Annotated in this window: 35 protein-coding genes and 3 tRNA genes; 19 read left to right on the plus strand and 19 right to left on the minus strand. The window is 53.0% G+C overall.

Features of this window, described 5'->3' with window-relative positions; translation table 11 throughout:
* Positions 1-242 precede the first annotated feature (242 nt).
* Both ACJROR_RS12860 and gltX read right to left on the minus strand, forming a co-directional pair.
* Positions 243-318: transfer RNA gene (locus ACJROR_RS12860), tRNA-Ala, on the minus strand.
* A gap of 396 nt (positions 319-714) precedes the next feature.
* Positions 715-2,130, minus strand: a complete 1,416-nt coding sequence (gene gltX / locus ACJROR_RS12865) for a glutamate--tRNA ligase (RefSeq protein ID WP_406547412.1) — start codon at positions 2,128-2,130, stop codon at positions 715-717.
* Between the two features lie 200 nt (positions 2,131-2,330).
* Here gltX and ACJROR_RS12870 point away from each other — a divergent pair.
* The 3 genes from ACJROR_RS12870 to tsaA all read left to right on the plus strand — a co-directional run bounded on the left by ACJROR_RS12870 (position 2,331) and on the right by tsaA (position 4,433).
* Positions 2,331-2,404: transfer RNA gene (locus ACJROR_RS12870), tRNA-Gly, on the plus strand.
* 970 nt (positions 2,405-3,374) lie between these two features.
* Complete coding sequence (rcsF, locus tag ACJROR_RS12875) at positions 3,375-3,725, plus strand: Rcs stress response system protein RcsF (protein ID WP_406547413.1); 351 nt, start codon at positions 3,375-3,377, stop codon at positions 3,723-3,725.
* A 6-nt stretch (positions 3,726-3,731) separates the two neighbouring features.
* On the plus strand, positions 3,732-4,433 hold the full coding sequence (tsaA, locus tag ACJROR_RS12880; RefSeq protein ID WP_406547414.1) for a tRNA (N6-threonylcarbamoyladenosine(37)-N6)-methyltransferase TrmO: 702 nt from the start codon (positions 3,732-3,734) through the stop codon (positions 4,431-4,433).
* A gap of 10 nt (positions 4,434-4,443) precedes the next feature.
* On the opposite strand, the gene ACJROR_RS12885 is transcribed toward tsaA, so the two are convergent.
* Together ACJROR_RS12885 and pta are read right to left on the minus strand one after the other, a co-directional pair.
* On the minus strand, positions 4,444-5,373 hold the full coding sequence (locus tag ACJROR_RS12885) for an NAD-dependent epimerase/dehydratase family protein (RefSeq protein ID WP_406547415.1): 930 nt from the start codon (positions 5,371-5,373) through the stop codon (positions 4,444-4,446).
* A 91-nt stretch (positions 5,374-5,464) separates the two neighbouring features.
* Complete coding sequence (gene pta / locus ACJROR_RS12890; RefSeq protein ID WP_406547452.1) at positions 5,465-7,540, minus strand: phosphate acetyltransferase; 2,076 nt, start codon at positions 7,538-7,540, stop codon at positions 5,465-5,467.
* A gap of 449 nt (positions 7,541-7,989) precedes the next feature.
* On the opposite strand from pta, the gene ACJROR_RS12895 reads away from it, so the two are divergent.
* On the plus strand, positions 7,990-8,436 hold the full coding sequence (locus tag ACJROR_RS12895) for a DUF412 family protein (RefSeq protein ID WP_406547416.1): 447 nt from the start codon (positions 7,990-7,992) through the stop codon (positions 8,434-8,436).
* 7 nt (positions 8,437-8,443) lie between these two features.
* Here the strand turns inward: ACJROR_RS12895 and pflA are convergent, their stop codons facing one another.
* On the minus strand, positions 8,444-9,238 hold the full coding sequence (pflA, locus tag ACJROR_RS12900) for a pyruvate formate-lyase-activating protein (RefSeq protein WP_406547418.1): 795 nt from the start codon (positions 9,236-9,238) through the stop codon (positions 8,444-8,446).
* A 291-nt stretch (positions 9,239-9,529) separates the two neighbouring features.
* Between pflA and ACJROR_RS12905 the strand changes: the two genes are divergently transcribed.
* Positions 9,530-11,947, plus strand: a complete 2,418-nt coding sequence (locus ACJROR_RS12905; protein ID WP_406547420.1) for a hypothetical protein — start codon at positions 9,530-9,532, stop codon at positions 11,945-11,947.
* 105 nt (positions 11,948-12,052) lie between these two features.
* On the opposite strand, the gene serB is transcribed toward ACJROR_RS12905, so the two are convergent.
* The 8 genes from serB to ACJROR_RS12945 all read right to left on the minus strand — a co-directional run bounded on the left by serB (position 12,053) and on the right by ACJROR_RS12945 (position 25,401).
* Positions 12,053-13,054, minus strand: a complete 1,002-nt coding sequence (serB, locus tag ACJROR_RS12910; RefSeq protein ID WP_406547422.1) for a phosphoserine phosphatase SerB — start codon at positions 13,052-13,054, stop codon at positions 12,053-12,055.
* A gap of 122 nt (positions 13,055-13,176) precedes the next feature.
* Positions 13,177-14,043 (minus strand): TatD family hydrolase, encoded by an 867-nt coding sequence (locus tag ACJROR_RS12915; protein WP_406547424.1) that lies wholly within the window; start codon positions 14,041-14,043, stop codon positions 13,177-13,179.
* Positions 14,044-14,095: 52 nt separating this feature from the next.
* Positions 14,096-15,688: a peptide chain release factor 3 gene (gene prfC / locus ACJROR_RS12920; RefSeq protein ID WP_406547425.1), complete on the minus strand. Its 1,593-nt coding sequence runs from the start codon at positions 15,686-15,688 to the stop codon at positions 14,096-14,098.
* A gap of 83 nt (positions 15,689-15,771) precedes the next feature.
* Positions 15,772-16,629, minus strand: coding sequence for a 3-deoxy-8-phosphooctulonate synthase (gene kdsA / locus ACJROR_RS12925; RefSeq protein ID WP_406039537.1), 858 nt, complete (start codon positions 16,627-16,629; stop codon positions 15,772-15,774).
* Positions 16,626-17,504, minus strand: a complete 879-nt coding sequence (gene prmC, locus ACJROR_RS12930; protein ID WP_406547427.1) for a peptide chain release factor N(5)-glutamine methyltransferase — start codon at positions 17,502-17,504, stop codon at positions 16,626-16,628. Before prmC ends, kdsA begins: the two co-directional genes overlap by 4 nt.
* A gap of 70 nt (positions 17,505-17,574) precedes the next feature.
* Positions 17,575-18,666, minus strand: coding sequence for a peptide chain release factor 1 (gene prfA, locus ACJROR_RS12935; RefSeq protein ID WP_406547428.1), 1,092 nt, complete (start codon positions 18,664-18,666; stop codon positions 17,575-17,577).
* A 284-nt stretch (positions 18,667-18,950) separates the two neighbouring features.
* Positions 18,951-22,007 (minus strand): clostripain-related cysteine peptidase, encoded by a 3,057-nt coding sequence (locus tag ACJROR_RS12940; protein ID WP_406547430.1) that lies wholly within the window; start codon positions 22,005-22,007, stop codon positions 18,951-18,953.
* Positions 22,008-22,050: 43 nt separating this feature from the next.
* A complete protein-coding gene (locus tag ACJROR_RS12945) occupies positions 22,051-25,401 on the minus strand; it encodes a clostripain-related cysteine peptidase (protein ID WP_406547431.1) in 3,351 nt (1,116 codons plus the stop codon).
* A gap of 415 nt (positions 25,402-25,816) precedes the next feature.
* Here ACJROR_RS12945 and ACJROR_RS12950 point away from each other — a divergent pair, with 415 nt between their 5' ends.
* The 5 genes from ACJROR_RS12950 (at position 25,817) to radA (ending at position 30,949) form a co-directional block, all read left to right on the plus strand.
* Positions 25,817-26,602, plus strand: coding sequence for a hypothetical protein (locus ACJROR_RS12950; RefSeq protein WP_406547433.1), 786 nt, complete (start codon positions 25,817-25,819; stop codon positions 26,600-26,602).
* 100 nt (positions 26,603-26,702) lie between these two features.
* Positions 26,703-27,248: a hypothetical protein gene (locus tag ACJROR_RS12955; RefSeq protein WP_406043718.1), complete on the plus strand. Its 546-nt coding sequence runs from the start codon at positions 26,703-26,705 to the stop codon at positions 27,246-27,248.
* A gap of 54 nt (positions 27,249-27,302) precedes the next feature.
* Entirely contained in the window at positions 27,303-28,157 is an 855-nt protein-coding gene (locus tag ACJROR_RS12960; protein ID WP_406547434.1) for a DUF5640 domain-containing protein, read from the plus strand.
* A gap of 132 nt (positions 28,158-28,289) precedes the next feature.
* On the plus strand, positions 28,290-29,456 hold the full coding sequence (locus tag ACJROR_RS12965) for a metallophosphoesterase (protein WP_406042118.1): 1,167 nt from the start codon (positions 28,290-28,292) through the stop codon (positions 29,454-29,456).
* 95 nt (positions 29,457-29,551) lie between these two features.
* Positions 29,552-30,949 (plus strand): DNA repair protein RadA, encoded by a 1,398-nt coding sequence (gene radA, locus ACJROR_RS12970; protein WP_406547436.1) that lies wholly within the window; start codon positions 29,552-29,554, stop codon positions 30,947-30,949.
* A 92-nt stretch (positions 30,950-31,041) separates the two neighbouring features.
* Here radA and ACJROR_RS12975 read toward each other — a convergent pair whose 3' ends face one another.
* Positions 31,042-31,905, minus strand: coding sequence for an Rsd/AlgQ family anti-sigma factor (locus ACJROR_RS12975; RefSeq protein ID WP_406547438.1), 864 nt, complete (start codon positions 31,903-31,905; stop codon positions 31,042-31,044).
* Positions 31,906-32,230: 325 nt separating this feature from the next.
* On the opposite strand from ACJROR_RS12975, the gene ACJROR_RS12980 reads away from it, so the two are divergent.
* The 6 genes from ACJROR_RS12980 (at position 32,231) to ACJROR_RS13005 (ending at position 40,341) form a co-directional block, all read left to right on the plus strand.
* Positions 32,231-32,752, plus strand: coding sequence for an RNA polymerase sigma factor (locus ACJROR_RS12980; protein ID WP_406040399.1), 522 nt, complete (start codon positions 32,231-32,233; stop codon positions 32,750-32,752).
* 62 nt (positions 32,753-32,814) lie between these two features.
* Positions 32,815-33,669, plus strand: a complete 855-nt coding sequence (locus ACJROR_RS12985) for a hypothetical protein (protein ID WP_406547439.1) — start codon at positions 32,815-32,817, stop codon at positions 33,667-33,669.
* A gap of 10 nt (positions 33,670-33,679) precedes the next feature.
* Positions 33,680-35,956, plus strand: a complete 2,277-nt coding sequence (locus tag ACJROR_RS12990) for a peptidase domain-containing ABC transporter (RefSeq protein WP_406547440.1) — start codon at positions 33,680-33,682, stop codon at positions 35,954-35,956.
* Positions 35,949-38,510: an ATP-binding cassette domain-containing protein gene (locus tag ACJROR_RS12995; RefSeq protein WP_406547442.1), complete on the plus strand. Its 2,562-nt coding sequence runs from the start codon at positions 35,949-35,951 to the stop codon at positions 38,508-38,510. Before ACJROR_RS12990 ends, ACJROR_RS12995 begins: the two co-directional genes overlap by 8 nt.
* Positions 38,507-39,616 (plus strand): hypothetical protein, encoded by a 1,110-nt coding sequence (locus ACJROR_RS13000; RefSeq protein WP_406547444.1) that lies wholly within the window; start codon positions 38,507-38,509, stop codon positions 39,614-39,616. The genes ACJROR_RS12995 and ACJROR_RS13000 overlap by 4 nt, the downstream gene beginning before the upstream one ends.
* A gap of 410 nt (positions 39,617-40,026) precedes the next feature.
* Positions 40,027-40,341: a hypothetical protein gene (locus ACJROR_RS13005; protein ID WP_406040409.1), complete on the plus strand. Its 315-nt coding sequence runs from the start codon at positions 40,027-40,029 to the stop codon at positions 40,339-40,341.
* A gap of 110 nt (positions 40,342-40,451) precedes the next feature.
* Here ACJROR_RS13005 and ACJROR_RS13010 read toward each other — a convergent pair whose 3' ends face one another.
* From ACJROR_RS13010 to pyrB, 4 genes are all read right to left on the minus strand, one after another.
* Entirely contained in the window at positions 40,452-43,001 is a 2,550-nt protein-coding gene (locus tag ACJROR_RS13010) for a heavy metal translocating P-type ATPase (RefSeq protein ID WP_406547446.1), read from the minus strand.
* 188 nt (positions 43,002-43,189) lie between these two features.
* Entirely contained in the window at positions 43,190-43,636 is a 447-nt protein-coding gene (locus ACJROR_RS13015; protein ID WP_406040413.1) for a hypothetical protein, read from the minus strand.
* A 469-nt stretch (positions 43,637-44,105) separates the two neighbouring features.
* Complete coding sequence (gene pyrI / locus ACJROR_RS13020) at positions 44,106-44,573, minus strand: aspartate carbamoyltransferase regulatory subunit (protein WP_406040415.1); 468 nt, start codon at positions 44,571-44,573, stop codon at positions 44,106-44,108.
* A 2-nt stretch (positions 44,574-44,575) separates the two neighbouring features.
* On the minus strand, positions 44,576-45,499 hold the full coding sequence (gene pyrB, locus ACJROR_RS13025) for an aspartate carbamoyltransferase (protein ID WP_406040417.1): 924 nt from the start codon (positions 45,497-45,499) through the stop codon (positions 44,576-44,578).
* 336 nt (positions 45,500-45,835) lie between these two features.
* Between pyrB and ACJROR_RS13030 the strand changes: the two genes are divergently transcribed.
* Positions 45,836-45,910 (plus strand) — tRNA-Trp (locus tag ACJROR_RS13030).
* Between the two features lie 201 nt (positions 45,911-46,111).
* Here the strand turns inward: ACJROR_RS13030 and ACJROR_RS13035 are convergent.
* The gene (locus ACJROR_RS13035; RefSeq protein ID WP_406547448.1) at positions 46,112-48,736 is read right to left on the minus strand and encodes a UvrD-helicase domain-containing protein; all 2,625 of its coding nucleotides are present in this window, start codon (positions 48,734-48,736) and stop codon (positions 46,112-46,114) included.
* A gap of 270 nt (positions 48,737-49,006) precedes the next feature.
* On the opposite strand from ACJROR_RS13035, the gene ACJROR_RS13040 reads away from it, so the two are divergent.
* Both ACJROR_RS13040 and rimI read left to right on the plus strand, forming a co-directional pair.
* A complete protein-coding gene (locus ACJROR_RS13040) occupies positions 49,007-49,696 on the plus strand; it encodes a hypothetical protein (RefSeq protein ID WP_406547449.1) in 690 nt (229 codons plus the stop codon).
* An 18-nt stretch (positions 49,697-49,714) separates the two neighbouring features.
* Entirely contained in the window at positions 49,715-50,194 is a 480-nt protein-coding gene (gene rimI, locus ACJROR_RS13045) for a ribosomal protein S18-alanine N-acetyltransferase (RefSeq protein ID WP_406547450.1), read from the plus strand.
* Positions 50,195-50,230 lie beyond the last annotated feature (36 nt).

Consider the following 50,230-nt stretch of genomic DNA (forward strand, 5'->3'; position numbering starts at 1 on the left):
CCCAGCTGAGCTATAACCCCAAACGCTGCAAATGATACCCGATACGGGGAAAGGTGTCAAATTTTTTTGAGTTTGCGAGATTGGGCAAGACTCATTTTGCGGAACCAGAGTCGGGGAAACCGAAAAACACAAAGACAATAAGCACATAGAAAACAGCATTAGCTAAAAAGTGAATCTGGGAGAATTTAAAGAAGCGGATAAGAAAAGAAGTTTTGAAATCACAAACCAAAGAACAAGGTTCGTGGTGGAGCTACGCGGGATCGAACCGCGGACCTCTTGCATGCCATGCAAGCGCTCTCCCAACTGAGCTATAACCCCTCAACGCCGCAAATGGTATCTGATCTCCTCAATGGTGTCAAATATTTTTTGCACAAATTTGTTAAAAATTCCTGAAAGCGGCGGAAGGGGCGGAAGGGGCGGTTTTTAGGTCATAAATTAACCATCTGAAAACCAAAAGGCTGGATTTTGCAAGAGTTTGGGAATATCCGCCGGTTTTTTACCTTTTCAGCGCTGTAAAACATCATGGGAGTTCAGAACCTGAAGGCATGAGAGCATCTTTGGGAGTAAAGGCCGGGGAAGATCCGGAAGAACAGCGGGAGCGGAATCCTTATGATAAACGCTGTCTGATGAAAAAGCCCGGATGAAAAAGGGAAACCGCAATTATGCAGTTTCCCTCATCTGAAGCTTTCTATTTAATCCGGCAGTTCTCGGGAATTATTCCTTTCCGAAGCTGTTACGGAGATAGTCGATGGTCTTTCTGATGCGTTCAAAGGTCTTTTCGCGGCCCACCAGCTCCATGGTAATGCCCATTTCCGGAGATACGCCGCGGCCGGTTACCGCCAGTCTGAGCGGCATTCCTACCTTCCCCAGCCCCACATTCATGTCGGTGGCTACGGTTTTGAAGGCCTCCTCGATCTTTTCAGCCTGCCAGTCGCTGACGGCTTCAAGCTTGGCCAGAGAACGTTCCAGAGCTTCGGCGCTGTTTTCCTTGAACCACTTTTTCGCAGCCTTGGGTTCGTATTCGGTGTAGTCCTGATAGAAATAGACGGAATTTTCAGCCATTTCCTTAAGGGTTTTGCATCTTTCTGCCTGAGCCTTTACGATGGCAGTGAGTTCAGGTCCCTTGCTGTAATCGATGCCCAGATTGTTCATCTGCCACACCAGCTCCTCGGCCACTCTTTCCGGAGGCAGAGTCTTGATGTAGTGCTGGTTCATCCATTTAAGCTTGTCGGAGCTGAAAGCCGAAGCGCTTTTGGAGACGTTTTCCAAAGCGAAAAGATTAATCATCTCCTCCAAAGAGAAGATTTCCTGATCGCCATGTCCCCAGCCCAGCCGTACCAGATAGTTGATAAGAGCCTCGGGCAAAAAGCCGTCATCCCGGTACTGCATGACGCTGACGGCTCCGTGTCTTTTTGACAGCTTGGCTCCGTCATCGCCCAGAATCATGGAAACATGGGCAAATTCAGGCACCGGCGCCCCCAGAGCCTTGTAAATGTTTATCTGGCGGGGAGTGTTGTTAATATGATCTTCGCCGCGGATAACATGGGTGATTTTCATGTCCCAGTCATCGATTACCACGCAGAAATTATAGGTGGGGGTGCCGTCAGTGCGGCGGATAACCAGGTCATCCAGTTCCGCATTGTCAAATTCGATGTCCCCGCGGATAAGATCGTGGAATTTCACCTTGCCTTCCCGGGGATTCTTAAAGCGAATGCAGTATGGTTCATCGGGAGAATGTTCGGCATGATCCTCGCGGCAGTGACCGTCGTACCGGGGCTTCTCGTTTCTGGAAAGCTGTTCCTCCCGGACTTTATCCAGACGTTCCTTGGCGCAGTAGCACTTGTAGGCCAGGCCCTGCTCAAGGAGCTGGTCAATTACCTCATTGTAGCGATCAAAGCGCTTGGTTTGATAGAAAGGGCCTTCATCCCAAGTCAGTCCCGTCCATTTCATGGATTCTATAATGGCATCAATAGCCGGCTGGGTGGAACGTTCACGATCGGTATCTTCAATGCGCAGCACAAATTTACCGTGGTGATGATGAGCGTACAGCCAGGAGTAAAGGGCGGTTCTGGCTCCGCCGACGTGGAGATATCCAGTGGGACTCGGAGCAAAACGGGTTCTAACTTCCATTTCTAAAATTTCCGTAATGAATAAAGTATGGGGATGTGAATGAATCACGACGATTGACAAAGCGCATTTTAGCACCTGACAGGGGGTTCTTTAAAGACGGAATCTCAGGGCCTCTCCCTGACTCTCTCGGAAAGCTGCGCAAAAATATTAAAAAGTTCTTGCGCTCTTCCGGCCGATAAAGTAAGATACACCCGTCTTTTGCGAGAGTAATTCAATGGCAGAATGAAAGCTTCCCAAGCTTTATACGCGGGTTCGATTCCCGTCTCTCGCTCCACTGTCTTTATTCAATATCTCCAAATTCTTGCCTCTTAAGCTTTCAGATCTCGATATTGCTCCTGTTTTTGTGATTCCAGCCCCCATTTTTGTCAAATTTGTTTTTTTTTTGGAACTGAACTACAGGGCTGCGGTCTTTCAGAAAAACGATCCAGCCAGCGTAGTTTAGAATGAGCACCTCCTCGCGGACGCTATAAAAACGGCTTGAGAGAAAACGAATGTAAACACGGGATGAAAATATTTAAACGGCTGATGCACCCGGCAAAAACAGAAAAGAAATAGTTATTTTTCTGTTCAACTGTTTTAAAATTAATAGAGCAGGAAAGGGAATACGCTATGAGAAGATATCGTAATTGCTATGAACCAGACGGGGATTATCCTGAATGGATGTATACGGCGGCCAAGTGTGTTATTTACGGGCCTTTTGTACTGGCTCTTATCGCTTTAATGATCTTTGTTGGCATAATGGCTTTTGCGGCAATTCTTGCGAGTTGAATTTGCAAAATTAGATATTAAAAAAGGAGTGTAATAAACTCCTTTTTTTATTTTAATGAGGTAAAAAATGACAGGTGCGGTAAATGTAGTCATTCAAGGAATGTGGTGTAATCAGGAATCAGGCTTCTTTGCAAACCGTTATTGCTTCTCTCTGTGATTTTCAAACTCCAGCGGACAATGTCGGTCAGGCTCTTATTCGAAATACGTAAGATTGTGGATATTTGAGCAGTTCAATTCAGATGCTGACCATTGCCGGCCATGCTGAAACGGCATCTGTCATTCTGCATGAAGTCTTGGGCATTGTTGCCCTGACCAGGTCGTCATGATTTCGTAATCACCTCATGCAGCATGACAAACTTTCTTCTGAACCATTTAAAACCTGCCCTTCCGAAAAATGCTGTAAAATATCGCGGTTTTGAACAATCAGGGGATTGAGACGGGGGATTGAAATGAGGACGCTGTGCGGTTTTTTGATTTTGGTTTTGTTTGCAGTATCGGGCTGCAGCTATTTTTCCTTTGAAACCAATCTTAATCCGGACAATATCGAGGATTATTTTGCCAAGGCCAATATGAAGGTCTACAAAAACAGCGAGCTCCGGGATCTTAATTATGAGAGTCTGGGCACTGTGGAGGGCATATCCTGCCAGACATCCTCGGATGAACCGGAAGCCAATGAAAGAGATGCCCGCATAGACGCCCGGGAAAAGGCTCATATGAGAAGGGCCAACGGCATTGTTTACACCTCATGCGTTGCTCTCGAAGACACTCCTGTATGCCTTACCAGCGTTTCCTGTTACGCCCGGGCCCTTTACGTCAAGGAAGACTGATCAGGCATGATGTTCAGCGTTGCTCCTGTGGGGTGGGTGGAATCCCCCTTTGCCGAGAAGTTTGCGGTGCCCAGACAAAGCGCTCTGGTGCGGCACGGCATTTTTCGGATCCGTTTCCATCCTCCCTACAATGTGGCCGATGCCTTTACCGGCATTGAGGGCTTCAGCCATCTCTGGGTACTTTTCAATTTTGACCGAATTCCCGAATCTCAGGGCTTTCAGCCCCGGGTGCGGCCGCCCCGGCTGGGGGGCAACAGAACAGTGGGAGTTTTTGCTTCCAGATCTCCCTTTCGCCCCAACAGAATCGGCCTTTCTCTGGTTCAGCTCCGAGAAACCGGCGAGGACAGTCAGGGGTTCTATCTCTCTATTTCCGGTGCAGATTTGGTGACCGGCACTCCGGTGCTGGATATTAAGCCCTATATCAGATTTACGGACAGCGTGCCGGATGCGGTTTCCGGATTTGCCGAGGAGCCGCCGCTGAATATGGAGGTGGTGTTTACCCCGGCGGCGGAGCGGGCTGTTGGGGCATCAGGAATTCCGGAGTTTCGGGAACTGATTGCGGAGGTGCTGGCTCAGGATCCCCGTCCCGCCTACCGCCACGGCATCTCTGATGATGACCGCATTTACGGAGTGCAGCTTTACGACCGCAATGTCAGATGGCGGGTTTCCGGAAACAGAGCCGAGGTTATTGCGGCGGACAGGATCTGAACCGGCTTAATCACAGGCTGTTAAGAAATGCGCCGAAGTCCTCCCATAAAAAACGATAGCCCAGTTTATCAGTGAGAACCTTCGGCCGGGCGGTATTGGAGAGCAGGATAAAATCTGCCGTGTTTGGCTTCATCAGCCTGATGAGTCCGGCGGGAATATGCAGAGTGAAGATTCCCCGGTTTATTCTGGCGATCTCCCGGCAGATTTCGTTAACGCTGAGAGGCTTTGGCACAGCCAGATTGACTGCGCCCGCAAAGTCCGGCCACTCATGTATTATTTTCCAGATTATTTCCGCAGTGTCCTGAATGCTGATCCAGGATATGCAGTAATCTCCGGCCCCCGGAATCAGCGCCGGCGCGCGTCTTATCAGCATAAACGGCTTTAAAAAGCCGCCGTCCCGGCCCATAACCGTACTGAACCTGAGGGTTATAAGCCGGGGCAGCCTTGGGATAATGCCATCCCTTACAAGCTCCGCCAGAGTTTCCGAGGCGGCGTTTTCCCATTCCTGCGCCAGCAGGGCGGGAAAGGTCGTCCCCGGAGGGGCGTTTTCCGGAGCGGGGATCCGGGACGGGGGATAAAAACCGGTGCTTCCGGCCATGATAATGGTATCGGGAAGCATGCCATTGGCCGCAAGTCCCCGGAACAGTCTTTCGGTGTATGGCCCCCGGGATTCCCGGATCTCCCCAATATTTTCAAAAAAGGGCCGTATCCGAAATACCGGAGATCCGGCAAGATGGATGAGGATATCAGGACGGGTTTTAATTTCCCGGAGATCTCTCAGGTATGTAACTCTTTCCGGAGGAAAGGCGCTGCCGGTCCCGGGAATGCTGCCGCCGGGATGAACCAGTGCGGCAAAGCTGGTTTCAGAGTCCCTTTTCAGGAAGTCTGTCATAACGTTTCTGCCGATAAATCCGGTGCCGCCGGTAATAAGGACATGCATTATTTCTTTCTCTTTGACTGCAAAAAAGGGCGGCACTTTCGGATGCCGCCCTCATTTCATCTGAAACTCCTGTCAGGTCTCAGTCTCGCAATCAGGCTTTCTGCTGCTGTGCCTGAATAGCCGTGATGGCAATGGTGTAAACAATGTCATCCACCAGTGCGCCGCGGGAGAGATCGTTAACCGGACGTCTCAGTCCCTGCAGCATGGGGCCGATGGAAATCAGCTTGGCCGTGCGCTGCACCGCCTTGTAGAGCGGATTTCCGCAGCTCAGATCCGGGAAAATAAAGACATTGGCCCGGCCGGCTACCTTGGAATCCGGAGCCTTGGAGCGGGCTACGCTCATCTCGCAGGCGGCATCATACTGCAGAGGGCCATCCACCAGAATATCAGGACGCTGGGCCTTTACGGCTTCAGTGGCGGTCTTCACCAGATCCACATCAGGCCCCTTGCCGGAAGCTCCGGTGGAGTAGGATATCATGGCCACCCGGGGTTCGATGCCAAAGGCTTTGGCGGTGTCGGCAGACTGAATGGCAATGCCGGCCAGCTCTTCGGCGGTAGGATTGGGGTTAACGGCGCAGTCGCCGTAAACCAGCACCTGATCCGGAAGCAGCATGAAGAAAACAGAGGAAACCTGCTGAGCTCCCGGGGCGGTTTTGATGATCTGGAAGGCCGGACGAATGGTGTTGGCGGTGGTATGAACAGCTCCGGATACCAGACCGTCGGCTTCGTTGTTGTCGATCATCATGGTGCCCAGCATGACGTTGTCCTTAAGCTCTTCCTGAGCCTTTTCCGGGGTCATGCCCTTGGCCTTTCTGAGCTCCACCAGGCGATCGACATATTTGCCGCGCACAGCTTCGGCATCAATGATTTCAACGCTGCCCAGATCAACGCCGTTTTCGGCGGCAACCTTCTTGATCTCTTCGGGATTGCCCAGCAGCACCGGAGTGGCAATGCCTCTTTCGGCGCAGATAGCGGCAGCCTTCACGGTGCGGGGTTCCGCGCCCTCAGGAAGCACGATTCTCTTTTTATCGGACTTGGCGGTTTCGGTAAGCTTGTAGCGGAAGGCTGCCGGGCTCAGGAGCCTTTCATGGGCGCTTTCCTTGATGAGATCGCTGATAAGATCCTTGCTGAAGCAGCTGCCGATAAAGTCGGAAATGGCGTGCACCCTGTCTTCGTCATCAGCGGGGATGCCGATTTCGTTATTGAGATCCTTAAGGTCGATGGCGGTCTGCCAGGCCTGGTTTTCCGTGCGGATAACAGTAAGACCGGTGCTGTAGATATTGGCCAGGGAAGCCTCGGCCTCGGCGGACAGGGGGGCCATGCCGGTAATAATAAGAGCTCCCAGCTTGGTTCCCTGAGAGGCCTCTTTTTCCACTTCTTTGATAATGTCGCAGCGGTCGCTGGATACCACCACCAGAGCATCCTCGGTGAGCAGCTTCGCGGCGTTTTCGGCGGTGCAGTCGCAGAATACGGCATCGGAAAGTCTTCTGTTTCTGATGTCGCCGGAGTTCAGGATTTTGACATTAAGGAAGTGCGCGCTCAGGTATTTTGCCAGATCGCTGGGACGGGTTACGTTGAGCTTGCGGTTAAGAGGGATGGCGGCCAGAGCCTTGGTAATTCCGGTAAGCTCCAGTCCCTTAATGTCGGAGTCTGACGTGATCTTGTTGAAAATAACCCCCAGAACCCGAGATCTCTGAATATCTGAAAGGCTGTTTAAAACTGTTTTTATGGTGTTTTTCAGGTGCTCCGCATCCCCCTGCGGTCTGACCAGAAGAATGATGTCGGCATCAATGCCGCTGGCGATTTTGGCATTCAGGGAAACTGCGTAGGGATGTCTCTCCTGGGGGGCCAGGCCTTCCACGAGAATGACGTCTGCCTGGGAAGCTGCCTTGTGGGCTTCGAAGTTTCCGATAATCTCCTCAAGAAGAACATCTTCCTTGTTATCGGAGATCATGCTTTCCATGCAGGAAGCCCGAATCGGTTCCGGAAGGTTCTGTCCGGTGCTGGTTCTCACTGCTGCCGTGCTGGCTTCGGAACCCACGTCTGAAGTTTTCGGCTGGGCAACCGGCTTCATGAACGTTGCTTTTGCGCCGGCATCCTGCATTGCCTTGATAAGACCCAGACTTATGGAAGTTGCACCGGCCTCGCTGTTGACCGGATAGAGCATTATTGTACGTGCCACAGACATTTCCTCTTGTGAATAAGCGATATGGAACAGATACGTTGCGGTATTGACTTCAGGCTGCTTTCAGCAAAGTCAGAAGAATTTTCCTGTACGGTGAAAACAGGATGTCCTTCCTGCATATCAAATGGGTGCAGAGCTTTATAGAATAAGGCTTTTAAACTGCTCACCGTGAATTTAGAGCTTAGTTAGAGAGTATAGCCCATAACAGTGAGGGCGGCAATTTTCTGATTATGAAAAATAAGAGCCGGTTGCACTTTTCCGGGCCGGCGGGCTGCGGGGGTTCCCCCGAAAATCCGGCCGGAAGCCTCTTTTTAGGGTAAGATATGAAGGCAGGGCGCGTTAAGCTGCTCATATGAAGGCAATGCCTTTATTTCCCTATTCCGGCATCCGAATGCGAACCGGACGCCGCTTTCATAATACGGAGATCGTTTTTGGCGGAAATTATGAGCCGCGGTCAGGAAATGGCAAAGATCTGGCCCCGGAATATCAAAACACTGAATGCTGTGTACCGGGAGGGCTTTATTGCCTCCATGGTGGTGTATGCCGGTAGGTGGATGCCCCCCATGCTGTGCTTTTTTGCGGTGTGGTACTTCTGCTTCTGGCGGTATGCCGGCGTGGAGTTTCCGGCATACATCTGGCCGTCGGTGGTATTCATGCTGACTCTGGCGTTTCTGGCTCCGGTCTGGGGGATCTGGAAGCTGGGACAGAGATCTCTGAGAAGGCTGACCCCGCAGGAAATATCCTGGTACGGCAGGATCTGCGAGGCGACCGGAGATACCCCGGCACTGAATCCGGACATGCTGACTCTGGCCCGGGCGCTACGCAAGGCTCTGGATCGGGAGGGAGCGGATCCCCGGGCTCTCACGGACGGGATCTGAGCCGGAATCAGTACGTTTCTTTGAAGTATTCCCGGAGAATTCCCCGCAGATGATCCATGACCTCCTTTTTCGGGGGGCTGATGTTTTCCAGCTTGTAGGTCTCGTTAAAGAATTTCCACTTGTGCTTGCCAAGCTCGTGGTAGGCCAGAAGCTCCACCCGTTCCACGGCATCGCCCAGGGATACGATGAATTTTCCCAGCGCATGGGCGTTTTCGTCATCATCGGTATATGTAGGAATAATTACCTGCCGGATCCACATTTTTTTGCCATGATCCCGGAGATACCGGGCAAAGGTCAGAACTCTTTCGTTGTCAAAGCCGGTGAGCTCCTTATGCTTCAGAGGATCCATGGCCTTGATGTCCAAAAGGAAGGTGTCCGTTTCATTGATAAGGTTCACCTGATCTCTGGTGTAATGAAAATATCCGTTGGTGTCCAGACAGGTGTTAAAACCGGCGGCATGCACCTCCCGGAACAGCTCGGCGATGAATTTTGCCTGCAGGGAGGCTTCCCCGCCGGTGCAGGTGACTCCGCCGCCGCTGGCATTGAAGAAGGGGGCATAGGTGATGATTTCCTTCATCAGCGCTTCCACGGTATAGACCGTGCCGCCTTCCATGTCCCAGGTATCTCTGTTGTGGCAGTAGATGCATTTGAAATTGCAGCCCTGGAAGAATATCAGATACCGGATGCCGGGGCCGTCAACGGCGCCGCCGGTTTCAATGGAATGAACCCGCGCGGTCAGCTTATCGGTTTCGGAATTCTGAGCTTCTTCCCGGGGCGGGGTCTTTATGTTGTTTTCAGTCATGAGGGATTTCTCCAGGCAGGCGGGATATGTTCTGCAGATCCTGCATTAATTTTATCCAAAAACCGGAATCTCCGGGGGATCTGAAAGCAAAAAAAAACAGTTTCCGCTGCCGCATCTGATCTCTTCCGCCTGCGGCCCGCGGAGCGCGCGGGGGAGATCTCGTGAGAGGGGTAATCGTGTTTGCCGGAGTAGCCTCATATTTTCAGGAGCGCAGGATTAATAAAACCCGGTTCTTGGGGTAGAATCAGAGGAATTTTGCAGCGATATGACAGGTTTGGATTATTTGGTTGTATGGACAATGTCAGAAACAGGGCCCGGGAGCTTATCCCCTACTTGAATACGCCCGCTTTCAAGGAAGTTTTTGCGGAAATTGTCAGCGAAGCCGGGGGAAATGCGGATTTTCTCCTGAAGATGGAATTAAGACGGCTTTGCGCCCCGTGCCTCAGAGTTATGGACTTCAGAAATGACGGTGATTGCGAGATCTTTACCTTCAGCGGCACCTCGCACTTTTTGCAGAAGGAAGACATCGAAGAGTTCCTCAGTCTGACAGCCTGTTACGGCGGCGTTTATACCAAGGGCGTTTACGAGGAGGTAATGCGCAGCCATAATGAAAGGAAGAAGCTTCGCCGTCAGGAAAACAGTCTTACTCATGATCCCAACAGCCCCGCCAGATTTAACTTGGATGAGATTCGCTTTGCCAGCTATGCCCATCGCCGCGATGAAAGAATGTATTATTCCTCGGCCATTGTGGTAGCTTTTCCCGACGGGCGTCTGGTCAATGCCAAAACCTCTGATCTTTCCTGCAGCGGCATTAAAGTGCTCCTCCCCAGTGACTATGAGTTTACCCAGCGGGAAAAAATCAGAATCACCTTCACCAAGCTCATAGAGCTTTATCCTGGAGCGGCCAGAATTCTCACCGGAGTGCCTTACGAAACCCTGGGGGTGGAAAAAAGGGATGTCCGCTGCTGGCTTAAAACCAGATGTCTCTCCGACAATAAGGATCTGGAACGCTTTATTCTGGGCTTTCAAAATGCCAACAAGTATCGCTACCGCATAGACATTGACTACATGGCTTACATTCTCAATATCAAAGCCATAGAATATCAGTACCTGCCCAAGATCATCGGTATTCCCATGTTCTTTGCCGGACGTGAGGAGCTCCGGCTGGCTTATGCTCTTAAAAGCGACCATAACCATGAGCAGCTGGATTACTGGCGGGATGAAAAAGCGGATGACAAAATGGGCACCCTGTTCACCCGGGAGCGCATGGCGAAGCTGCTGGCAAAGCCCGAGGGCCGGCAATACACCTATATTTATGCCTTTAAGCATACCATGGACGGTCATGTTTTTTTTCTCAGCGCCACCATGGACGAGCTTCAGGAGTCGGGGCTTACCGACACGTTTTTTGCGGTCTCAAAAAACCGCGCTACCTTCAGAGTGTTTCGTTTTGAAATCGGCGCGGTTAAGCTTGATGACAAGACGCTGCACGGGCTGGCCGGAGCCTGCGGCGATGAGAAGGAAGCGCAGACCCTTTATAACAATCTTGCCGAGCTTACCTATATCGGCCTTCTTACCAGAATAAACACCCCCGGAGATGCCGCTGTTTACAGCAGCTTCACCAGCAGCCAGTCCGTAAACCGCCTGCAGATCTTTACCCATGATACCGACAGCATTCAGCCGGTGAAGCTGGAGTATCTCCAGTACATCACCCCCCGCAAGGAGCAGCGGTATCTCTACCGGACGGAGATCCTGGCCGCCGGGGACAGCTTTCCGGAAATCGCCGGCTGGACCCGGGACATTTCCAACCACGGCCTTCAGGTGGAGTTCTCAAGTCCGGTGAAGTGCTTCAACGGCGATGTGGTCTATATTTCCATGCCCCAGTTCCAGAAGCTGAAAAAGACCGTATCTCTGATGCATGTGCCCTATGAGGTGGTGTTTATCAACTCGGCGCATACCATTATGCATCTGCAGCTCCATGGATTGCATTCCGCCGTGGTGCTTTTCTTCGATGAACTCATAAATGCCAATCAGCATGTGCTGGAGCCGGCCAAGAATCTTTCCCAGATGAGCGAAACCTCCAAGGCTCTCCGCTCGATTACCGTTTCCCATCTGTTTTCCACTCCGATCATATTCATGCGTTCCAAGGCCTCGCGCCTGGGATATGTCTGCGACAGCGCCAACAGCTCCCGGGCGCGCCGTCTTTTCCACATCCAGGAGACGGAGCCGAAGCAGGCCAATGTTTATCCCCTGTTTTCAAATCAGGTGCTCCGGGGACATATTCTCAGCGATATTGAAAAGATCAAGGCCCATGAGATCCAGAAGCAGTATACGATATACGTGCGCCGGGAGGTCTGGGAAGACAAGATCACCTACGTGCCGCAGGTGGAGGATTCCTTTATGTCGCCTGATGATCAGCGTTCCTTTATTGAAAGAGGCCTGGCGCAGGGGTATTTCGGAGCGTATGCGGTATACGTGACGGCCAACGGGAGGCCTGAGGTATCTGAAATCAAGCAGGAGCTGGATTATATCCGGCGTTATGCTCCTCATAAGTTCAAGACTCTGGACAGCAATATCTGGAACATTATGGGAATAGGCGACGTTATCGATATTACCGAATCGGTGATGGTCAAGCTGGGGATTCCGGTGGTTCTGGGGGAGATTCCCGAAATCCCGGATGCGGGCATCAGTCTGGCCCGGCAGAATACGTAAGGGCCAGAATCAGGGGAACCCGGGGCCGGGCCGGTCTCAGGAAAAAAGGCCGGAGACTCAGGAGAGCTCCGGCCTTATTGATCCTGCCCCTTCGGGGCAGGCGCTTTACTTTATCCGGTCAATGAGCTCGGCTCCCTTCAGCAGGCAGGCAGCCGCATCCAGTCCGAAGTTATTGATGGTGGCCGGAGCCTTTTCCCGCACGATGGGTTTGGCATGAATGGCAAAGCCAATGCCGGCGGCGTTGATCATGGGGAGGTCATTGGCGCCGTCTCCGATGGCAATGGACTGCGCCGGGGGGATGCCATAGCGATCCAGAAGCTCGTTCAGGGTAGTTACTTTAACGCTGGAATCCACAATATCTCCCTCCAGTTCTCCGGTAAGATGACCGTCCACGATCCTGAAGGTATTAGCCCGCACCAGGGTTAAGCCGAATTCTTCCTTAAGTCTGTTTACAAACGTCATGAAGCCCCCGGAGGCGATGGCGGTTTTCCAGCCGTGAAACTGCAAAAGATGAATCAGTTCCGGAAAGCCCGGCATAATGGGGAGCCGATCCCGGAGATCCCAGAGGATCTGAGCCGGAGCTCCCTTAAGGAGACCCACTCTTTTTCTGAGGCTCTGCTTGAAGTCCAGAAGGCCGTGCATCGCCTGGCTGGTAATTTCTGAAATTTGCGCGCCTACCCCCCAGGCTTTGGCTATTTCATCAATGCATTCGCACTGGATGCAGGTGGAGTCCATATCCAGCAGGATCACTCCCGGAGCCGTAAGCTTAGGAAAGTCCCTGACATGAACAGCATCCCTTTTTCCGGAAAGCTTTTTGAGCTCCTGATTCAGCTCCGGGCTGAATTTGTCAGTGCGGGCCATGCAGACCTGATGCCCGAAAAGCTCGCAGGGCGCCTGAAATGCCGCGGTAACTCCGAACCCGGCGGCGATACCGGCCACATCAAGAAGATCCTGCGTAAGAATGCTGTCGCTGACTATTCCGATATAGCCTCCGGAAAAGTCTGCCGGGGAGACCTTAAGGAGATCCGGATCCTTAATGACAAAAAGTTCATTTTCCGGGAGACCGGCATTGATAAGCGGGGCACTTGGATTGTTAATAAAGGACATGGCTTTACCTGACAACGTGAGAAAAAACTCCGCTGATTATACTCCATCAGGACAGGAAAAGGAAAAACCCGGGGTTTAACCTGATATGAACTCCGGCGCCATGCTCTGAAAGCCGGAGGACGCTATGCTTCGGGAATCTGCGGGAGCAGGGAAAGAGCATTCCGGAAGACAACAGCCGCGGTATCTTCAAAGCTCCGGCCCTGAAGCTCGCTGATTTTTCTGATAATCAGGGGGAGGGTTTCCGGAGTTGCAGCTTTTCTGATGCCGTTATCGTAATAGCTCATGAAAGGGGCATCCGTTTCGGTTACGAGATTTTCCGGAGCCAGGGCGGCTGCGGCAGATTTCAGCTTCCGGGCCTCCGGATTCAGGATTAAGGGGCCGATACCCAGAAGAAAGCCGGATCTGAGATACTCCAGAGCCAGATCCTTGCTTCCGGTAAAGCCGTGCAAAATGCCCCGAAGGCCGGGGAATTCCCGGAGAATGCGGAGAGCGGCGCCATGCCGGCCCACCACGTGGAGAGACACCGGAATCCCGTAATCCCGGGCAGCGGCCAGCTGAATCCGTAAGCACCTTTCCTGAAAATCTGCCGCAAATCGGTCTTCATACTTCCTGTCAAGACCGATTTCCCCGATCATAAAGGGATGGAGAACGGCAGTCCTGCTTCGGAAATCCTGCTCGTTAAAGTCCGTGAGATAACCGGGATGAACTCCCGTCATCTGAAAAATCCGCCATAGTCCTGATAAATCATTATTCGGAAGCCCGGCCGATATACGGGCCGACTGATTAGCATGCCGGAAAACAGCCGGGCCGGTCACTCCGGGAACGAATATGAGGCGCGTCGGAGTCTCCGGGGTTTTTAAGGGGGAAAGCGCGGAAGAAGGTGCGGGATAACCTGAGAGAGCGCCGGAGGATAAAAAGGAAAGAGTCTCCTCCGGCATGAGATCCAGATGGCAGTGGGTATCTGCCAGCGGGCAATCCATATCGTTCATGAGGAGACTCCCGTGTTAATTCCCGGACCTCTGCGGGAGAGGCCGCGGGAAATCAATGCTCCCGGGTTTTGCTGAACCGTATGTCAGGGTAGCGCTCCATGGTGAGATTGAGATTCACCATATTAGGGGCAATGTAGGTCAGGTTGTCCGCCCCGTCCAGAGCGATGTTCTGGGGCACGTGGTTTTTGATCTCGGCAATGGCCTTGGGGTTATCGCTTTCGATCCAGCGGGCCGTGCTTACGGTAACAGGCTCATAGATGGCTTCCACGTTGTATTCGTTTTTAAGACGGGAAACCACAACGTCAAACTGCAGGGTGCCCACGGCTCCCACAATGAGATCGTTGTTGATAATGGGGCGGAATACCTGCACTGCTCCTTCCTCCGAGAGCTGAATGAGTCCCTTGAGCAAAGCCTTCTGTTTCAGGGGATCCCGGAGCCGGATCCTTTTGAAAAGCTCCGGAGCGAAGTTCGGAATGCCTGTAAAGCGGAGCTCCTCCCCCTGGGTGAAGGTGTCGCCGATCTGAATGGTGCCGTGGTTATGGAGTCCGATAATGTCTCCGGCATAGGCGGTTTCCGCCTGTTCCCGATCTCCGGCCATAAAGGTTACCGCATCGGAAATGTTCACATCCTTGGCAATGCGGACATGATGAAGCTTCATGCCCTTTTGATACTGCCCGGAAACCAGTCTCAGGAAGGCTATGCGATCCCGGTGCTTGGGATCCATATTGGCCTGAATCTTGAAGACAAAGCCGGTGAGCTTATCCTCGGCGGGGGCCACGTCCCGGCTTTCGGCATGACGGGATCCGGGAGCGGGAGCCCATTCGGTAAGGCCGTCCAGCATATGGTCTACCCCGAAATTGCCCAGAGCGGTGCCGAAGAATACCGGAGTGAGATCCGCCTTCAGGAAATCCTCCAGACTGAATTCATTGGAAGCAGCCTTGACGATTTCGATCTCCTCCCGGAGCTCCTCTGTCAGGTCTCCGCCGATGGCGTTTTCGAGATCCGGATTATCAAGCCCCTTGATGACCCGCTTTTCCTGAATTTCAGAGCCGTGTCCGGATTCGTAGAGGTAGATTTCGTCCCGGTAAAGATGGTAGATGCCCTTGAAGCTCTTGCCGCAGCCAATGGGCCAGGTAATGGGAGCGCACATAATGGCCAGCTCCTTTTCCACCTCGTCCATAAGCTCCAGAGGATCGCGGGTTTCCCGATCCAGCTTGTTCATGAAGGTGAGAATAGGGGTGTCCCGAAGCCGGGTTACCTCCATGAGCTTGCGGGTTCTGTCCTCCACGCCCTTGGCCGCGTCAATAACCATGAGACAGGAATCCACCGCCGTCAGTACTCTGTAGGTGTCTTCAGAAAAGTCTTCATGGCCCGGAGTGTCCAGGAGGTTAACCAGACAGCCGTTGTAGGGAAACTGCATTACGGAGGTGGTGACGGAAATGCCGCGCTCCTTTTCCATTTCCATCCAGTCTGACTTGGCAAAGCTGCCATTGCCGCCGCGGCCTTTGACGGTGCCGGCCTTCTGAATGGCGCGGCCGTAAAGCAGCAGCTTTTCGGTAATGGTGGTTTTACCGGCGTCCGGGTGCGAAATAATCGCAAATGTGCGCCGCCGGTTGATTTCGTCCAGAAATTCCTGAGAAGCCATGGAGTTAAGATCCTTGATTGTCCTTTCTAATTACAAAAAAAGGTCTGAGGCCGAAGCCGCAGACCGCAGTAACATAAAAAATATCAGCAGATTTCCAGCGCCGGCATGCTCTTTACCAGATCGTCAATGGCTTTGATCTGGGTCAGGAACGGCTTTAAGAGCGCCAGCGGGAGAGCGCTGGGCCCGTCGCACTTGGCGGCATCGGGGTTGGGATGAGCCTCCAGGAAGAGTCCCGCAATGCCCACGGCCATGCCGGCGCGGGCCAGCTCGGCTTCCTGCTTTCTTCTGCCGCCGGAGGCTGCCGCATTGGGATCCCGGCACTGCAGGGAGTGGGTGACATCAAAAATCACGGGAGCGCCGCCGGAGGCCTCCTTCATCACGCCAAAGCCCAGCATGTCCACTACCAGATTGTCATAGCCGAAGGAGGAACCGCGTTCGCAGAGCATGATCTGATCATTGCCGCATTCGGCGAACTTTTCCACAATGTTGCCCACCTGGGCCGGGCTCAGGAACTGCGGCTTTTTAACATTCACGGGCTTTCCTGCGGAGGCAATGGCCTTGACCAGATTGGTCTGCCGGGCCAGAAAAGCCGGAAGCTGCAGCACGTCGGTCACCTCTGCCAGGGGAGCTACCTGATCCTCTTCATGGACATCGGTGATTATTTTTACGCCGAACTCCTTTTTCAGCTTTTCAAAAATTCTGATGCCCTGTTCCAGTCCGGGGCCCCGGAAGGAGTGAATGGAGGATCGGTTGGCCTTGTCCCAGCTGGCCTTGAAGACATAAGGGATATGAAGCTCCTCGGTAACCCGGACATAGTGCTCGGCGGCTTTAAGAGCCAGTTCCTCGGATTCCAGCACGTTGATGCCCCCGAAAAGCACAAAGGGCTTATTGTTGGCAACCTCAATGTCCCCGATTTTTACGATTTTGGCGGCGGTGCTCATGCTTGTTCCTCCTTTATCAAAGCGCCCACGGTCACTCTTTCGTTATTTCCCAGATCCCGGATGGTATCCACGGAGCTGAAGCAGGCATCCCGGAACAAATTGCGCACATCCGGCCCCTGCTGAAAACCGTGCTCAATAATGATCCAGCTGTCAGGACGCATATAGCTGGCGGCCTGATGCAGAATGGTGATAATGTCGTAAAGTCCTACCATGGGCGCCACGAGAGCGGTTTTCGGTTCAAAGCGCAGGTCTCCCTTGGTGAGATGGGGGTCGTCCTGAGCTATGTAGGGGGGATTGGACACTATAATATCATACTGGTGTCCGGCTTTGATGTTCTTGAACCAGTTGCTGTTCCAGAAGTGCACCGGGAGGCCCAGAGCATCCGAATTCTCCTGCGCTACCCGGAGAGCCGCATCTGAATAGTCAATGGCATCCACTTCGGCGTCCGGGAGCTCCTTTTTGAGCGCCAGGGCAATGGCTCCGCTGCCGGTGCCCATGTCCAGAATCCGGAGGGTGCGGCCGGGATTTTTAGCCTTAAGGAGACTGGCTCTGATAAGAGCCTGATCCACCACGGTTTCCGTATCCGGACGGGGAATCAGGGTGTCCGGGGTAACCTTGAGCCTGAGAGACCAGAATTCTCTCCAGCCGACGATATAGGCTATGGGCACTCCGGTGAGCCGCTTTCTGGTCATTTCCCGGATCAGTTCCACATTGTCCGGAGAGATTTCCTCCTCGGGGTGGGTCAGCAGGTACGACTTTTCCCGGTTGAGCACATGGGATACCAGACAGTAGGCCTCAATGGAGGATACTTCCCGGGAATTGGTAAAGGATCTCAGAATCTTTTCTGATTCGCGATAAATTTCGCCTGCTTGCATAACGCCTGCCTCATTTCTGCTTGTTCAGCCTTTATGGTCTGTTTTCGGATCCGTCCTGTTTCGGCTCGTCTTAGCCGGCCCGGGCCAGTTCAGCCAGCTGCGCTGCCTGATGCTCCTCAATAACCGGCAGTACCAGAGCGTCCAAATCCCCGTTCATGATTTCGTCAAGACGGTAAAGGGTCAGATTGATGCGGTGGTCGCTGACCCGGCCCTGGGGGTAGTTGTAGGTGCGGATGCGATCCGAACGATCTCCCGAGCTCAGAATGCTCTGCCGTTCCTCGGACTTTTCCTGAGCTCTCTTTTCTTCCTCCAGTCTGGCCAGCCGGGCTGCCAGCACGGCAAAGGCCTTTTCCTTGTTCCGATGCTGGGAGCGTTCATCCTGACATTCCACGACAATGCCGGAGGGGAAGTGGGTAATTCTGATGGCGGAGTCGGTTTTGTTGATGTGCTGCCCGCCGGCGCCGGAGGAACGGAAGGTATCAATGCGAATATCCTTGGGATCGATTTTGGGAGCCTCGGATTCCGGCACCTCCGGGAATACCATGACGGTGCAAGCGGAAGTGTGCACCCGGCCCTGGGTTTCCGTTACCGGTACCCGTTGCACCCGATGGCCGCCGGATTCGAATTTCATAATGCCGTAAACCCCTTCGCCGCTGACCTTGCAGATCATTTCCTTGTAGCCCCCCATTTCTCCCGGGGATTCGCTCATAATCTCAACAGACCAGCCCTTTTTCTCGGCATATTTGGAATAGAGCCGGAAGAGATCTCCGGCAAAGAGAGCGGCTTCATCGCCGCCGGTGCCAGCCCGGATTTCCAGGAAGGCATTGCTGTCATCCTTGGGATCCCGGGGAAGCAGCATGATCTGAATGTTCTTTTCAGTCTGAGCGATCTTTTCGGCATTCAGGGGCGCTTCCTCCTCTGCCATGAGCCGCATTTCTTCATCAGGGCTTTCTAGCATTTCCTGAATGGCCCGGGCATCCTGAACGGCGGTCTGATATTCCCGGAATACCTTGACCATGCTTTCCAGATCGGCGTATTCCTTGCTGAGAGTACGGAATTTTTCCTGATCCCCCACCACCTCCGGCTGGGAAAGGAGGCCCTGCACCTCCTCGTAGCGTTCGGCAATAGTATCCAGTTTGGCAATAATGGTATCTTTTAGCATCTTGGGTTTCTCAAAAGGGCAGCGCGGAAACAGGGCCGGAACTTTTTCTGACAAACGGCGATTTTCCTGAGCTTAATATCCATGCCGGACGTTCTGCAAATGGCCCTTGAATTCCTTTCTAAGTCAGATAAAAAAACAATTTTAAAATTGTGCCGATTTTATCACAGTTTTTATTATTTTGCTGATCTTCCGGGGATCTTTTAACAGGGGGCGCAGCCGGCGGCGGCTTTCCCGGAGCCGCAAAACTCCCGGATTTTCCCGGGGATCCCCGGGAAAACAGCCGGCTACTTTCCGGCAGAACGGGTAAAGCGGTATTCCTGATCGGCTGAAAGCTTCAGGAGAAGCTCGGCTCCGTCAAGGGAGTATTCCGGATCCATTTTCCGGCCGTCGGAGAAGGTCAGAAGAAGTTTTGATCCCGTAATGGCGCCCACCGCCTCGGACACGGCACCGTTTCCGGAAAACCGGAGTCTCAGGTATTTCCGGCCCGGAATCCCTGAGATCTCGAGACCGGTATTGAAGCCGCTTCCGGTCATCTCCCAGGTGCCGGAGAGCCTTTTACCCAGCTCGGAGGCGGTTTCCTTCGTGCCCGGGATAATTTTTTCGCCCCCGAAAAGCAGTTTTTCATGGGGCTTCAGAAGGATGCGGTCCTGATTTTTGTCAATAATGAAGGCAAAATCCTTAAACGGATGATTCCAGTCCAGGCGGATAAAGTTGTCACGAATGGCATAGGTTCCGGTATAGGTGCCTTTTTTCCCATGTTCTCCGTTATAGATCATGGTTACCTTATTGTCCTTGAAGATCCAGGTCTGGGTATCTCCCCGCCACGTGCCCTCAAAGTCTTTTGCGGTGATGCCGTCCAGAGGATAGAGGGCGATGCGGGTGCCGGCCCCCAGTTCAATAAGGTAGATAACCCGATCCTGCCCCTGGGAATCGATAAATACCTCATAGGAGGCCAGAGTTTCCAGTTTGCGTCTCGTATCCGGCTCCCGGTAAAGGATGAGCTCCGGCGGCGTCAGTCCCTGAGGCTTCAGGAGATAATTGAGAAGACCGATGCCCTTTTTGTCCCGGGTGGCCCAGGAGATCTGCCGGGGTCTTTGAGAGGCATCGAAATCAAATGAAATGGTGTCAAAGGTGGGCAAAAGATTGAGGCCGTCCCGCGCCGTCCTGGCGTAATAGCCGATGGTGTAACGCCCCCGAAGCGCGGCAAGATTCCTGCCGGTGGCGGCAATGAGCTCCTGCTGTCCGGGGCTGTTAGTTACCGGCAGGAAGTCAGTGTCCCTGGCGGCGGACTTTCCGCCCATGGTTTCGGTATTGAGGCCATAGGCAATTCTGGCGCCGTCGGGAATGTTGGAAAGGGCGAGAAAGAGCTCGTCATTGCTGTTAAAGCTGATGCGGGGCTTCGTCTCCATGCCGGTAACCATCTGTCCGTTGCTTTCTGTCAGATACCGGACCTCCGGACGGAAATATCCTCCCGGCCGCACGATGATTTCCTTTCCGAGGTCATAGTGATAGAGACCGCTTAACAGCAGGGTTTTGGTGTCGAATAACGCATAAACCCGCACCTCCTGTCCCAGAGGCGGATTAAAGTACCAGCCGGAGGCTGTAATGGTATCGAATTCGGTGTTGGTGTGATCCACCGTGATGTCGTAAATGTCCGTGCCGTTGGTTACCTGATATATCTGGCCGGTGAATTCCCGGAGGAACACGGTTTTGCCATCGGCATAATCCGGGAGAATATCGCTGAGATTGTTCTGGATCAGACTGGCGTCCAGACGATCCTGCTTGGCAAGATCCACCAGAAGCTGCTGATGATTGATGTAGGTGCGATCCGGCCGATCCTGATACTGCACCGCTTCTGCCAAAGTAGTCCAGAGAATGTTTTCTCCGTTCACTGCAAACCGGAGAGCGGTCTGAGTCAGGGGAGTTATGCTGTTAATGGGACGGAGGTCAAAACTGGCCGGATCAGCGGGATCCGCGCCCGGCCGGATTTCGGGAATGCCGATTTCAATGTCCGAGAAAAAGGGATCTTTGCGGCCGTGAAGCTCCTGATTTTTATAGAGCTCCGTAAAATATTCCCGGAAGCCGGATTTTTCCGAAAAGGGGTTTTTGTCATAGTTTGGAAAAACAGAGCCGCGGGATATGGGGGCGTACAGCGCGAGGCCCTTGGTAAACTTATAGGTGTCGCTGTTTTTAGTGTAAACCATAAAATCCCGTATTTTGGCCTTGATGGCCGCGATGCGGTCCCGGTAGGCGGGGTTTGCAATGAGAAGATGATTCAGCCAGTCATCAAGATCGATGGATGACATGGCGTTTTTCTGATCCTCAAAGTCGTTGTAGATTTTCTTCTGGCCGTAATGAAAGCTGTCAGTGATGCTGCGGGTCTGCCGGTAGGTATCCCGGGAGCTGTCCCTTTTAAGCTCTGCGGTCAGGTTTTTCATCTCCGCGGCGAGGGGCTCTGTTTTGGACATGTCGTAGAGGGAAAACGTGGCTTCCTTAGGATAGCGGTTATAGAACTCGATGCTGGCGTTCACAATGCCCTCGCCGGTTTTTCTGGTGGAGACGCCGGGCCGGAAGTGTTTCAGAAAGCCGGCATAATCCATTCCCAGTCCCGGCACGATCTGGGCGCTGGCCACGGTGTATGCCGCAATATCCCGGAAATTGTACAGAGCGTCCAGCTGTCCCATAAGACACATGTCCATTATGAGGAGATCCAGCTTCCCGGAGGGGAGTGTCCTAATTCCCCGGCGGAGGGCTTCCGCAAAGGATCCTGAAGACATGAAGCTGCCGGAACCCTCGTCCTGCAGCAGGAACGGCCAGCCGCCCCCGTGATCCCAGGCAATAAAGGCATATCTTTTTGCCGGGAAGTTGACGGCGGCATATTTGAGGAACTCCTCCGCCACCTTGGGATTTCCGGAATCCAGTTCTCCCAGATCCTGCAGCATTTCCGAAGAAACTGCGGGCAGGGGGACTTTGTTTTCATAATAAGCCGTCATGTCCAGAGCGGGATTATTCCTGACCCGGTAGAGCCGGGCCCCGTGCCAGTTCTGCCAGTCCTGGTAATAACCCTTGCTGCGGTCGATAAAAACCAGAATCTCGGTATCGTCATTCTTGCCCTGCTCCATTTCCAGAAGATCCAAAACCACCGCATCTTCCAGATTGTTGTCTCCGGCAATGTAGACCATCAGCGTCCATTCCCTTTCCGGAGTTTGTTTTCCGGAGGGGGAGTCCGCCAGAGCCTCCGCCGGACTCCAGAATGCTGTAAAAATAAAGCCGGACAAGAGGAGAATGCCGGAAAGACGCTTCGGGAAAGAAATCATTCCGGAGAAAATGTTAATATGCATGGATACCTCTTTTTCTGTGCTGTTTGCCGTATTTCCCGAGCCTTCAGAGCTGCTCGCCGGGCTGATTACGGGTAAATACGTAGGAGCCGCCGTTTTCAAAGCTGAGAGTCAGGCTTTCGCCGGAGGCTCCCTTTTCGTATTTGAAGCCGGCCTTAATCCGGGCTCCGTTGTCATAGCTTAGCAGGATTCTTGCGGATTCCGGAGATCCCACAGCCTCTGCGGTTCTGCCGTCCTCCGTAAAGCGGAAGCGGAGGAGTCCCTGCCGGCCGGCGGGGGTGATTTCAAGCGCTGTTACCTTGCCGGCGGCATTCCGGTACTGCCAGCGGCCCGGAACCTGCTCCCGGAATTCCCGGAGCGTCATGCTGCCGTCTGATACGGCCCGATCCAGAATAGAGTGCACCTTGCCCGCTGACATGATATAAAGCTTTTCATGGAGCCGATCCACGATAATGTAGTACTTGTCTTCCGGAAGTCCCGAAACCGTTAGCTCGTTATTTTTGAGAGCATAGGTTCCCTTATGGACGCCGACGTTGGCAGGAATCCGGGTACCGCTGTATTTGAAGGTAATCCGGCCGCTGTCAAAGGACCAGAACTGGTTTTCGGCGATCCAGGCTCCTTGGAGACTGTCCTCATTAATGTCCCGGAGCGGGAAGAGAGCAAAGCGGTCTCCGGTGCCCTGGGCGATAAGGTAGAAAATTTTCCGGCCGCTGTCATCGCGATCCATAAAGAGCTGAAAGGACGAGGCATTCCGGAAGACATTGTCCGTGCGGCCGCTGGCATCATAGGTTTCCAGCAGGGCCGGAGCCAGCGGGGCGTTCAGATTGCCTGTTACGAACATAACGCCCTGATCGCCGGCGGATGTGTTCCATGAGGGCCAGGAAAATCCCTTGGCTTTGATGCCGTCCTTCCGGAAGCTCAGAATCCCTCTGGTGGGCAGGAGATCCAGATCGCTTTCCATATTTGAAGCAAAATATCCCACCGCATAGCTGTCAAAGATCTCCTGAAGTCCGGCCTTGGCGTTATTCATAAGCCGGATCTGTTCAGGATTGTTTCTGATAACATGATCGCCGGAGGTCTGGGCCTGGCCCAGGGCTCCCGAGATGTTTGCCGAGGTCAGCACGTAGCTCACCCGGACATTATCGGGAAGATTGGCGAGAATCAGCTTGGTCATGCCCAGCTTCACGGAACCGGATACCTCAGGCTGCATTTTACCGGCAGCGTCAAGGTAGCTTAAATACGGTTTAAATACGGCATCCGGGGAGCATGGGGTGAGCCTGCTCCCCTTGCTGTCTGCGATTTGGGCGTAGACCTTCCGGTTGCTGTCAAATATTACCATAACCGGGATTTCTCCCCCGGTGCACTGATCCCGGTAGAGTCCGTATATTCTGATTTCATCCTGATTAAGACTGGTGTGATCCACGGTGACCTTTACCGAGTTCACGCCGTCGTTAAGCTCATAGGCCTGTCCCGGAATCTCTCTTATGAAGGAGGTGGCGCCGTCCCGGAATTTCGGCAGGTATTTCCGGGGATCGTTGATGCTTTCCGGAGTATGGTTCTTAAGATCCAGAATGTTCTGCTCGAAGCTTATATATTTCCGGTCAGGCTGAGCCGGATCGGAAACCAGCTGCAAAAACCTGAGCCAGAGAATCTGCTCCCCGGTGACATCGAAGCCCATGGAGTACTGGCTCAGCGGGGTGATGACCTTTTCGGGAACGAGCTCCTTTTTGCCGGGAGAGGACTTGATTCTGCCGATTTCCGGAGGGGATATTTGAGGCGCTGCTATTTTCATGTCCTGCTGCCGGGCATAGAGATCCGCGAGGTAGTCCTTAAGGCCGGACTTTATGGCAAATTCGGTGGCGGGGTAGTTTCTTTCGCGTTTTGGCCCCCAGACTGCGGGAATTACATTGTCCCGGGCGGCCATGTTTCTTTTGGTCAGAGGGAGATAGACGGAAAGTCCATGGGCATAATCATAGCCCCGGGTGTTTTCCGTATGAATGACGAGGCTGTTAAGAGCTTCCCGGAGTTCGGTGATTTCTTCCCGAAGCGAGCTATGGCTTTTTTCCAGAATGTCCAGCCAGTCAAAAATATCCACCGCCGACGGGCTTTCCAGTCCCTGTTCGGCTTCATCGAAGCCGGAGCTTTCATAATGGAGGGCGTCAACGGTGTTCCGCATGAGAGAGACGGCGTTAGCGGGGAGCTCCCGGCGGAGAGCGGAGACGAGATCCCCGAGACTTTCGGTAACGTCGTCCATGTGTCTGAGATCATAGAAGCTGAAGGAAGCGAGATCGCTTACGGCATTGTGCCTGTTAAAGAAGGCAATGTTTCTTCTGACGATTTCTTTTCCCAGAGCTTCCACCGGCATCTCCCGGGTGAAGAGCGGCAGAATGGCAATATAGTCAGAGGCGTAGGACGGAATGGACGGAGCGCTGGCCACCATGAAATCAGTGATTTTACGGGTTTCATAAAGAACATCCAGCTGGCCCATAAGGCACATGTCGTACATCACGAGGTCAAATTTCTTTTTCGGGAGAACCTGAGCGGCCCGGGCGGCGGCTTCCGTATATTCATGAACCGTCATGTAGTCCCCGTTTTCATCGTCACTCAAAAGGCCGTACCAGCCGTTGCCGTGATCCCAGCCGATAAGGGCATATTTTTCGGCGGGGTAGTTCTCGGCGGCAAATCTGATAAAGCTTTCGAGGTTCCGGGGATCCGACATGTTGATGCTGCCCAGATCCTTTATTACTTCCGAGCTTAGCCGGGGCGGGAGCAGGCTCATATTAAAGGAATCATAAAACTTTCCCATGTCATAAGAGGCGGCAGAGCGGCGTATTCTGTAGATCCGGGCGCCTTTTTCATTGCCGAAGCCGTCAAAAAACTCCGGACTGCGATCCATAAGCACAATGATCTCCGCATCTTCCGGCAGGGCCTTTTCCATTTCCAGCATATCCATGTGGGCAATGGCTTCCAGATTGTTGTCGCCGGACATATACACCATGATTGTCCAGGCCTTTTTATCATGCTGCTGATCCTGACCCGGGGCGGCTTCAGGGCCTCGGGAATATTCCGGCGCGCGGGAGAGAACAGGGGATACTGCCGCAGCCGGATTTGCGGGAGGCAGGTCTGACAGGGCGCTTTTTCCGGGAAGCGGATTTTCCGGAGATCCGGAGTAAGGGGAGGCATGAGAGTCAGAGCGAGAATGACGGCGAGGGGCAAAGGGATCCAGACGGTACCCCTCCGGGAGCGCCTGTTCCCGGAGGGCGGCAGGACTCCGAGAGGCTGTCGCATCATCTCCTGCGGGGGAGCCGCTGTCGCAGGCGGTTATGGTAAAGCCGAGACAGAGCAGGGAAAGGCACAGCGCGGGGGAGCCTTTGATAAAACTGCGAATTTTAGACATGATGCCTCACATATTCAGGAAGAAAAGGGGGACAGCGCCGGCAGCAGAGCTTAAAATTACCGGGATTCCCTGAGCGGGAATCGGGTAAGCGGCCTTTTCCGGTGAACCCTTGAAATTATAACGAAATTTTAAATATTAAAGCGGGGAAATGTTAATTATTAATTATTGCAAAATATATCAAATTATTAACGTGCAAAAAACGGAGCAGATCACAAAAAACAACGGCATAATCTCCTAAAATTGCTGAAAATGCTGCTGCCTTTCCGGGGACTCGCAATTTGCCGCAAATGATTTGAAGCAATGTGATTTAAACCGTAGGCATTTGCGGATATGTTTAAGATGATGTTTTAATATTAAATAACTTTTTATTTATTGAAAAATAATTCCCGGATCGCCGGGACTTGGGAAATTCCTGATGAAAAACAACAGACTTACAGGCTATCTAGCCGGAACTGCGCTGTTCGTCCTGTGCCAGGGCGTCAGCGCCGATACCCTTCCCCCGTTTAATCCGTTCGGGACACCGGCTCCCGGAAATCAGCAGGCTCCGGCCCCGGTAAATCCCGCTGCTCAGGCAGCCTTGCAGGGCTACTGGCAGGGAACAGCCACGAACGGTGCCGCGCTGATTTTTTATTTTGCTCCCGATGGCACGGGGTTCATGCAGATAAACGGTTCCCAGGGCAATTTTAGCTATGTCCTTTCCGGGAATGTCATCACCATTAATGACGGCACCTCTTCCGTCAGCTTTGAGTTTGCCGCGGGACAGGATATTCTCCAGCTAAAGGCAGAAGGGAATGTGGCAACCTTCTACCGGATGAAGCAGCAGCCTGGCCAGCAGCCGAACGCGCAGCAGATTCCGCAGCCGGTTCCTCAGCCTGCTCCGCAGCCCCAGACACCGGCATTGCAGCTTTCCGGAAAATATCAGTGCTCCTCTCCTTCTATGCCCCGCACTTCATTTGTTTATGATTTCACTCCGGCCAATTACGCGGTTTACGTTACCGTGCCCGGAACCAAGCTCAGGGACACCTTTATGGAATACGGAAGCTACCGGATTGAGGGAGAGCAGCTTATTTACACCGTGCTGCAGCATCCGGTGGCGACAATGGTGGGACAGACCGGCGTTAACTACCTTGCAGTGACCTCCGATGGCTTTTTAATGCGGACAACGGACACCGAACTTCACTGCGCCAGGAAGGTTAATTAAACGACCCGCATCGATGAAGAAGCATGGAGGATGTTATCCGCACCGCTTCATCGGCAAGGGGGATTTGCTTTCTGATTTGTTTGGCATTTGAGATTTTTTTATGAAAAGATACATACTGCGTTCGCTGGCTTTTGCAGCCTCTTTTTTAACACTGACCGCCTTTGCCGGCGTTAATGATGTCATTATGAGCATGGCTCAGCCCTCAGGTTCCTCCGGTTATTCCGGCATTGAGGCCGGCCGGGGCATTAACAGTCTGGAACGGGGCATTGCCGGAGGTCTTAATGCGGGAGCTTCCCCCCTTAAAAAACTGGAAAACCGGGGGGCTTCAGACATTGGCAGGATGCTTTCGGGGATCAATTCATCCATGTACGGCTTCTGGATCTCTCAGAATCCCAATATCCCCATGGTGCTGATGCTGGGAGAACAGTCTATCGGATCTCTGGGCTATGCCGGTCAGATTATGGGCTTTACCTATGTGATTCAGAATAACGCTCTCTTTATTACCGATATGCAGGGACAGCAGTACACCATTCCCTGCGTAATACAGAATAATGTCCTTACCATTACCATAAACAATGTGGCCTACAACCTAGTCAAGTACCAGGGGCCGCTGCCTCAGCAGGGACAGCCGGGCTTTGGCGGCTGAGCCGGGCCGGATTTTTTTACAGACGGAATTTGCGTTTTTTTGGGAATTTTGCATATGCATAGATTAATTAAGCTTGTACCGGCCGCGCTGCTGATGCTTTCGGCAGCTTCTCCGGCTGATGATTTTCCTCCGTTTTTCCCCGCTCCCGGTACCGGAGCCCAGACTCCGGGAACTCAGGCTCCCGGCCCGGGGGGCCAGACCGGCGGCACCGCGGTAGATACCGGAACCGGCATATACATTCCGTCAAATCCGCAGCCGCAGCCCCAGCCTCCGGTAACGCAGCCGGTTCCCCCGCCCATGCCTCAGAACAGCATTCTGGGCAAGTGGGGCGCTTATGCTGGCGGACAGTCCATGGAGTTTATCTTTAACCCGGACGGCAGCGGCACTCTTATTGCCAACGGGCAGACGATGAACTTTTTCTACGGCATTCAGGGGAATACCCTGATTATGTGCGGTGATCGGAACTGCGCCACCGGAGCCAATCAGCTTATGTTCTCCCTTAACGGCAATATGCTTTATATTAATATCAACGGTCAGAATATGCCCTTCCAGCGGGTGGCCGGAGGCGGCATGCCGGCGCCTCAGGTTCCGGTTAACGGCCCGGCACCGCAGCAGCAGGGACTTAACGGCACCTTTGCATGTCAGATTCCCAATAATCCGCAGATGCAGCTCTACCATGAATTTGCCGGGAATGTTTACCGGGTATATATGTCTCAGGGAAATATGCCTAAGACGCTTATCGAGGTGGGCAGCTATACTCTTAATGGCACTCAGTTTAATTACATGGTGCAGCAGTCCCCGAATCAGCAGATCGTGGGCACCTCCGGAACCAATATGATACAGTTTACCGGTAACGGCTATATCATGCAGATACAGGGCGGTTCCATTACCTGTACCCGGAGCTATTAGCGGCCGTTTTAGCTAATGACAGTCCCGCAGGCGAGACAATCTTCTCCCGGCGGGATTTTTTTTTGCCGGAGCAATGATTTTTGCTATACTGCCCCCCTGATCTTTCTGCCTGTCATTTCCTGGTGATTATCGATGCTCATCATGTTTTTTATTGTCTATCCGCTGTGCCTCCTGATCCTTAGCTGGTTTCTGCTGGTAAAGCCTCTCGGTCTCAGGCGGAAATGGGCGTTCCTGCTTCTTTTTGTTTATTTTTGCGGTTCCTTCAAGGATCTGATTTCCAATCTGTCCGGAGGATCTAACATAGTGGCCCCGGAAGCCTCCTATGAAGTGGTAACCTGGATGAGCACCCTGAATATAACGGTGATTATCTCCCTGTTTCTGGCTCTCTGGATTCATGCGGGCCGGTTCATCTGGAAGCTCCTGCACCGGGAACAGGCTGACAGGATGCTGAGCTTTCGCTGGCAGTATCTGGCAATTACGCTGGCAGCGGCAGTTCTGGCTATGGTCGGCCGCATGAATGCCGGAGCTTTGCCGGAAATTCATAAGTACACTCTGTTTGATGACAGATATCCGCAAACCTCCCGGGGATTTGTCAGAATCGCTCATATTTCGGATACTCATTTTGGCACCAGCGTGGGTCCGGAACAGGCCCGAAAGGCCATGGAAATGGTGAATCAGACAGAGCCGGATCTCATACTGATTACCGGCGACATGATTGACGGCCGTCCGGAAAAGTCCCGGGAGGAGACCGTATATTTTAAAAACCTGAAGGCCAACTACGGCATTTACGCCGTGCATGGCAATCATGAATACTATTCTTACCCCGATGAATGGGATCCGGTCTGGCGGGATCTGGGCATTACGATTCTGGAAAACGAGCATGTTCCCATAGTTATAGACGGAAAGACCGCGCTTTATGTGGCGGGCATCAGCGACCGTCAGGCTCTCCGGGTGCAGGATAAGAATTATGAGGGGCCGAACCCGGAAAAAGCTCTTCGGGGAATTCCGCCGGAAATGCCGGTGGTTCTTATGAGTCATCGCCCGGCGGAATTTAACCGGGTGGCTCCCATGGGTGTGGCTCTCACTCTGGCCGGACATACTCACGGCGGGCATATTGCCGGGCTGGATCGGGTTATCAAGCTTCTGAACGGTGGTTATGTGGCCGGGTATTATGCCAAGGGAGACAGCCGGCTGATTGTCTCCAGCGGCACCTTTCTCTGGGGCGGATTCTTCTGTCGTCTGGGGACGCCCCGGGGGGAAATCGCGGTGATCGATCTCATGCCCCGGAAGCATGATTAGCGAAAGGGCGTGATTCCGGAAATAACCTGCTTATGAAAAAGCGGCCGGGCCGGTACCTGATACAGGCGGGCCGCAATAAAAAACTGAGGGCCGTTATGGCAAAAAGTTCGTCTGTTTATGTTTGTTCGGCCTGCGGAGCCGAGTTTCCCAAATGGCAGGGCCGCTGTCCGGAATGCGGCGAGTGGAACACCATAGAAGAGACTTTGGCCCCTGCGGGAAATCGTCCGCTGCAGGTTAAAGCCGCTCAGGGCTCAGCATCTCGCGGCGGCAGATTTTCAGGATTTGCCGGGGCTCAGGAATCCGGAGCGGTGGATCTGGGGTCGGTGCCCCTGACGCAGATCCCGAGGATTCATTCCGGCTTCGGGGAACTGGATCGTGTGCTGGGCGGCGGCATTGTGCCCGGGTCTGTGGTGCTTATCGGAGGCAACCCGGGAGCCGGAAAATCCACCCTGCTCCTTCAGATGGTGAGCTTTCTGGCTGCGAACGTGAAGGTGCTTTACGTTACCGGAGAGGAATCGTTGCAGCAGGTGGCTTTGCGAGCAGGGCGACTGGGGCTTAATACCGCCAAGGTGCGCATTGCCACGGAAACCGGGGTGGACAGGATAATCTTTCTGTGCGAGAAGGAAGAGCCGCAGGTTCTCATTATCGATTCCATTCAGGTGATGTACATGGATGGCATTTCCTCCGCTCCCGGCAGTGTTTCTCAGGTGCGGGAGAGCGCCGCCGCTCTGACGCAGTTTGCTAAAAGGAAAAATATCTCCGTCTTTATGATCGGGCATGTCACCAAGGAAGGATCCCTGGCAGGTCCCAAGATACTGGAACACTGCGTAGACTGCTCCCTGCTCCTGGAGGGGGATCGGGATTCCCGCTTCCGCACCCTGCGCTGCCAGAAAAACCGTTTCGGAGCCGTGAACGAGATCGGGGTTTTTGCCATGGTGGACAAGGGCCTCCGGGAAATAGACAACCCTTCGGCCATTTTTCTTAATCGGACGGAGGTCGTAAGTCCGGGATCCGCCGTCATGGTGATCTGGGAGGGCTCCCGGCCTCTCCTGGTGGAGCTCCAGGCCCTGGTGGACAGCACCCAGTACGGCAATCCCCGCCGGCTCACCATTGGCACCGAGGCCAACCGTCTGGCCATGCTCCTGGCGGTGCTGCACCGGCATGGCGGCGTGTCCATGGGAGATCAGGATGTGTTTGTTAACGTGGTGGGCGGCGTTAAGGTGGAGGAGACCAGCTCGGATCTCCCGCTGGTGGCGGCTCTCTTGTCCAGCTACAACTCCCGGGCGCTGCCGCGGGATATGGTGATCTTCGGGGAAATCGGACTTTCGGGGGAAATCCGGCCGGTGCAGAATGGCGCAGACAGGCTAACCGAGGCCTACAAGCATGGCTTTAAACAGGCTATCGTGCCCAAGGACAATGCGCCCCGGAAGAAAATTCCGGGCATGACGGTTTATCCGGTATCCAGCCTGTCAGAGGTAATGAGTCTGATCTGAGGGGGAGTGGGGAGCTTTGGAGGAACAGCTCTGTCCCCGCATTCCGGAGAGTCGGAAGCCGGGACTTTATGCAGATGAATGCCAGTTTAACGTTAGCTGAAAAGATGCTCCAGATCCCTTTGCAGGAGATCCTCGCTGCCGTTGCAGTTGAACTCCACAATGCGCCGGAGCTCGGTCATGCTGTCAATGTCGATGCTGGTGCACACCACCCCCACGGAGGAACCGTCCACCCGGGCCACCCTGACATCGAAGGTAATGGTGATCTCCGGGCTGATGGCAATGTCCAGCGTGCCCTCGTCTCCCTTCTTCACCTGGGCGGCATCGTGAACCTCAATAAGGGCGCTTTTGATGGAGATATCCTTGACGGTGATTTCATGCTGCCGGCCGTTTTTCAGGGTCAGCATGCCCGGGGATTTGTAGGCTACCCGGGAGAACTGCCTCTTTTCCCGGATCTCGGGGGACGCGGCCGCCTCGGACATGGTATTGTCCATGATCTGGAGAGCCACCACCATGCGATCCTCATGCTTGAACCGAACCTCCATCAGTTCTCCGATGCGGGTGAGGGCCTGCCGGATCAGGGGGACGTTTTGGTCGTTAAGTCCCTCAGAATACATATCGTTGAACTGCAGCAGTTGTTCCGTGTTGTCCTCGATGCGGGGCACCAGTCTTCTGGCAATGGTCAGCCGGCGGTTGGAAACGTGCTCCATGATGGTCAGAATTTTCGGGTAGATGACAAAGTGCCCGCGGGTCAGATAGTCCACCAGGGCCTGGCAGAATTCGTTAAGCTGTTTTCCGGCCTCTTCCCGGGAAAGAGTTTTTCCGTCAAGCTCGTCCGGGATGTTCAGGATTTTAAAATAATCCACAATCAAAGTCTCGCGTACCTGGATCATGTCGTTTATCCACTGAAGATTTCCCTTGGATACCTGCTTTGTACGTTCCAGAGTGGTTAACAGCATAATATTCTCCCAGTCGTGTCATCATATGATTTTGAGAACCCGCGCCTATTAGAGTATAGCCGAGGCCGGTTTTGATTTTTGCCGGCCGGATTGCACTTTGATGCTTAACTTTGTTTTTTGAAAGGAAATGCGAACAAAGTGGCATTCCGGGGGGCTTGTTTCTGAAAATTCTTCGCGTGTCCGGAAAGGGCGTTCCGGTCTGAGAACCCGGAAACCGTGATTATAACGGGGTAAAGCGGCATGACGGGACGAATGATCTTTTTTTTTAGGGCAAAGGTGTGCATAATTACCATGGCAGTGTATTTTGCGGAGTGCTGTATTTGAAATGATTAACGAAAAAGAGATGCAGGCGTACTACCAGGAAATCGCTCCCAGACTTACCAATTACCTTGTGTCCGACGGCACGCCTTATGAGCAGGCCTGCGACATAGTTCAGGAATCATTTATCAGAGTCTGGCAGCACCGTGATAAGCTGACAGCCGAGGACAGCATATCGGGACTGGTGTTTCGGATCGCCAAGAATATTAAGATCGATAATTTCAGAAAATACCGCAAAGAGGTGCTGGTCGAAGAGTACGAGGATTCGGTGGTGCCGGCGGTGGAGGATAATCAGGAGAACAGTCCTGAGGATACCCAGTATCTCAGAAGCTGCATCAACAAGGCTCTGGACAGTCTGAACAAGGATCTCAGAACCTGCTATACGTTGTATAATGTCGGTGAAATGCCCATAAAGGATATTGCCGAAATGCTGGGCATATCCGAATCTCTGGTCAAGGTGCGCATTCACCGGGCGAAGCTTTTTCTGGCGGAAAAGCTGCAGTATCTCCGGGATCAGGGGGATTTCTGACGGGCATCGTCTTTGACGCTTAAATTCTGGAGCTAATCGTGAGATCATCTTCCCGGGATTCTGTGGGTATTTTAAAATGGCGGAGCTCTTCTGTTTCCGCTTTTTTTGTTCTCTTTTTCGTCACTCTGGTTTTTATTCTGGGGGTGGTCTGGAGCTGCTCCGCCCGCATTACGGAAAGAGTAAAAGGAGAGGGCATCACCCTGCTCAGCGGCGGCATCAGAACCGTTTATGCCCAGGGCGACGGCATCATTACCAATATGAATGCCAAAACCGGAGCTCTTATCAGTCAGGATGAGGTTATTGGCATTATCCACAATTCCGCCGATTATCAGAAATTTGCCCTCCGGCATGATAATAACAGCGGCGAAGATCCCGGCGACATCCGTCTTTACTACAGCAGATACTGGCTCAGAAGCCCGCTCACCGGCCGGGTGATAGAAATTTTTCAGGACGAGGGCACCTACGTGAAATCGGGAGATCCGGTGGCTATCGTAGCCTCTTCCCCTGATGAAGGCATTTATCTTCTGGCGGTGTTCAGCGCGGAAAATTCTAAAAGGATCCGGGTGGGCATGAGTGCCTTCTTTTCGCCCCGGGAGGCCCCGCCCTCCAGATACGGCTATATTCGGGGCGTCGTCCGGGAGATCAGCGGCTCCCCGGTGAATCAGGAGGCGATTGTGCAGGAGCTTTCCAACGAATCTCTGGGCCGGGAGCTTTCCAAGGGCCGGGCCATGTACCGCGCCGTGATTCAGCTGATTCCCGACCGTTCCAATTCCAGCGGCTATTCCTGGACCTCCGGGCAGGAGTTTCAGGACAAAATCGTAAACGGCGTGATGGGGGAGGTTACGGTAAATGTGGAATACAAACCGCCTGTAGCATACCTTCTGCCCCGGCTGGCCAGTATTCTGGGATTGCGCTGAGGAGCCTTCCATGTTCGGCGCGCGCTGTTTTAACACTCCCGTTATTCTCCAGATGGAGGCCCAGGAATGCGGCGTCGCATCGCTGGCCATGATTCTGGGCTGGTATGGCATTTCCGAAAATCTGGACAGCCTCAGGGATCGCTGTCATACCGGGCGGGACGGCATCAGGGCCTCCGTTCTCCTGGCCGTGGCCCGGGAATGCGGTCTTAAAGCCCGGGGGCTCAGGGCCGATATTGCCTATCTCAGAACCCTGCGTCATCCGGTGATTCTTTTCTGGCAGAAGCAGCATTATCTTGTTTTCAACGGAGTGAGCCGGGACGGCCGGAAATTTTATCTTAACGATCCTGCGGAAGGAGAGCGCACCGTGCTCCTGGATGAGATGGAGCAGAGCTATTCCGGAGTGGTGCTGGAGTTTTCCGGCGGGGCGGATAATGCCGGCTGGCGCGGAAAAATGCAGCGTTATTTCTCCCGGAGGCAATCCGGCGATTTTGCCCGTTTTCGCAGTCTGTTCGGAAATTTTCACAAGGAGCTTCTCCTGATTTTCTGGAGCCTCTTTCTTTTTATTCTGACGGTCTCGCTGTTTCCTTCGTTTATCAAGCTCTGGGCGGACAATGTTCTTCTGGGCAGCGACAACTGGATCTCCGGCGCGGCAGTTTCCTTCGGGGTGGTCATTATTGCCCAGCTGGCGGTTCTGGCTGTTTATAACTGCTTTTCCGCAGATCTGCTCCGGCGGGTAACCGTTAAAAAATGCTATAAGTCCCTGCGGGATCTGTTTCGGCAGCCCCTGATGTACTTCCGGCACCGCACCCCAGGCAGCATTCAGGGCAAGGTTCTGGCTCATATCCGGCTGACCAGGGAAACCTTTGTCAGAATGACCGCTCCCGTTACCGTGGTTTCCGCTCTTACTCTTCTTATCGGAGTGATGTTTTTGGTTAACCGGGAGATGACCAGCTTTATTCTGGTGTTTATTGTTCTTGAGGGCATTCTGATTCGCATTCTCTGGGAAACCCGCATTCGTCAGGAAAAGATTTATCAGGCCAGGAGAGATCATTGCTTCGATGCGGTGCATCAGGGACTGGATATCTACCGGGATCTGAAGCTTCTGGGACGGGAGGATGCTCTTTTTGACCAGTGGTCAGAGGAAATGCTCCGGTTAACCTGGTCTCTGGAAAATATTCGGCTCCGGAATTCGCTGTTCCGGAGCATGTCCCAGGCCGGGGTGGTGCTGGGCAATGTGGTCATTATCGGCATTGGTTCCTTCAGAGTGGTTTCCGGAGAGATTTCCATCGGAGATCTTACGGAGTTTGCGTTCCTCATGCTGGCGATTTCCATTGCCTTCCGGGAAGTCATAGCCATGAATCTTAAGTTTGATTCCCTGTCTCCGGAGGAAATGAACATTGCCGATTTGGAAAAGATCCGGGATCCCGGCTGTTTCCGGGAAGGCCCGCCGGCTGAAGCCGCTCCGGTTTCCGGCGGAAAAAGTTCTGTGCCGGGATTGACTGTGCCGCTTGCCGCAGGTTCTGACAGGGCCGGAGAACCATTTCTGGGGCCTAATGCCGAGCTCGTGCTGGATAATGTCTCCTTCTCCTATCAGGACGGCGGCTTTGCCATCAGGAATTTTTCTCTGAAAGCGGCGCCGGGGCGCGTGGTGGCCATAGTGGGAGCCAGCGGTTCCGGAAAAAGCACCGTGGCCAGAATCGCCGCCGGCCTCCTGGCACCTTCTGAGGGCAAGGTTCTTCTGGGCCGTTATCCTCTTTCTGAAATCACGGCGGAGTCCTTCTATGCTCATGTGGGGTATACCGCTCAGGAAAGCCAGATCTTTACCGGCACGCTGGAAGAAAATATAACCATGTTTGATCCTCTGGTGAACGTTTACGATTACTGGCGCGCGCTCCGGGACGTAGGACTGGATGCGGAGTTTATTGAACGGGGAGTGGGAAACGCCTGCCGCATCACCGGCAACGATGATTACCTTTCGGAAGGGCAGCGGCATCGGCTTTCTCTGGCCCGGGCCTTCTATCGCAGAACTCCGATCCTTATACTTGACGAGGTCACCGGAGCTCTGGATACCGTCATGGAACAGAATATCTACAAGGCGGCCCGCCGGCGGAATGCCGGACTGATAACCGTTACCCACCGTCTGACTCCGGTGCGTTATGCCGATGAAATAATCGTCATGGAGGGGGGAGAAGTCCGGGAACGGGGAACCTGGGATGATCTTATCAGGGCAGACGGGCTTTTTAAGTCCATGGTGATGTCGGAAAATCCCGGGAGGAGCCATGGCTGATCAAAAGGTTCATATCGGAGAGGGCAGCCGTTTTTCCGAGGACAGCCAGTATTTCAGAAACGGATTCAGGATCCTCCGGGGCTCCCTGAGCGTTTTCTGCAACTATATCGGGAACGCTGCCTTTCGCATTGGATCCATGGGAGAAGGGGATACTCTTAAAAGGTGTGAATTTGACGATGTATTCAGCCTTTTTGTGGTGGCGGAAACCGATCTCGACATTTTGCTGTACTCTGAAGAGGTTCAGGACAGCGTATTTGAGACCTCCCTTATCCGGGCTCTCTATCGGGAGTATCCGGAAAGTCCTCGCATCATCACCCTGAAAAATCTTCCGGAAATGGTATATGCCCTGGTAGGAGAACGGGAAAGCTTTGACCGGAATCTCAGGCGGCAGAATCGGAATCTTATCGCTTATGACATTAATGCTCTTCTGGGAGAGCAGTCCGGGATGGGAGAACCGGAGGAGAATGCTGTTTCCCGCCGCGGCTCGGTTCCCAGTAAAAATGCGCTTCTGGGAATAGTCCGGGAAATTGCCGAGTGGCGCGGACTGGAGATCCATGACGGGTGGTCAGTTTTTGATATTCCGGTGCTGTCTCTGGAAGAAAAGCTTAAGGCCTTTGCGGAAATCAACGGTTTCCGGATCCGCCGGCTCCGGCTTTCCGGAAATGTTATCAGAGCGGATAACCGGTATCTGGTGTTCCGCCAAACCGATGACAGCCGGAAGCGGATTCCCATGATACTGTCATTAGCAGGGGGGCATAACTGTCTCAGTTCCTCCCTGAAGGGCGGCGCCCGGGAATTTTTCAAAAAGAACGCTGTTCTTCCCGTGGAGAACGAGGCCTACGAATTCCTGTTTCGGGAGCCCGAGACGGACAATTCCCTGAAAATGGTGTTTCGAAAGAGATCCGGCTACCGGATCATTTTTCTTTTGTTTCTCATTTCCTCCCTGTTAATTTACGGCATTACGCCCTTTTTTGCGGATTATTTCGTATCCGGGATTCTGCCCTTCGGCGAAGAGGACGAGATTTTCCGGTGCTTTATGTTTCTGGCCTTGCTGATTCTGGTCTGGGGCGGTTTTGAAATGGTTCCCCGCATGCTGCTGGATGCGGTTTCTGTCAGAAACACCGAGTGGCAGTGCTTCCGGATAATGGATAATTTCTTTCTTTCCCATCCTGACCGCATTCGCAGGTTCAGCCGGGGAGATCTGATGCGCGGCATTCTCCGTCCGTTATCCGGAGCCTCCAGAAACTATGATTCGTTTTTTGCGTTTTTTTTGCATTCCAGCGTGATCCTGGCGGCGCTGATACCGCTTTTTGCCATCGGAGGCCCGGCTGCGGGGATGGCCAGTCTGCTTCTGGCGGGCTTTTTCGGGGCGGTGGCCTGTCTGGTAACGTTTTTGGCTATTGTGAAGGCCCGGGAGGCGCAAAAGTACCGGGAAAACTACCGCAGGATTATCAGGGAGACTGCCCAGGGCATTGTGCATGTGAGAGCCTGCAATGCTGAAAACAATGCAGCCCGGAAGTTTTTGAAGTCTTTTGTTCCCGGCATGGAGGCGGAGAGCAGCATGCGCATTCGCACCGCCTTGTACCATTATTGTGTGGCTATTTTTCCGGTGCTGTCTCTGCCGGCTCTGCTCATTATTATGTCTTTTTTTGAAAAGACCGCGCTTTCCGAAAATCTGGCGGTGCTTATAGCCGGATTTTTTCTGGTTACGGCCGTGGTGAATCTGGCGGTTCATGCCGTCCGCTGGAGATCCCGGAAGCAGGAGAGCCGGAATGAGCTTTTGGAGGATGACGGTAATTCTCAGGCCGGCAAGATCGTGCGGATTCTTGACGGTCATGTGGAGGTCAAGAATATTTCCTTTCGGTATCAGGGGCAGGAGGAATACGTATTTAAGAACGTTTCCATGGATATCGCTCCGGGGCAGTTTGTGGCTATTGTGGGGCCGTCGGGTTCCGGCAAAACCACGCTGATACGTCTTCTTCTGGGAGAGCTGGGCCTGGAAAGCGGGCAGATCTTCTGGAGCGGGCTCGGACAGGGGGCTCTTAATCTGCACTTCCTGAGACGGCAGGTGGGCACTGCCATGCTGGACAGCACGGTCTTTGCGGGCACCATTCTGGATAATATCGTGATCGGCACCGCTGCCGGGGAAGAGGAAGCCTGGAAGGCTCTGGAGCTGGCCTCCTTTGCCGCCGAGGTGAGATCCTGGCCGATGGGAATCCATACTGCCATTTCCCGGGATCGCATTTCCGGAGGTCAGATGCAGAAGCTGCTTATTGCTCGGGCTCTGGTAACCAATCCCCGGGTGCTGATACTGGATGAGGCCACCTCGGCCCTGGATACCATTTCTCAGGATCGCATTCTCAGCAATATTTCCCGCATGCACATTACCAGAATTGTTACCACCCACCGCATGAGCACGGTGATTAATGCCGACAGGATTTATATTCTTGACCGGGGCGGCATTCAGGATGCCGGAACCTACCGGGAGCTTATGGGGAGAAGCAAGTTCTTCCGGATGCTGGCTTTGGGGAAAAACAGGGAGGATCATTCATGAAAATACCGTACATGCTTCCGGTTGTTTACACCTCGCTGGTAGTGCTGCTATGGGCTCTTTTTGCGTTTTCGGAATACACCCTGATAAACCGTGATTTTCAGGAGGAGTACCGGGATGCCCGGAAGGCTCAGGTGGAGGCTGCTGAACACTTTATTATCGGAGTTCCCTACAATAATGAGTCCCCGACTTCGGTGCAGGCGGTAAATGATTTGGAAAAGGCGGCAGAAAGGATCAACGCCGCCGGGGGCATCATGGGCCGCAAGGTAATGCTCCGAAAGGAAGGGCAGGTACGCAGCACCGTTTCCTACTATGCCTATCTGGAGGAGGTTTGCGCGCCGTTTGACACTGCGGTGTGCATCGGCCCCTTTGATACCAGGCATCTCATCTCCGGGAGAGCCATCACCCATGAAAAGTCCGTCCCCTATATCTCCCCCGCAGCGGAAAAGATCAACGGTCTTCCGCCGCTGGATAATGACAACTTTGTCGGCTTTCATCCGGAGCTCCGTCATTTCACGGACGTGGTATTTAACGATATTGCCGGCAAGGACATTAAAAGCATTCTTTTTATCTGTCCGGATCGGGATTCCTATGGCGATCTCTTTTGCACGGATATTGAATCCCGGTTCAAGGGGAAGTCGTTTTTGGGCATTTACCGGGTAAATTATCTATTTCCTCTGAATGAGACCCCCAGCGTGCTTATGGATACCTATTTGCAGAACCCGGATCTGGGAGCGATTGTTTTTGCCGGGATGAACCGGGATCTCCCCAGCATGGCGCGGATTTTAAGGGACTATAACATTAACGTTCCGGTGTATACCAGCAATGTGATTTCAGTAAAAACCGCTAATGTGTATAACGGCATTGCCTGGCATATCCCCGTGCTGGAAATAGCAGGTCAGGAGCTTAATTCCACCGGGGTTCCGGAATCTGTCAAAAGCTCCTACACCATTTCGGAGCTTATTCTGAGAACACTCAAACGAGTGCTGGAAAGCACGGAGTACGATCCCGGCACCCTTCCGGCAAATTTGCGCCGGGAGGTTAAGGAAATCAACGAAAGCATCGAGGCCCGGAAGAATATCAGACTGGAAAAGCTGAAGAATCGCTGATTGGCGGCACCGAGAGTCCTGGACTTGCTCGTGGCTGAAGTTAATACAGTGTCTGACGAATAGTACAGGGGTATTAATCAGCTTGTTTATTCGGAGGTGGTTTAAATGCCCCAATGAAGCGGGAGAAAGGAGAAAGTAACGATTTTGACTTTGCGCAGTGCCTAGGATATACTTGCCGGCTTGTTTGTTTTCAGTTTAGCTTCTGTGATTTTCCGGAGGATTTTTCATCGACTGCGCAGTTACGGATCAGGCAGCCTTGTCTTCTGCCGAATGCCGATGCAGCCTTTTGATCATTTGCAAAAAAAATGAAGTTTTTCTGCAAAAAGTGTAACCTTGGGAAGATTCGTACGTTTTAAGAACAGAAAGGCACATCATAACAGTGCAAACATATCTCAGGAAGGGTGAACGCTATGAACAACGATATCGATTATGTAGACAGACTGGTGCGCAAGGCATACAACGTACAGGCTCCTAAGTGTCCGGATTTTGCAAACATTGCTCTGGAACCGGATAGCGAGCTCTGGGGCGAAAAGGAAGAAAGCAAGCAGGGCTTCTTCGGTTCTCTGATGAGCCTCATCAAGAGCAAGAAGGAAAGCGTGAAGAGCAGATTTGAAGAGATGTCCGATCATTCTCTCGATGGAATCTGCGCTGCCGGTCAGGATGAGAAGCGTGATGAAGAGGAAACCAGAGAGGCTGATGACGAACTTGATAATGATAAGAAGTAACAGCAAAGTCGCAATCAAAATCAAAAAGCATTCCCATGGATCTCAGGAAAGAGCACGGAACCCCGGAAAGAGCGAGCCTCCCGGGGTTTTCAGTTCTTTAATCCTGATGATTATGTCCGGGAGATGGGCTTTCCGCTCAGGGAGTTAAGCTCAAAGCCGCTTTCTGTAATCGCTGTCCTGAGACGATCTTCTGCAACCTCTCCGGAGATGGTAAGCACCGCCTGTCCCTTTTTGTGGCTGACTTCGGCGGCGGTAACCTCCGGAAGCTCCTCCAAGGACTTGCGGACAGCGCGTTCGCAATGCTCGCATTTCATGCCGGAGATCCGGAGCAGGATCTGGTTATCCTGAAGCTCCGGGGCTCTTTCAAAAACCTTTTTGAATACTCCTGTAATGTTCATTTTTTGGTGTTCTCCGTTATTCTGATGGAAAAAATTAAGCCTGAGCGCATTCCCGACAACGGTAATGCTGGACAGGGACATGGCCGTGGCCGCAAATACCGGGTTCATCTGAAATCCCAAAAGGCTGTAGAAGCAGCCGGCGGCCAGAGGAATGCCCAGAGCATTGTAGATAAAGGCCCAGAAAAGATTTTCCCGGATGTTTTTAAGCACGGCCCGGCCGAGCTTTACGGCGGTAACCAGATCATTAAGCCGTGAATTCAGGATCACCGCATCCGCGGCATCAGCGGCAATGGCGGTTCCGGAACCCATGGCAATGCCGAGATGAGCTGTCTTCAGAGCTACGGCATCATTGATGCCATCTCCGGTCATAGCGGTGATATGCCTTTTGTTAAGATCCCGGATAATACCTGCTTTGTCTTCGGGAAGGAGTCCGGCCCGGAAGTCCGAAATGCCGGCGGCAAGAGCAGCCTTGCGGGCTGCAGGATCATGATCCCCGGTGAGCATCAGGGTCTCAATTCCCATGCGGCGCAGTTCGTTAATATTATCCCGGACTCCCTTTCTCAGACTATCTGCTGCGGTGAAATATCCCAGAATGGTATTTCCGGAAGCAAAATACAGCAAGGATTCCCCGCTTTGAGAGGCTTCCTCCGGCTCCGGGGGCAGATCCGGGATTTCCCGGGAGAGGAAGCGGTAGCTGCCGCCTCTTATGATATTTCCGTTTATTACCGCGGAGACTCCCAGTCCGGGGAAGCTTTTGAAATCCGAGATCGCCGTGCTGTCAGTAGCTTCCTCTGCTTTTCCGGCGGCGCTCTTCCGGAGCTTTTCTTCAGCGCAGGATGTTGCTGCCCGGGCCAGAGGATGCTCGCTCTTATTTTCCAGAAGATACGCTGTTCTTAAAAGCTCTGTCATGGCAGTGCCGTTCAGGGTTTTCACGGCGGTGATGCTGATATCTCCGGTGGTCAGGGTGCCGGTTTTATCGAAAATCACGGCAGTGAGTCTTCCTGCAGTTTCCAGAGCGGCGGCGCTTTTAAAGAGGATGCCGTGTTTTGCGGCAACGCCGGAACCGGTTACCACTGATACCGGGGTGGCCAGTCCCAGAGCGCAGGGGCAGCTTATTACCAGAACGGCAATGGCGGCGTTGAGGGCAAAGCCGGCTTCTGCTCCTGACAAGAGCCAGGCAATCAGCGTAACTAATGAAACAGTGAGAACCGCCGGGACAAACACCCCGGCAATTTTGTCAGCGGTACGGGCAATGGGAGCCCGGGAGGCCTGAGCCTCTTTCAGGAGAGTGATGATCCGATAAAAGGCGGTCTTGGATCCGGTATTTTCCGCCCGGCAGGTCAGGCAGCCATCCAGAACCACCGTGGCGGCTTTAACCTGAGAACCGGTCTCTCGGAATACCGGAAGCGCCTCTCCGGTAAGAGCGGCTTCATTGACGGATCCGCTTCCGCATATCACGGTGCCGTCTCCTGGAATACGCTCTCCCGGACGAACAATAAAGATATCGCCCGGAACCATATCTGCTGCCCGCATGGTAATTTCTGCACCGTTTTTCAGAACCTGTGCCGTATCCGGATTCATGCTCATAAGGCCCCGGAGGGAGTTCAGGGTTTTATCCCGGGCTCCTGACTCCAGGAGCTTCCCCAGGGTGACCAAGGTAAGAATCATGGCTCCGGATTCAAAGTACAGAGGAACAGCGGAGGATTTCGGAATCAGGGGAGCGGGAACAAGATCCGCCATGACGAGGAGCATGATGCATGACCAGCCGAAACCGGCCATTACTCCCGTGGCTATGAGGGAGTTCATGTCCGGACTCAGTTTGAACAGAGCCCGGATGCCGCCTCCGATAATGCTTCTGTTAACCATTATGACAGCTGCGGCCATAATCCCCTGCATAATTCCGGACGCCAGCGGAGACAAAGCGGCAAATTCCCGAATGAAGGGCGGCGGCCACACCAGAAGGAGCAGCGGTATCAGGAGAGCGAAGCTGACAAAAAGACGATTTTTAAGATGGCGGGAAACATCTGATGTCTCCGGAATTTCCGGAGCATCCCCGGAAACAGGGACGCAGCCGTAGCCAGCAGCTTTGACGGCATTGATAATGGTGTCAGGAGCTATGCTGTCAGCGGTTTCGGCTCGCATGGCACCGGTAAGAAGGCTTACCGCAGCTGCGGTAACGCCGGGGAGCCTGGTAACAGCCTTTTCTACCCGGGAGACGCATGCGGCGCAGCTCATGCCGGTGATTTTAAAGTTTTGCTGCATAGATTTTGAAGGAGCAGTTAAAAAGCGGGGCCCGGGATTATTTGCAGCATACCTGAATGCGGAAAACCGGAGCTTCAGGCGAGGCAGCGGGACAGAGCAGAGAACACTGCTGCTTAAGAAGATCCCTTCTTTTGCAGCCTTTGCCCTGTCATTTTGTTTTCAATCCGGATGACCATTTTTTGCGGTTATTATTTCTTTTCGGCGTCCTCGTTTTCCTCATCGTCATCATCGCTGTCAAATACCTTGTTCCAGAGAGCCTCTCCGAAATCAAGAATATCCGCCCGGCCGTTGTGGTCGGCATCCCGGGTGGCGGCTGAAAGCACTGAGAAGGTTTTGCTGACGCCGTTCTTGCGGGATTTCAGAGCGTTGTAGGTGTTCACAGCGCTGTTAACCTCCGCTCTGGAAAAGCCCTGAGATTCCACAGCTCTTTTAAAGCGTTCCGTGGTGGATACGCTGCGGCGATCCCCGGTTTTTTTAAGACGGCGCATCACCTCCCGAAAAATTCTTTCATCCTCGGAAAGCTTACGGGAGCTTCTTCCGGAAGAGCTGCGGGTGCCGGTACGGGATGTCGTACGTTTCTTCCTGATGGTTTTTCCGGCCAGGAAATCAATAATGGTTCCCAGAAGTCCTGCCATGTGTGAATTCCTCCTGCTAGGGCGTGACTGTGCAGATCAGGCGCATGATTATTGCGATGCTGCTGATAACTGCTGCTTATTTTACTTTCATTCCGGAGTCTTTCAGTGAGATTTGGTGAGAATTGTTACCAGATATGTGAAAAAGCTGCCGCCCTGAAAAGAATTGCAGACATATCAGACATTGTTAGTAACAGGTAAAGACAATTATTAACAGTAATCTGTGGATAAACTGTGTATTGATAATGTTTGCTTCGGGGAAAATGTCGTCAAACTCACAGAATTATCCCGGGAATTCACAGTTTTGGTGTGAAAGGATGTGGCAAATTGCGGGAGAACCTGTGGATGGCTTGTTGATAACTATGGAATGACGTTTTTATGAAGAGCCCGGTTTTCTTTACGGTTTCCGAATCCGGGGACAAAAAAAGGAACGGCTGCCCGTTCCTCATATGTTTATCCTTTCCGGCTGATGTTATCTGTAGCTGGTTACAATAGACTTATCGAACACCTTTTCGCAGTAGCGGCATTTCAGGCGGATCTTGCCGTTCTGGTTAAGCACCTGAAAATTGCTTTCGGCAGTGGGTTCCGCATGGGTGATGCAGTTAGAATTCGGGCAGGAAAAGATATGCTTGATTCTCTCGGGGAGACAGAGCTTCCTTTTTTCCACCACCTGAAATTCCTGAATGATGTTTACCGTGGCATCCGGAGCGAAGAGCGCCAGCTGGTTAGCCTGATCCTCTGTTACGGTGGCATTTTCGATTTTGATGAGATCCTTGTGGCCGAAAGCCTTGGAGGGCAGGTTGAAGCCTACGGTAATGGCCTCATGGGTGTCCAGAAAATGAAACAGCTTGAGAATCTTCAGAGCCTGACCGGCCGGAATGTGATCTATTACAGTGCCGTTTCTGATAGCCTCCACCTGGAGCTGAGTCTTGGCAGTCATCTTTATACCTCCTCGTTAAGCACAAGCGAAAGCAGAGCCTCTCTGGCGAACACCCCGTTACGGGCCTGCTGGAAATAACAGGCATAAGGCGTGCTGTCCACCTCCGGCACGATTTCATCAATGCGGGGCAGGGGATGCAGGATCTTCATATTGGGTCTGGCTCCCTTCAGGAGATCCGGAGTAAGCACGTATTTGGCTCTGATGTGCCGGTATTCGGTTTCGTCAAAGCGTTCCTTCTGCACTCTGGTCATATAGAGGATATCCACATTGGGCACAATCTCCTCAAAATGACGGCAGATCTCGAAATGAATTCCGGCCCGGTTGTAGTCATCCAGGATGTAATCAGGCATGGCCAGGGATTCCGGGGACATCAGGAAGATGTTGGCATGGTAGTGACAAAGGGCCTGAGAGAGGGAATGCACGGTGCGGCCGTATTTCAGATCTCCCACAAAAGCAATGCTGATATTGTCTATGCGCTTCTGGGTTTCAAAAATCGTAAAGAGATCCAGCAGCGTCTGGGACGGGTGCTGGTTGCTGCCGTCTCCGGCGTTGATGACCGGCACCGGAGAGATATCGCTGGCCAGACGGGCGGCGCCTTCCATGTGATGACGCATGACCAGGGCATCGGCATAGCCGGTAATAATGCGGATGGAGTCGGCAAAGGTTTCGCCCTTTTTGATCATGGAGGTGTTGGAGGCATCAGAAAAACCGATTACTCTGCCGCCGAGTCTTTGAATGGCGGTTTCAAAGGAAAGTCTGGTGCGGGTTGAGGCCTCAAAGAAGCAGCTGGCGATAACCTTGTTATGCAGGAGATCCGTTCTTGGCTCGGCTTTTAGCTTTTGGGCGGTATTTAAAACGAGTTCCAGGTCAGAGCGGTTAAATTCCGAGATGGAAATGACATGCTTTTTGTAGAGACTGTTTGGCATTCTATTGGTCCTAAAAGATGGCATGACAGAAGACTGTCCATTAGGAAGCAGGGCCAATCCGGAAGCAGTCCCGGAGGCAGTCCCGGAGAAGCGGGGCCTGGGCGGTGATTTCAGACTAGCGGTGCTATCTGAAAACCACATTATATATTGTTGCCCTCTCTTTCAGAAAAAAAATTAGCAAAAGAGCCGCGGTTTTCGCCGGAAGTCCGGGGGCCGGCCCTTGGTTACAAAGTGTTACACAGATCACCTTTCGGGGATTTTTTGAAAAATTTTCAGAAAGCCGGAAATTATTCCTTTTCTTTTGAGATTTTCCATGTATAATGAGCACCGTTCTGCAGGGGCATAGTTTCAATGGTAGAACACCGGTCTCCAAAACCGGCTGTGGGAGTTCGAATCTCTCTGCCCCTGCCAAGCGACTTCCTTATTTTTCTTTTTTTATTCCCCCTCAGATTCATTTTGCTTTTGCTGATCCGGTGCCGGGGGTTTTGTTTTCTTTTTGAAGTGTTTGCAGCCTGCTTAAGCGCTGATTTCGGGCTTTCCTTCAGCATTCCCATCCCGTATTCGTCTCTTTTTAACTGCCGGCGTTAAGCCCTGTCCGCGAAGAGGTCATCATCACTCATCATCTCCGTAATATTTTTTGGTGTAGCCGCACTTGAAACGGCAGCAGGCATAAAAATAGCCGTATTTAGACTGCCGGAGAAAGGTAATGCCGTGATGGCAGAGCGGACAGCGGTCGATGCCTCCGGACTTTTCCGGGGGAATGTCAAAGTGCAGGTAGCTCTGCCGGGCAGTGCCGTTGATTTCCTCGGTGAATTCCGATTCTTCATCCCACAGGGTAATCACATAGGATCGGATACGGGCCCGGGTAATGCCCACGTAGAAAAGCCGGCGTTCCTCGGAGTACGGAAAGCTGTCACTTTCGGGCATTACCAGATCCAGCAGGCGATCGTCGGTCATGTTGCAGGGAAAGCCCAGAATGCCGGAGGTGGCTCTGACAATAATGACGTAATCCGCCTCCAGACCTTTGGATTTGTGTACCGTCATAAACTGAACGATATTGCGGAATTCCGGATGGTTCAGGATCTTTTTCACATACTTCCGGTCATCGTTATAGCGTCCCAGAAGCATTACGGAGATCTTTTTTCCGGCAGCCTCCTTGATGATTTTCCGGAGCAGGATGGCGATAACCTCCGGGATTTCGGGATCGCAGTCCGCGTTTACCGTCACCACCGCCGGAGTTTTGGTCTGAAAAATCCCCCGGACGTTTTTGGCGATCTGACTCTTATTCCTGGAAATGAAGGCTGAGGAGACATCGCAGATCTCCTGACTGCACCGAAAGGTGGTTTCCAGCTTCAGCATGTCAGATTGCCCGAAAAATCCGGCAAAATCAGACATTACACTGATTACCGCTCCGGAGAATCTGTTTATGCTCTGCCAGTCATCGCCTACCGCAAAAAGACGGGTTTCCGGATTTCGCACAAGGAGCTTCAGAAGACGGGCCCGGGAGAGACTGATGTCCTGGGCCTCGTCCACCATGACGAGATCGTAGGGATGAAACTCCGGATGCCGTTCCAGAACCTGCACCGAGAGGTTTAGCATATCCTCAAAATCTATGCCGCCGTCCAAAAGCCTGGTCCAGGCCCGGTAAATCTGCCGGAAGAGCTTGAGAAAGAGGCCGGTTCTGAGATTATGCCATTCCGGAGACTTTTCGGCGAGGTACTTTTCCCAGAGCATTTCGGGAGTCAGAAGGGAGTTTTTGGCATGGGTAAGAAAGCTCCGCATGGTGCGGATAAAGCCGTCCAGTTCATAGCTTTGCTGCTGTTTTTTAAGTCGTTCGTTAATGGATGAGCGGAAACTGAAGCCCTTTTTGCGCAGACATTTGACCAGAGGGACAATGAAGCTTCCGGATTCAATGTCATTTGCGGTGAATTTGACAACCTCCCCTGGTTTTTTCCGGTTCTTTTTCTTCTTTTTCCGGCGGGGCTGGGCAGTGTCTTCAGGTTCATCCGGCGTGATTTTCGCGACTACTCTGAGAATGAAGGATACCGCATCGCAGTCGTCATCGTTAAAAATCAGGTATTCCGCTATGGTATTCTCGTCCCTGATACCGTCCTTTTCATCATAGCAGATGTTAAGCCAGTCCAGGAAGTGTTCCAGTATTCCGGCGGCGGATCGCCAGGTCGCTCCGGCCTTGCTGTTTGTGTTCATGGAAGGGGAAAGCGAGCAGAAGAAAAGCGCCGGGATTCTGAAGGCTTCCTTGCGGCGGATAAGATCCCGCGCCATATCCATGAATTCTCTGGTGCCGTCGTCGCCGTCGCGAAACATTTTTGACAGTACTATGCCCGGATTGCCCAGCTTTCTGGTGATTTTATAGCTGAGAGCATGAAAGGTCTCTATCTGCACTTGTTCCCAGGGAATGCCGGCTTGGGAAAAACGTTCCCGGATCCTTTGCCGGAGTTCTGCCACCGCCTTGCGGTTATAGGCAATAAGCACCACCCGGGAAGGCTTGAAGTAGCCGAACAGAAGAGCATAGGCTGCCTTGGCCACCATGACTGAGGTTTTGCCGGAACCCGCCGAAGCCACCAGAAGGAGATTGGTGTTAAGGTTTACCACAGCCCGGGCCTGTTCCTCGGTCAGGGGAGACTTTTCGATTATCTGAAAAAACGGGGCGTATTTTCTGAGAATGCCGGCAGTGGCTGCTTCATTGTATTCTTTTGCCAGGCGATCCGGAGTTCCCTGCCAGTATTCAAAGGCCCTGCGGGCTGCGGCATCGGCAATCTCCGCAAAATAGTCCCCGACCTCCGGTTTTTCCGCCAGGGGGAATTCCGGCCGGGTCTCCAGAAAAAGATCCTTTAAGGCGTTTTCAGTATAGGTGTCGGTGATATAGCCGGATATTCGGAACTCCTCCTTGAGACAGGAGGTGAGCTTCCGGTGCCATTGCAAGAGCTCCGGGATAAAGGCCGCAAGGCCGGCTTTGATTTCCTGAAGTTCAGAAATGCGCGCTCTGATATTTTGCGAGGAACCGGCAGGAAAGTCAGGGAATTCCAGCATCCGGCCGTTACGGAGCCGGACAGAAAGCCGGGTGGCAGAACCGTTTTCGGAAAGAACGGCCTCTGAAATGCTGTCAAGAGACTCGTTTTCCATAAGCTCGCCGCCGTCGGATACCACCTCCAGGCCAAGAAGACTGAGATTAAGGTTCCATCCCTTGCGGTACTGGGTTACTTTTTCAGAGGTCATGGCGAGTCCGTAGGAAGAATCAGAACAAAAAGCGCAAAAAGGGCGGCTTCAGCCAAAGCGCCCGGGTGTCCTTCATTATACAATGCCGGCTTATGTTCTGCAGAGTCTTTTCCGGAGCGGCGTTTCCGGCCTTCTTTATGTCCCCTGATTTCCCGAACGTCGCTTTTCTCATTTTTTTCAGTTAAGAGCGTAAATCTGCTATGATGCTCCCGGCGTTTTTTCCGGAGGCAATCAGGATTCCCGGAACGGAGTAAAAAAGGGGCGATAGTCATGTCACTTCAGGATTTTGCGGAGCTTTCCGGTTTTAAAACCTTCCGGCTTAAAAATCCGGATGTCATGAAGGAAGCTTCTCCTGAAGCTTTATGCCGGGATTTTTTAAGAAGCTGTCCCGTATTTGTGTTTGCCTACTCCAGGGAAATCGCCAGAGAGTATCTTTTCGGGATCTTCGGCTATCTGGACTACGCCGGTTATCCGGTTTACTGGTATGGTCAGAAGCTCCCCCGGGATCAGGAGGTTCGCAGGATTATTCTGGCTGATGCCTCCTGGCGCGGCCCGGAGTCTCCGGATATAGTTCTCGCTCCCGGAGCTCAGGGAAAAATGCAGATGTGGCAGCGGATTTCTCCTTATGCGGAACGGCTTAAGGCCCTTAATGCCGGAACCCGGAGCTCCCGAAAGGCCGATATCATTCTGGATGAGCCCGGCTCCGATGCCAGAATTCTGGCCAATTTGGCGGGATTCCTGAATTATTCGGGCATCGCCTGTTCCTGGAATCCGGCGGATGCGCTTCCGGAAAGCGTTTTTGTGGGCCGGAAAGCCCGGGAAGGCATGGAGTTTGTTCCGGTCTCCGGAGCTACTGATGATGAAAAGAAAAAGTCAGTTTATCAGGGGCTCCTCAGCAAGGGGTATCTGGTAAAAAATGCGGACGGTTCCTTTTCCGGCAGAAAAAAGCAGGGCAGCTGAAAAACAGCGGAGGCGTTCATGCGCACTGTAAGGGAATTTGACTATGAAAGGGATATGGAAAGGTTCTTTAACAGGATTGTCTGGATTGAAAATGCCTGTTACCGTTTTCCGTGGCCCCGGCAGGTTATTTCTGAAACTCTGGAGCCATCGCCGGTGAGAAAATGCTTCCTTCTTTTAGAGGATGATATTTTAAACGGCGTCAGCTTTTATGACGCAGTGCTGGATGAGGCCACCCTTAATAAGCACAGCATTATCCCGGAGCGGCAGGGCCTGGGCTTGGGAGGCCTCCTCCTCCGGGAGGGCATGAGCATGCTCAGGGAAAGGTACGGCGTTATGCGTTTTTATCTGGATGTGCGGGAGAGCAATATTCCGGCCCGCAGGCTTTATACCTCTCAGGGATTTTCCGAAACCGGCATCCGCAAAAACTATTATCATGCCCCTCACGGTTATGAAAACGCGGTGCTTATGGAAAGAATTTTCAGTCCGGGGGAAGCTTAAATTCCGGAGAGCGGCGGGGTGAGAACAGGACTCGCA

The sequence above is a fragment of the Succinimonas sp. genome (genome assembly GCF_045225735.1).
Lineage (GTDB): Bacteria > Pseudomonadota > Gammaproteobacteria > Enterobacterales > Succinivibrionaceae > Succinimonas.

Coding starts and splice junctions, on each gene's coding strand:
- gltX (WP_406547412.1), bottom strand. CDS start 2,130: ATGGAAGTTAGAACCCGTTTTGCTCCGAGTCCCACTGGATATCTCCAC.
- tsaA (WP_406547414.1), top strand. CDS start 3,732: ATGATGTTCAGCGTTGCTCCTGTGGGGTGGGTGGAATCCCCCTTTGCC.
- ACJROR_RS12885 (WP_406547415.1), bottom strand. CDS start 5,373: ATGCATGTCCTTATTACCGGCGGCACCGGATTTATCGGCAGAAACGTT.
- pta (WP_406547452.1), bottom strand. CDS start 7,540: ATGCTCTATCCGGTCAACAGCGAGGCCGGTGCAACTTCCATAAGTCTG.
- pflA (WP_406547418.1), bottom strand. CDS start 9,238: ATGACTGAAAACAACATAAAGACCCCGCCCCGGGAAGAAGCTCAGAAT.
- ACJROR_RS12905 (WP_406547420.1), top strand. CDS start 9,530: ATGGACAATGTCAGAAACAGGGCCCGGGAGCTTATCCCCTACTTGAAT.
- serB (WP_406547422.1), bottom strand. CDS start 13,054: ATGTCCTTTATTAACAATCCAAGTGCCCCGCTTATCAATGCCGGTCTC.
- ACJROR_RS12915 (WP_406547424.1), bottom strand. CDS start 14,043: ATGAACGATATGGATTGCCCGCTGGCAGATACCCACTGCCATCTGGAT.
- prfC (WP_406547425.1), bottom strand. CDS start 15,688: ATGGCTTCTCAGGAATTTCTGGACGAAATCAACCGGCGGCGCACATTT.
- kdsA (WP_406039537.1), bottom strand. CDS start 16,629: ATGAGCACCGCCGCCAAAATCGTAAAAATCGGGGACATTGAGGTTGCC.
- prmC (WP_406547427.1), bottom strand. CDS start 17,504: ATGCAAGCAGGCGAAATTTATCGCGAATCAGAAAAGATTCTGAGATCC.
- prfA (WP_406547428.1), bottom strand. CDS start 18,666: ATGCTAAAAGATACCATTATTGCCAAACTGGATACTATTGCCGAACGC.
- ACJROR_RS12940 (WP_406547430.1), bottom strand. CDS start 22,007: ATGCATATTAACATTTTCTCCGGAATGATTTCTTTCCCGAAGCGTCTT.
- ACJROR_RS12945 (WP_406547431.1), bottom strand. CDS start 25,401: ATGTCTAAAATTCGCAGTTTTATCAAAGGCTCCCCCGCGCTGTGCCTT.
- ACJROR_RS12950 (WP_406547433.1), top strand. CDS start 25,817: ATGAAAAACAACAGACTTACAGGCTATCTAGCCGGAACTGCGCTGTTC.
- ACJROR_RS12955 (WP_406043718.1), top strand. CDS start 26,703: ATGAAAAGATACATACTGCGTTCGCTGGCTTTTGCAGCCTCTTTTTTA.
- ACJROR_RS12960 (WP_406547434.1), top strand. CDS start 27,303: ATGCATAGATTAATTAAGCTTGTACCGGCCGCGCTGCTGATGCTTTCG.
- ACJROR_RS12965 (WP_406042118.1), top strand. CDS start 28,290: ATGCTCATCATGTTTTTTATTGTCTATCCGCTGTGCCTCCTGATCCTT.
- radA (WP_406547436.1), top strand. CDS start 29,552: ATGGCAAAAAGTTCGTCTGTTTATGTTTGTTCGGCCTGCGGAGCCGAG.
- ACJROR_RS12975 (WP_406547438.1), bottom strand. CDS start 31,905: ATGCTGTTAACCACTCTGGAACGTACAAAGCAGGTATCCAAGGGAAAT.
- ACJROR_RS12980 (WP_406040399.1), top strand. CDS start 32,231: ATGATTAACGAAAAAGAGATGCAGGCGTACTACCAGGAAATCGCTCCC.
- ACJROR_RS12990 (WP_406547440.1), top strand. CDS start 33,680: ATGTTCGGCGCGCGCTGTTTTAACACTCCCGTTATTCTCCAGATGGAG.
- ACJROR_RS12995 (WP_406547442.1), top strand. CDS start 35,949: ATGGCTGATCAAAAGGTTCATATCGGAGAGGGCAGCCGTTTTTCCGAG.
- ACJROR_RS13000 (WP_406547444.1), top strand. CDS start 38,507: ATGAAAATACCGTACATGCTTCCGGTTGTTTACACCTCGCTGGTAGTG.
- ACJROR_RS13005 (WP_406040409.1), top strand. CDS start 40,027: ATGAACAACGATATCGATTATGTAGACAGACTGGTGCGCAAGGCATAC.
- ACJROR_RS13010 (WP_406547446.1), bottom strand. CDS start 43,001: ATGCAGCAAAACTTTAAAATCACCGGCATGAGCTGCGCCGCATGCGTC.
- ACJROR_RS13015 (WP_406040413.1), bottom strand. CDS start 43,636: ATGGCAGGACTTCTGGGAACCATTATTGATTTCCTGGCCGGAAAAACC.
- pyrI (WP_406040415.1), bottom strand. CDS start 44,573: ATGACTGCCAAGACTCAGCTCCAGGTGGAGGCTATCAGAAACGGCACT.
- pyrB (WP_406040417.1), bottom strand. CDS start 45,499: ATGCCAAACAGTCTCTACAAAAAGCATGTCATTTCCATCTCGGAATTT.
- ACJROR_RS13035 (WP_406547448.1), bottom strand. CDS start 48,736: ATGACCTCTGAAAAAGTAACCCAGTACCGCAAGGGATGGAACCTTAAT.
- ACJROR_RS13040 (WP_406547449.1), top strand. CDS start 49,007: ATGTCACTTCAGGATTTTGCGGAGCTTTCCGGTTTTAAAACCTTCCGG.
- rimI (WP_406547450.1), top strand. CDS start 49,715: ATGCGCACTGTAAGGGAATTTGACTATGAAAGGGATATGGAAAGGTTC.